This window comes from Capnocytophaga stomatis, assembly GCF_002302635.1.
GTDB lineage: Bacteria > Bacteroidota > Bacteroidia > Flavobacteriales > Flavobacteriaceae > Capnocytophaga > Capnocytophaga stomatis.
The window spans coordinates 2,706,751-2,764,421 of sequence record NZ_CP022387.1 but is presented as its reverse complement, the minus strand read 5'-3'; the positions used below and the strand labels follow the sequence as shown (position 1 = coordinate 2,764,421).

Sequence of the window (57,671 nt, the reverse complement as noted above, 5' to 3'; positions counted from 1 at the left end):
ATTGCTGATGCTGGTAACTTCATTTATCGGAGCTTTCGTAAGTAACACAGGTACAGTGGCTTTGATGCTTCCGATAGTGGTTAGTATGGCAATGAGTTCCAACATCAATACAAGTCGTTTGCTAATGCCAATGGCTTTTGCAAGCAGTATGGGCGGGATGATGACCCTTATCGGGACACCTCCGAACTTGGTAATTGACGAAGTTCTTGCAAAAGAAGGTTTTCCGCAACTGACGTTTTTTTCATTCACGCCCGTTGGAATTGTTTGTTTGATTGTTGGAATCTTATTTTTAATCCCTGCAAGTAAGTTTTTGCTATCAAAAAAGGAAAATTCAGGGACAGAAAACAAAAAAAAGAGTAAATCTTTGTATGATTTAGTTAATGAATATCAACTTGCTACGAATTTATATCGTGTACAAGTTAATAAAAACTCGCCTTTCGAAGGAAAATCAATAAAAGAGATACGAATTTATGAAAAATATCGTACTTCTGTGTTAGAAATACGGCGTAAATCTACCTCCAACAATCCTTTTTTCAAATCTGGCAATCAAGAAGTGGTGAATGCTGATACAATTATTTTTGAAGGAGATATTTTATATTTGCAAGGAGATTTTGAAAATATTCAAATGATGATTTCTGAAAATAATTTGCAACTTTTAGATACTCACCAAACAGAGGAAAAAGAGTCAGATATGCTTAATTTTCAAGAGGTAGGAATTGCAGAAGTGTTGATTATGCCTGCTTCAAAATTGGTAAATTTACCTATTAAAGATTCTAAGCTAAGAGAGCATTTCGGTTTGAATATTTTAGGAATTCAGCGAAAAAACACCTACATCTTACAACATTTGAAAGATGAAAAAATGCATTCCGGAGATATTCTGCTTGTGCAAGGAACTTGGGAACACATCGCAAAACTTGAAGCCGAACGCAGTCAGCTGGTTGTTTTAGGACAACCGATGAGTGAAGCCTCAAAGGTTACCCTGACTCATAAAGCTCCCATAGCAGGACTCATTATGATAGCAATGGTTTTTGCTATGATGTTCGATTTTATCCCGATTGCTCCTGTTACGGCTGTTTTAATAGCGTCACTTTTAATGGTAATTTCAGGAGCTTTGCGAAATACGGAAGCTGCTTACAAAACTATCAATTGGGAAAGTGTGGTACTAATTGCGGGAATGTTACCGATGGCTTTGGCTCTGGAAAAAACAGGAGTTTCCGATTTGGTTTCAAAGACTCTGGTGGGAAGTTTGGGAGGATACAGCCCTTATGTGCTTTTGGCGGGAGTTTATTTTACTACTTCACTTATGACAATGTTCATAAGTAACACAGCCACAGCAGTTCTTCTGGCTCCGATTGCTTTTCAATCCGCAGTTTCATTAGGTTTGAATCCGCAAGCGTTCCTCTTCGCTGTTGCCGTTGGGGCAAGTATGTGCTTTGCCTCTCCTTTTTCAACGCCGCCCAATGCACTAGTAATGTCCGCAGGAAGATACACATTTATGGATTATGTAAAAGTGGGACTTCCATTGCAAATCATTATGGGAATTGTGATGATTTTTGTGCTTCCGCTGCTGTTTCCTTTTTAAAATTACTTTTTTACTAATAAAAACAAACAATTAATATATGAATACATTAAAAATTGGCGATTCTGTTAAGAATTTTAAAGGTATAGACCAAAATGGAAAAGAAATCAGTCTTTCCGATTACAAAGGAAAAAAGCTGATAATTTTCTTCTACCCGAAGGCAAGTACTCCGGGCTGCACCGCCGAAGCTTGCGATTTACGAGATGGTTACAACCTTCTGCAAGAAAAAGGATATGAAATTTTGGGCATCAGTGCCGATTCTGTAACAAAACAAGCTAATTTTGCCTCCAAAAATAATCTGAGTTTTCCGTTAATTGCCGATGAAAATAAGCAAATTATCCAACAATTTGGGGTGTGGGGCGAAAAGAAATTTATGGGTAAAACTTTCGATGGAATACATCGTATGACTTTCATTCTGAACGAAAATCATACGGTAACACACGTTATAGAAAAGGTAAAAACGAAAGAACACACACAACAAATTTTAGAGATTATCAAGTAAATGATAATCTCTAAAAATAAACACTATAATTCAATTTGATACTGAGCTATGAGCATTCCTTTTCGGGTGCTCACTTTTTTATCTGATTTATCAAAAATAGGACGATTATGATATCCTAAAGATAGTTTACTTTTGTGTCCGTTAAAGTAGATATTCAAGCCTAAGTCGTAAACATTAACAGCCTGATTTAAACCTTTGTAATCAGAATATTTCCAACCAAAATTAGGCTGAAAACGCACTTTATGATTTTCAGATTTCGGCAACAAATAACCAAATTGGAACATTATGGAATTTCCCGTTCCTACGATAGGATAAGCATTTCCACCTCCGTTAAATGAAGTTCCGCCTGAATCATAAATGCTATTTACTCCTATATTTCGGACGTATTTTTCTCCCAAATTCATATTATTGAAAGCCAAATAAGTAGTTACAGCTGCATTTCTTTCCGATATGGGCATATCAATGAACAAATCTATACCTAAATTTCTGTAATTATCGTATTTTGTATCAGTTCCTACCGTTCTTTCAAACATTTTCGGCTTGAAAACATACCCGAAACCTAAATTTAGCACTTTTTTTGCTCCGATATATGTCCCAATACCTCCACTATACGGACTTCTATTACTTTCATCGTCAAAAAATTCATATTTTATGTATGAAGCATATCCTAAAGTTGCGTGCTTTTTGGAATATCCAAAGTCTTTGACGTGAGCATCCGTAGGCATCGCAACGCTTTGAACATTTATATTATAATCAAACTTGCCTAATTGTCCTTTGGCATACACCCCGATATTTCGCCCTACATCATCGTAATGATTTATCGTAAATAGCTGATGTATAGCAGGGTCTAAATTCATCATCGAACCATTGGAGAAATACACATAACGTCCCGGACCTGCAAAAATAAGTTTTCCTGCCCCTAATTTGAATTTAGGACTGAAAGTATATTCTGCCAAAATATCAAGTAACCTAAAATCAGTTGAACGAATGGTTTTCTGATTGATATTATTATTTCCCATCAATAAGAAGAAATATAACTTTTTGTTTATTTGAGCCTGAAATCCAACGCGATAACGTCTTACAGAGAAATCAAAAACTTGATTTACAGGTTCTCCCCCGATGGTTGTCCCCGGGTTAGTGTCAAGATATCTCGCCCAAAATTGACCTCGAAATGAACCTTGAATATAAGTATCCCCTCGCTCATCAAAATTATATCTCAAAAGTTGAGCGTAAAAACTAACTGAAAATAAACTACATACGAGCAAAAAAATATTTTTTTTCATAAATCAATAATTTTTGACCAAAAATAATAAAATTATTTTAAAAATACAAGTCAAAAATTATTCATTTTTTAATTTCAAGCTACATACGAACCAATACAAAATAGGGAACAAAAACAAAATGCTGCCAATAGCCAAATACAAGAAATAAGTATCAAAAAAAGGAAAGTCAAGCCAAAGAAATAAACCTTTATAAGCTATAAGAATTTCTGTAACAATAAAAGCCGACAGATAAACCAAAACAGATAATTTATTTATTTCCAATAATTTGCAAGAGGACAAAATAAATAATAATCCCAAATTTATAACTCCTAAAAAATTCAGATGCAAATAACTGATAATCAAATCAGGATTATTAAAAACAGGTTTGAAAATATTTAACGCAGTTCCGAAAATCATCACACATATTTTTAAAATGAAAAACAATAAAAACAATGTTGCCAAAAGCGATTTTTCAGAATTTTTAAAGAAATATAAATAACTTAAAATCAGAATTATAAATAACCATACAATTCCGGAAAAACCTCCTATCAAGTAAAATCCCGCAAGGTTAAATATTCCCAACCAAGATATTACTAACGTCCCGATTACGGCAACCTGAAATCCGTAAAATATTTTTTTTATCAACTGAGAATATTTCAAATCCCAACCGAATTTCCGTATGAATAATCCTGTTAATGAGGAAAGTATCCAACCATTGTACTGAAAATGCAGAAAAAATGCAATTGAAGCGTTATAAAAATCAGAATCTTTCCCAAATTTGATAATCGAAAATGGTATTGACCAAATTCCTAAACTTGAAAGCACAAGATAAATCACACCCATTTTTATAAAAAGGTAGGAAACAGATTTTTTAATATTACCATTTTGCCATTTCTTCAGAAATAAATATGCAAAACAATACGAAAGAACTACAAATAAAGATGAAAACGTGATAGAAATTGCACCATAGCCCTGAAAAATAAAGCTAAAAAGCATTCCTAAAACGGAAATCTGTGTAAGATAGAGCAAAACTTTATGCTTCCTTTCATATTTTGGCAAAACAAATTCTCTACTGATAAGCCCAACAAGCAAAATATAAATCCAACCCAAAAAGGCCGTGTGCGAATGAGCGTGAAGAATATATCTGTAATTATATTCAAAAGGAATTGGCACGATGTACACCAAACGAAGAAAAACTCCTAAACAAACCACCGCCAAAAGATTGAAAAAAGCGTAGCGGATATCCGTATTTATATTGATTTTCATTTTTTACTATACTATTAATAAACCTCTTTTGTATGAATAGCAAACTCAAATTTTAATCCCTTTGCTGAATGCAAGAAATAAAAATCAAATTATCAATAGCAAATAGATTATAAAGTTAAGTTCTTCATTCACCTACAAAAATAATTATTTTACTCAACAAACAAAAAATACAGCAGATTATTTTCCACATAACTTTATAAAAATCAATTTTTAATCAGAAAATAATAGTAAAAAAACAGGTAATATATATTTCTTGCTATTTTATCTCATATTTTTTATTATTATTTATTTTCTTTCTGAAATATAGCATACAATTTTTTCCGAAGAGATTATCCAAGCAGAAACTACTTTCCGAAAAATTACGAAGAGTTCGCCCAAACAGAAACTACTTTCCTAAAAATTCCGAAGAGTTTATCCAAATAGAAATTACTTTCCAAAAAATTCCGAAGAGTTCTCCCAAGCAAAAATTACTCTCCAAAAAATTCCAAAGAGTTTTCCCGAATAAAAATTACTCTCCAAAAAATTCCAAAGAGTTCGCCCAAGCAGAAATTATCTTCCAAAAAATTCTGAAGAGTTCAGCCGAGCAGAAATTACTTTCCGAAAAATTTTGAAGAGTTCGCTCAAGCAAAAATTATCTTACAAAAAATTCCGAAGAGTTCGCCAGAGCAGAAACTACTTTCCGAAAAATTACGATTAAAATAATGTCTTTGACTTCACTCAGACTGATAAACATAATCTAATATTTATCGATTAGTTTATAATCCATACAAAAGTATTTTTTTATTTACTTACAAAAAATCATAAAAAAGACAGCCTTTTATAAGCTGTCTTTTTAGATATACGTTATTAAAGTATTATCATTAAAAAATTACATATTTAATTTTCAAACCGATAGTAGGTAAAAAGCTACTGTATAAACTATATTTTGTAGAAGCATATCCTAATCCTATATGAAAATTAAGCAATAATCTATTATGCAATTGTACAAATGCTTTAGATTATATAAGGTATATCAAAAAAGATTTTTTCTTAAAAAGATGATGTATAAACTCAACAAATAATGAGACTTAAATATGACCTAATAAATAAATCAAACATTTTTACATAAAATTAATTAAAATTTGTTTTATTAAAGAATAAATAGTAATATTGCGTTTTATTATTTATTCATCAAAAAAAATAATTTGAAACAACTTAAAAAAATTAGAATTATGATAAAAAAATTGACAACTTTTAGTTTTTTAGCGTTAATGCTAATAGGATGTGTTTCTATTGAAAACGAAACACCTGAAACACCTGAAAAACAAACTGATATTCATATATCAGGTTGGGATAATAATCAAAAAGTTGCCTATTGGAAAAACGGAGAAAGGCAATTTATGACAACTTCAGAAAAACATCAAGAACGTGTTCATTCAATGTATGTAGCAGGCAATGATGTTTATATTGTTGGGCAAGAAACACAATTTTCTCCCACAATTTCAGAAAAAGTAAAAACAATAGCTAAAATTTGGAAAAATGGAACTCCTTCCTATCTGCCCACTCTGACTTCAGGATATGAAAACTCTAAGGCTTTCTGTGTATTTGTAGCAGGCAATGATGTTTATGTAGCAGGTGCAGAATATAGTGGACGTAACGGATTAGCTGTGCTCTGGAAAAATGGAAAAGCTACATCATTAGCAACTAACAGAAGTGCGGCTGAATCAGTTTATGTATCAGGTTCAGATGTTTATGTCGCTGGCTTTGAAGATAATGAAAAAGGCATTCTTGTAGCTAAACTTTGGAAAAACGGAAAAGTAGTTTTCCATACTGATGGAAGCCAAAATGCCATTTTTCATTCGGTAATTATTTCAGGAACAGACATACATCTATCAGGCAAAGAAGGGAATGTTGCTAAAACTTGGAGAAACGGAATTCCTACTATTTTAAATGATAGCAATGGAGATAACGAAAAATTCAGTTACTCTTCTGAAGAATTATTTATCTCAGGAACAGACGTGTATGCTACAGGAGCTAAATATGCTTATTCAACAGATTCTTTTGGCAAAGCAGACGTTGCTCTACTTTGGAAAAATGGACAATTACAACCTCTTGAAGGGCAAGAAGCTTATGCAGGAGGTGTGTACGTAATGGATAATATTGTGTATGTAGTAGGAGGAATAGGAGAAGAGGCAGTTCTTTGGAAAAATGGAATAGCTTCAAAACTACCTGGAGGAAGTTATGCTTCTTCTATCTTTATAACTCAAGTAGAAAAGTGATAAAATAGAATATTAAGGAATAAATAATAAAAATTTGCTTAGACAAATTCCCCCTAAAAAATAAAGTTCATTTTTAGGGGGAATTGTTTATTATAATTAAAACGTCATATCACCAATCACCAAAAATAAATTAATAACTTACTTATTATTCCTTCTTCTTTCAAAAAAGTCTCTGAAATTAATACAAATCTATGCTTTTAACCGTTTAATTATTTATCTACCACAAAGAAATATACAATTATCTGAATAAAAAAAATAATATTTTTTTTAGCTATCTATTTTATTTTTAAATAAAAAGAATTATTTTATTAAAAGCATATATTAAACACAAAACATCAGAAAATAAATTATACAATATGTATTTTTTCTGTTTTTCTTTTTATAAAATTGATATATAATTTTCTTTAAAAAAATATATTTTATTTGTTTTCAAAAAATTATCAAGAAAAAATATTGCCTTTTTAATAATTTTAAGTACCTTAGTCGCAGTAAAATATCTTTTTATAAATTTAAACTAAATCCTTATGAAAATCACTTTATCAAAACTTAACACCAAAGAGTTAGCTACATTAACCGAAACAACAATTTCTATTTCTAAAAGCGGAAAGTACACATTTGTAGAAAGTAATGAGCTTTTAAAACAAGTAGAGGAAATTTTTAAAGTGTACAGAACTGTCTATACAAAATCAACTTTCAGCGGAAAAGGCAAATCAGTAGCCGAAGCAGACAGACATCGCGACAAACTTTACAACGGCTTACGCGATTACATAAAGGGATATGCAGGTTTGGAACCTCTCCCCCACAATGCTAAAGCAAAAACCATTTACGCAGTATTTAAAAAATATGGAACCAGACTCGCAAAACTAAAATATGCTGAACAAACTGCTCAACTACGAAAGTTTCTTGAAGAAATGAATCTACCTGAAAATCTGTTACTATTGGAAGATTTGGGCGTAAAAGCTATTTTAGATTTGTTAAAACAAGCTCAAGATGATTTTGATGTTATTTACGCCGAGCAAATAGCCAGTAATTCTGAGCTTCGTAATATTCCTTCGGCAACTAAAATACGCTCCGAATTAGAAGAGTATTTACGAGCGTATTTTACTTTCATAAAAGCAATGCAAAAAAGCCCCGAATGGAAACCTCTGTACAACGAAATTAATGAATTGGTAAAATCAATAAAGCCTAATTCTTCTGAAAAGAAGAATAACAAACCCGAAGAGCCTCAAAGCTAATCGTTTTGAGAATTACTATAAGAACAAAATTATAAAAAACTTAGTGCCGTAAGGCAAATAAAAAACGGATAATTTCAATTATCCGTTTTTTATATTAGTATTCAAAATTCCCGTATTCACTATTGATGGTTAGTCTTTTACTTTCGGACTTTTCTACCCTACCTATAATTTTCGCTGCCACGCCAAAACTCTCTGAAATGGAAATAATGTCATTTGCGATTTCCTGAGGCACATAAAGTTCCATACGATGTCCGCAATTGAAAACCTGATACATTTCCTTCCAATCCGTGCCCGATTCTTTTTGAATTAACTTGAAAAGAGGAGGAACTTCAAATAAATTATCTTTTATAATATGCAAATTATCAACAAAATGTAATATTTTTGTTTGGGCTCCTCCGCTACAATGCACCATTCCGTGAATTTGTTTTGTATTGTACTTCTCAAGAATTTTTTTAATTATCGGAGCGTAAGTTCGCGTTGGTGAAAGTACTAATTTTCCTGCATCTAACGGACTGTTTTCAACCAAATCAGTCAGTTTTTTTGTTCCGGAATACACCAACTCCTCAGGAACGGAAGCATCAAAACTTTCCGGATATTTCTCAGCTAAGCATTTAGCAAATACATCGTGCCGAGCGGAAGTCAAACCGTTACTTCCCATTCCTCCGTTATATTCTTTCTCATATTTTGCCTGCCCGAAAGAAGCCAATCCTACAATAACATCGCCTTCTTTAATATTTGAATTATCAATAACTTGACTTCTTTTCATTCGTGCCACAACTGTAGAATCAACAATCACGGTACGAACCAAATCACCGACATCGGCTGTTTCTCCTCCCGTTGAATGAATATTGACGCCGAATTCTTTCAACTCGGAAATAAGTTCTTCCGTTCCGTTGATAATTGCCGAAATTACCTCAGCAGGAATCACATTTTTATTTCGACCAATGGTTGAAGAAAGCATAATATCATCAACTGCCCCAACACAAAGCAAATCATCAATGTTCATAATCAAAGCATCTTGTGCAATGCCTTTCCAAGCGGACAAATCACCTGTTTCCTTCCAGTACATATATGCCAAAGAAGACTTTGTTCCTGCCCCATCGGCGTGCATAACCAAACAATATTCTTCATCATTTGTTAAATAATCAGGGACTATTTTGCAGAAAGCCTTTGGGAAAAGCCCTTTATCGATATTTTTTATTGCATTATGCACATCTCCTTTTGATGCCGAAACACCACGCTGTGCGTATCGTTTACTTACCTCCATTAACTGATTCTTTTTAAGTATTTTTAATAATGTACTTGGAGGCAAATTTACGATTTTTTTTCATAAATCCTACTTCTTCGTAACTCAATAAAATTTTCTTGAATTCGGAAAAAAAATTCACTTTAAATTTGGTAGATATGTTAATTTTTCCGTAGGTTTGCACGGTGAAAATTTAAGCTATGATTCAGAGAATACAAAGCGTTTATATGTTAGTTGTGGCAGTTATTAGTGGAATTCTTCCTCTGATATTTTCGTTATATACGCAAGCTGGCACGGTTGTATTCGCGTACAAAAATGATGTTACAAGCGGTGTTTTGTTTGCAATATCAGCAGTTTTAGCAATTTATAGTATTTTCAAATTCAAGACAAGACAGACTCAGTTTGTTCTCAACAGACTGAATATCCTTATAAATCTTACTTTACTAGGAATATTTGTATATCGAGTGCTAACCTCATCCGGAGAAAATTTAATTTCTGAGAAGGGTGTTGGGATTTTCTTACCCGTCCTTTCTATCGTTTTTTTGTTTTTGGCCAATCAGGCTATTCGGCGGGACGAAAATCTTGTAAAATCAGCAGATAGATTACGATAGACCTATAATCTTAGTAGTGTTAGTGCGTTAAAAAAATCCTAAGCCTTCGCTTAGGATTTTTTTATGTTCCCGAATTTATTTCAAATATCCTTTCTGTTTTTCTCTTTCAAGAATTTTCTTCATCTCTTTTACTTTTTCAGGATTCTGATTGGCTACGTTTTCACTTTCGGACTTATCTTTCTGAACATTATAAAGTTGGTCTTCCTTTGAATTTCCAAGATACGTACGCGTCAGTTCTTGATAAGCCCTGCGATTGCTTGGCTCTATGTATTTCCATTCCGCATTATTCACGGACAATGCCCCTGCCGATGTGATAACATAATCCCTTCCTTTGGCATCTTTTCCCAGCAAGGCTTGCAATTGGTTTTGACTGTCTTTCGCAGCTCCTTCGGGAATATTTCCACCTAAAAAAGCCACCAATGTTGCGAACAAATCTACCTGAGAAAACAAGGCATCAGACGTGCCTGCTTTCACCTTTTGTGGCAAACTTACTATGAACGGAACACGCGTACCAGCTTCAAAATTACTATATTTTCCACCTCTGTGATGGAATTCCCCCCAAGGATTATGATTGCCCAACAGTTCTTCTGCTTGGTCTTGATAGCCATCATCAATCACAGGACCATTATCACTGCTTATGATGATAAGCGTATTTTCCAGCAATCCGTTCTTTTTGAGCGTTTCTACAATCCGCCCAACCGTCCAGTCAAATTGCAAAATAGCATCTCCCCGATATCCCATTCCACTTTTACCAACAAAACGAGGATGTGGATATCTTGGCACGTGAATATCATTGGTTCCTACATATAAAAAGAATGGTTTATTAGAATTCTTTTCAATAAAATTTACCGCTTTTTGGGCAATGGAATCTGCGATATTTTCATCTTTCCAAAGAGCCTTCCCTCCTCCTTTCATATATCCTATTCGTGAAATACCATTCACAATAGCCTGATTATGACCGTGATTTATTGAAGGTTTGAGTTTTGTCAGCAATTCGGGATGCGTTTCTCCCAATGGTTCCCCTTCAAAGGGCTGTTGGTAACTAACTTCAATGGGGGCAGAAGCATCGTAATTGGAAACTTTTTGATTTTCAACCCACACACACGGAACTCGGTCCCCAGTAGCAGCCATCAGATAAGAATAATCAAAACCTATGTCCGAAGGACCAGGCGAAATGAATCCGTTCCAATTTTGAGAGCCCCGTTCATTTCCCAACCCCAAATGCCATTTACCGATAGCTCCTGTTGTATAACCCGCTGATTTAAAAACATCTGCAATGGTAACTTGTTCAGGACGGATAACCATTCCTGCATCACCATCGGCGATTCCTGTATCTTTCCTTCTCCAATTGTATTCGCCCGTAAATAACGAATAGCGTGAAGGTGTACAAGTAGCTGCCGTTGTGTGGGCGTTTGTGAACAAAATCCCACCATCAGCCAGCTTGTCCACCTGAGGCGTTTGAATAGTTGTAGCTCCGTAACAACTCAAATCACCGTAGCCAAGGTCATCAGCAATGATTAAAACCACATTGGGTGTTGTCTCTATCTTGTCTTTTTTAGTTTTTATTCCGCAAGAGGCAGCAAACAACGCCAACAAAGTAACTATTTTAATTTTCATCGTTAAAAATGCTTTTATTCTATAAAGTTTCAAATCTCCACAAAACTATGAAATAATTTTTAAAGCTGGCTTGTTTTCCCGAAAAATATTTGGAAGAAATATCACATAAAAACTAAAATTTCCAACCTTATTCCCAAATCATTTCATAATTTTGCCTTTTCGAACATTTCAAAATATGAAAATCTTAATTATTGAAGACGAACCCGCTCTGTTGGAGACCATACAACAATTTTTAAAAAACGAAAAATACATCGTTGAAACAGCAACCGATTATGTCTCAGGGATTGACAAAATTGGGGCATATGATTACGACTGTATTTTGCTGGACATTATGTTGCCCAAAGGAAGCGGAATTGACATTCTGAAAGAAATTAAACGCCTAAATAAAAAAGATGCCGTTATTATCATCTCGGCAAAAGATTCCGTTGAAGATAAGGTTTTAGGATTGGATTTGGGAGCAGATGATTATCTCTCTAAACCATTCAATTTGTTAGAATTACACTCAAGAATAAAATCAGCCATACGACGAAAAAACCAAAATGGAGAAAATTTCATTTCTTTTAAAAATGTGAAAATTTTTCCTGAAGACCGAAAAGTTTTGGTAAGCGAACAGGAAATGACTTTGAATCGTAAGGAATTTGATTTGCTCTATTATTTTATGATTCGTCCTGAAAAAACCTTACAAAAAACCTCTTTGGCAGAATCCGTTTGGGGTGACAGCATCGACCAAGCCGATAGTTTGGATTTTATTTATTCGCAAATAAAAAACTTACGGAAAAAACTCAAAGAATATAACGCAGAGATTGATTTTCAAGCAGTTTACGGAATTGGATACAAATTAGTATGAGCATTTCGTTAAAAAGTTATACGCTAAAATACCTTGCCTCAGCACTTTTTATCATCATTGCTGTTTGGGCAACACTCTTCTATACCTTCTTAATTGAGGAAGTTTATGACAATATTGATGACGGACTAAAAAACTTAAAAATCCAAATTATCCGTGAGGCATACGTAAATGATAAAATAATACATATCAACGATTTTGACTTCAATCAATTCCGAATTACGCCCATTGAATTAGGTGAATATAAAGAAGGTAATTTCTTCAGAACTGAGTCTTTTTATATGGAATATGAGGACGATGTTGAGCCTTATCGTGTTTTGGAAACCTACTTCAGGGACAGGGAAGGACAACCAAAACGGCTCGAAATTCGCACATCGATTGTGGAGGAAGATGAATTCGGGCAAAATCTTTTCATTGCGTTGATTGTTTTGTACATCGTAATGGTTACAAGTATTATTATGATAAATAACGTAATTCTACGAAAAACTTGGAAACCTTTTTATCAAATACTCGAAAGATTAGGAAATTATGAATTAGGAAAAGGAAATAACAACAAAAAAGACAAACCAACCAACGTTCGGGAATTCAAGCTTTTAAATAGCCAAATTCAAAAAATGATTGACCGAAACGAACGAATGTTCAAACATCAAAAGCAATTCATCGAAAATGCTTCACACGAGTTGCAAACCCCTCTGGCTATTGCAATTAACAAAATAGAAATGCTTTTGGAAGATGAAAACCTGAGCGAAGAAAACCTCATCGAGCTTAGCAACACACGCGAAACTTTGCTTAAACTCGTAAAAATGAACAAATCCCTTTTGATGCTTTCGCGTATTGAAAATAATCAATTCAGTCCGCGAGAAGAAGTTAACTTTAATGAAGTCACGAAGAAAATTGTTGAAGATTTCTCCGATATGATTGATTTTAAAGAAATTATATTAGAATTAAATGAAGAAAATGTTTTCAAATCAATGATAAATCCTGATTTGGCTTATATTTTGGTTTCAAATCTTCTGCGTAATGCAATTAAATACAACAAAAATGAAGGAATTATTCACATTAATTTCTTTGAAAACAGCTTCAATATTCAGAATTCTTCCGTTTATCCTGAAGCTCTTAATAAAGAACTCATTTTCAACAGATTTTATAAATCCAACCAAGATACCACATCAACAGGATTGGGGCTTTCGATAGTAAAAACAATCATTGATAATACGCCAAATTTAAAAATAGATTATCAATACCAAAATGATTTGCATATTTTTGAAATAAGAAAAGTGTAAATTTTCAATATCTTTTTGGTTTTTCCCATTTTATTCCCAAATCATTGTTCAACTTTGCATTATAAATTTAAACTTAATCACTTATGAAAAAATTAGCTACAATGTTATTTTTACTTGTAGGAATGACAATCAATGCACAAGAAACCATTATAACTCACAATGAATTGCCTCATAATGCTCAGAGTTTCATAAAGAAACACTTTTCAAAATATACTTTGGATTACGTAATTCTTGACAAAGAGTTTTTTTCCTCAGATGATTATACTGTAAGATTTTCAGAAGGAATAAAAATCGAATTTGACGAAAAAGGAGATTGGACGGAAATCGATGGAAATTACACAGAAATCCCCACTGAGTTCATCTCAAAAAATATTTTGTCATATGTCAAAACAAAATTTATTAACACTAAAATTGTAAAAATTGAAAAAGGCATTTTTGGCAGTCAAGAAGTAAAATTATCCAATGGTTTGGAACTTGAGTTTGATTCTCAAGGCAATTTCAGAAGAGTTGATGATTAAAATGAAAATCCCGCGTAAAATTTTACGCGGGATTTTTTTATCTTTTATCCTTTTTTTAATAATTCCACTGCGTGATTTCGTGCTGATTCACTGCTGTTTTTACCTCCAAGCATTTCTGAAATTTCTGTAATTCTCTCATTTTCAGAAAGAGGTTTTAATTGAGTTGTTGTTTTTCCATTGATGTCTTCTTTGAAAACCTTAAAGTGATGATTCCCCTTAGCTGCAATTTGCGGCAAATGTGTAATAGCAAACACTTGACGATTTGCACTCATTATTTTCATAATATCTCCCATTTTTTGAGAAATTTCACCAGAAACTCCCGTATCAATCTCATCAAACATAATGGTAGGAAGTGCCGTATGTTCTGCCATAATTGCTTTGACTGACAGCATTATACGCGATAATTCTCCTCCCGAAGCTACTTTTTTAAGCTGACCGAAATTTCCTCCCTTGTTGGCAGAGAACAAAAATGAAAGCTCGTCAATTCCGTTATTGAAGAAAGTGTCTGTTGACGTTACCTCAACAGAAAACTGAGCGTTCGGCATTCCCAATTCGTGTGTGAAATCGGTAAGTTTTTTAACCAATTTTGGTATTATTTCCTCTCGAGTTCGATGAATTTGAAGTGCTTTTTGATATGTTTCTTCTTTTTTGCTTTCAACAATTTGTTGTTGCTCTGTGATGGATTCTTCAATGTTTTCAGCTTGTGAAACTGATTTCTCCAAATCCTCCTGAATTTTAATTAATTCATTAACAGTTAAAACTTTATGTTTCTTTTGGAGGCTATAAATCAAATTCAATTGCTGAGAAACCTCTTCCAAAGTTTCAGGATTCGTTTCTATATTTTCATCAATGTCAAAAACTTCATTTTGCAAGTCTTCCAACTCAAGAAACGCAGATTCAATACGTTCAAATATGTCTCTGTACTGTTGCTTATAGTCGGTCAGGTTTGAGAAAGTCCGTTTTAGCTCTCGAAGTTGATTGACAATTCCCGTATTTTCATCGCTAAGCAAGTGCAAGCTCTCGGAAATACGTTCTTTTATTTCTTCTATGTTCGAGGCTTCTTCGTATGTCTCTTCAAGTTGCTCTTGTATGCCTTCTTGCAAAGGTGCGGACTTTAATTCTTTCAGTAAATGCAAGTTATAATCGTATTCTTTGTTTGCATTCTTTTGGAAATCAATCAATTCCTGAAGTTTCTTTTGTGATTTCTTCAACGCCGACCATAAAGATTTATACTCCTCTCGTAAATCTTTATTGCCTGCCATTGTATCGATAATTTCAAACTGAAAGCTCAAATCTCCCAGCGAAATAGTTTGATGTTGCGAATGAATATCCACCAGAACTTGTCCTAATCTGTTAAGAATATCCAATGTTACAGGTGAATCATTAATAAAAGCACGTGATTTTCCCGTTGGGAGTATTTCCCTTCGGATAATCGTATTTGCATCATAATCAATTTCTAATTCATCAAAAAGAGATTCAAAATCATATTTATGCAAATCAAATTCTACTTCAATGATGCATTTTTCCTCAGTATTTCGTAAAACTGACATATCTGCCCGCTTTCCTAAAACCAACGAAAGTGCATCTAACAAAATCGATTTTCCAGCTCCGGTTTCTCCTGTGATAATAATAAATCCTTCCGGAAAATCAATCTGTAAATCATCAATTAATGCAAAATTTTTTATTGAAAGTGCTTTTAGCATTTTTTTAAATTTAATAAGTAATATATAAAATTATAAACGATATTTTATTCTTTCTTTAATAAATTATCATTTAATCTGATTCCATTTTACTGTTTGTGAAGGAGCAATTCTGCTTAGCGTTTCTTTCAAGGAAGTTGCATTAAAGATGCTTCCTCCTGAAAAAATAGACACAATTTCATCTGTTTTTGCATTGAAAAATAGATTCATCGCGTATGAATTTAGCCTAAGACTCGGGATTTTTTCAAGTAACAAAATTGCTTTTTGAATTTCTTCTTTTCCTTGTTTCTCATTAGCACTCATTACATCTAATCCCAATCGGTGATATTGATACCAAGTTTTGTGATAATTCTGATAGTTTTCGGAAAGTAATTCAGTGGCAAGTAACCAACGATTATTGCTTCCGTCATCTGTCCAACCCCCAAAACCACTACTCTGAGCTGAAATTACAACATTCTGAGCTTGTGTGAAATAATGATGTCCTCCCGATTCAGAAAACGTATCCGCATCAAAACCTAAAATCAAATAAACGTAATATGCCACAACGGAAGTTAAGTTTGACTGAAATGAATTTTCATTAAACGAAAGAGGTTCGTATTCTTGATAATTGAAAAACACATCTTTATCTTGCAGATTTACAACAGGCGTTTGATATGAAGTATTAAAAACAGGACGAGAGGACTGTACCAAAAGGCTTGCCTCAAACCGATTTCCTTCATATTTATTAATCACAAATGTAAAACTACATTGAATGCGTTCATTTTCTCGTACTTTTTGGTTTGTCCATTGTGTTTTATTTATAAATTCTTGTAATGATTTTTCAAGAGTTTTAAAAACAGATTTATTGGTAACACTCACTTTTTGTGTGTTAATTGTAACCAAACAATTTAATTCTTGCGAATGTAAATTCCAACTAAGAATTAAAGCCAAAGCAAATAGATATTTTTTCATAATTTCTTCCAGATTTCACGCAAATATAATTTATTTTTACGGAATATAAAAAGATTTGAAAAATTTTATATCTTTACACTTTAAACGATAATTCTATGGAAGAAAATAAAAATGCTTTACTAAAAAAATGGAAAGAAACCTCCAATGACAATCTGATGAAATTCTGGGAAGTTGATTTCGTAGATTTGGGAAAGGATTACATAATCTTGAAAATGCCTGTCACGGAGAAAGTCACTCAAATTGATGGCGTTTTACACGGCGGAGCAACGCTTGCACTGGCAGAAAGTGCAGGAAGCATCGCTGCTTGGATCCTTTACCGAAAGGAAGGTGAAAGCATACGAGGCATCGAGCTAAGTGGCAATCACGTAAGAGCCGCAAAAGTAGGAGAAACGGTCTTCGCTAAGGCTACTTGCATCAATCCCGGGCGTACTTTACAGCTTTGGGAGATAAAAATTACCAATCAAGATGATAAATTGATTTCATTCTGTAAGTTTACAACCATCAAAATAAAAGAATAATACAAAAAACAGTTTAATTTCTTTTTAATCATCATTACTAAACGATTTAATATGTCCATTTTCAATAAAATCAACGAATTATATCGTTCCAGCATTCCTTTTGTAGCGTTCAGAAAGCCAAATTCAAGCATTGTGCAAGTATTTGAGCAATCGGACAATGTGGTTTATTTCTTTGACGATACATTTTCGCTTAGCGGATTCGTGTTAGCTCCTTTTCACAAAGATGAGAATTCTTCCGTTATCATAAAAGCAGACAAAAAATATCAGGAAGATTTAAAAAACAATCACATTGGTTTTCCTGCCAAAAAGGAAATTCCTTCCGACAATAATGAAAAACAAAAACATATCGAATTAATTGAAAAGGCTATTATGCAAATGCAGAAAGGAAACTTTGAAAAAGTGGTTCTTTCTCGAAAAATAACTCTAAATCACAAAACAAATCCCGTAGAAGTATTTGAAAATATTACAAAATACTATCCTTTAGCTTTTTGTTATCTGTTTTCTCACCCTAAAATAGGCATTTGGATTGCCGCAACTCCTGAAAAGCTTCTAAACCTGAATGAAAATCACATTTACACGATGGCTCTTGCCGGAACGCAGCCTTACAACGAAAGCGGAAACCATATTTGGAAAGAAAAAGAGAAAGACGAACAACAAATCGTGACTAATGTAATTGTTCATAAAATAGCTCCGCACGTAGATAATCTTGATGTTTCGCCGGTGAAGACCGTCCGAGCGGGAAATGTAGTGCATCTTTGTACTGACATTGTCGGGAAATTGAAAAGTAATGAGAATCCGTTTGTTATCGTTCAGAAATTACACCCAACCCCTGCCGTTTGCGGTTTTCCTCACGATGAAGCAAAGCAATTCATCTTAGAAAATGAGCATTACAATCGTTCCTACTATTCGGGATACTGTGGCATTGTTGATAGTAACGAGCATTCTATTGATTTTTATGTTAACTTGCGATGTATGCAAATTGAAAATGAGCAAGTTTTCATATATGTAGGCGGAGGCATTCTGAAAGAATCCAACTCGCAAGCGGAATGGGACGAAACACAGAATAAAGTCCAAACAATGTATGCAATTCTTTAAATAAGTGATTTGTTTTTACTTTTAGGAAACATCTGCAAGAATTAAAATTATCATAAAAATTTGTTTTTCTGAATAATAAAGAATAAATTTGTTCAATTCTAAACACTTAACATTATGGCTAAATCTTTTGCAGAGAAATTAGTTCAGTTACAACTTCTAATTGACGGATTAAAACAGTTTAAAGACAATCTTCCTGCCGGTGTTACAGAGGAAAGCATTGTTAAATTAGAGAAATTCAAAGCGGAATTAGAGAGCCTCAACAGTCAAAAAGAGAGTGCAAAGGCAGAAGCAAAGCAACTCACTAACCTTATTAACAAAAAAACTAAGGAAATGGAGGTATCCTACAATGATATCCGAAAAAGAGTGAAGATTGACATTGATATCGTTGTGTGGAAGAAATTCGGAATCAATGACAAGAAGTGATTCCTACAAAATTTTGTTCTTATTCATCTATAAAAATCCTTCATCGACGTGAATATACTTTATTTATTCATTCTTTGAAGGATTTTTCTTTTGTAAAATTGTAAAAACGAAGTAGAAGGATGAAAGATACAAGTAAAAAGAGACAAGTTACAAGTGAGAAGAAACAAATCCCAAGTGGGAAGAGATAAATTCCAAGTGGGAAGAGATAAATTCCAAGTGGAATGAAACAAATCCCAAGTGGGAAGAGACAAATTCCAAGTAGGAAGATACAAATTCCAAGTAGGAAGAGACAAATTCCAAGTGGGAATAGACAAATTCCAAGTGGAATGAAACAAATTCCAAATAGAATGAAACAAAATCCAAGTGGGAAAAAACAAATTTCAAGTGGGAAGAGATAAATTCCAAGTAGAATGAAACAAATTCCAAGTAGGAAGAGACAAATTCCAAGTGAGAAGAGATAAATTCCAAGTGGGAAGAAACAAAATACAAATAAAAAACTTTGTTATAAATGTACTTTTAAACATTTTATAACAAAGTTTTTATGTAAAAGATATTTACTTTATCTGAAGAAATCTATTTGCTCCAATTTACATCTTCTTTATTGGATAAATTCAATTTGATATCATCTTCAGTAAGAGGTTTTTCAAACTGATTGCCTTTGATTGTCACATTTTTCACGTGTTCGAATAAAAATTTATTCTTGTTCCAGTGATAAGGCTCGTAATCTTTGTTTTTGATAACTTTATTATTCTTAAAAATAAGATTATCCACTGACTTAGCGTACAAAATAGGCTCATCGAACATCTCAAAAACATTGTTCTCAATCACAATCCCCGAATGGAAATACTGTTTTTGGTCTTTTAAATTCGGGATTTCAGGATAAATTGAAATGACGGCGTTCGTAAACTGATATCTTGCCGTTAAAGCATTGATGAATTTGTTATTTCTGATGATGACATTTCGGCAAGCACCTGTTTCATACCATCCGTTGCAGTCTCCGCAAAGCAAAATCGCAGCTCCGTGCGTGTGGTCAAACAGGTTTTTCTCGCAAACCACCTTTTTGGGCGTGCTGAACAACGCTCCGCGAGCTCTGTTATTCCTGATTACGTTGTTGCTGAAGATAACTTCGGGCGTCCACGTTAGGTTTTCAATTCCGAAAGGCTTGCTTGGATCAATTTCCTGAGGGATATTCTCATTAAACGAGATTTCGAACACCTTAGCACCAAATTCCGAAGGCTTATCCACTGCTTTAATGCTTTTTATCTTGTAGATTTTGTTATCCACCAAGTCCATTGTGTTTGAGGAAATGAACTGAACCTCATCGCCTACTTCTCCCCACAAAAATCCCCAAGCCTGATGATGCATATAACGTGCCTTAACAGTGTTTTCATTTGTCCGCTCGATTACTTTAAGATACGTTCCGTGTACGTTAATTGCATCATCTGCCATTCCTTCATACAAACCGTTCTCGGAACGTATAAACCCTTTGCAGGCAGAAAAATGAGTTGCATCGGCTTGTGTAGTGAAGTATCGAGAATCATTTTCTTTTAAACAGACAGAAAACTTATCGAGTATTATATCTTCCGAAAGCTGAGCTAATAGTCCCATTCCCCAAGCGTAATGTACTTTTACGTTTTCGATACGTGTATTTTTGCAATAATCAAGTACAATTCCAGGTGCAGGACGATTATACGTGCGTAAAGCAAACCTCTCGCCTACTTCTGTAAATGGATTTTGTTGCCAGCCTTCTATCTTTAACACATCAGGACGAAGCTCACTTACTTTTCGAGGTGTAAAATCAACATCTCCACGTTGATATGTAAGTTTTCCATCTTCTCTGAAAGCCATTGCAACTATCGGACTGATTTTATAGTCTTCTCCAAAAAGTATTAGTTTATCATTTTCTATTTGGTAATTTTGCCTCGGGTGTAATTCTGCTATGGTAATATTATTTTCTTTATCTACTTCCAGAATTTCCAATTGCCTTAGATGCGGATTTTCAAAGTCTATTGAAAAATTCTTAAGAACTACATTTTGGCAATTCTTAACAACGAAAGGAATCATCGTTCCGTGAAAGATGAACTCACTTCCGTTACCGTCAATGGTTACATTTTGAAGATTCTCCAAATAGAAGGCAACTTTTTTAGGATTGTTTTGGTCGTGGTTGGAAATGTAAAGCGTTTTTTCGTGGCTTCCTTCAGGATAGAAGTGATAAACTCCCTTTTGCAAAATGATACTTTTTTTGGAATCTTGGTTTCCCGCAATTCTTTCTATTTCATTTTTGATAACGGGAGAATAGTTTTGGGTTTCTTCCGCCACTTGTAATGTTTGTGACTGCTTAACTGCACAGCTTGCCATCAAGCCCACAGCAACGAGTAGAACATAAAAACAGTTTTTCATTGGTTTATTTTTTTAATTGCTGTGCAAAGATAAGATTCATAAATTAGAAACACAAAAAAATAACGCAGGACTTTCGCCCTGCGTTACCTGAACATAAATTTTAATACAAAATGAAACAAATTCTCGTGATCACGGCAGGATTCGAACCTGCGACCGTCTGCTTAGAAGGCAGATGCTCTATCCAGCTGAGCTACGTGACCCCTTTAACCAAAAAAATATATTCCCAAAATGCAATATTGAAACATTTGTGAAATATATTTTATTCTTCAGTCGGGGCGGCAGGATTCGAACCTGCGACCTCCTGGTCCCAAACCAGGCGCGATGACCGGACTACGCTACGCCCCGAGAATTTTTATTTTGATGCGGAGAGACTGGGACTCGAACCCAGGCATCGGTTACCCGATGACAGATTAGCAATCTGCTCCGTTACCACTCCGGCACCTCTCCTTTATTTGTTGTGAACGTCTTTGTTTCTGTTTTGCGAGTGCAAATATAGAATGTTATTTTTTCTTGTGCAAATAAATTTGAAGTTTTTTTAATGATTTTTTTACATTTTTTTTCATCATATTTATTTTCAATATTTTACAATAAAGAAAATTTACACACTTTTTTCAGAAAATTTTTGTTGTAGAAAAAATTATACATTTTCGGCAAAATAACAATATCTCAAATGGAAAATTTCTTTGCAATATTCTTTAAAAAAGAAAGCAGCTTTCACTTAATTTCTTCCTGATTTGATAAATTGAGAAAGTTTTTTAGTGATTTTTGAAATTTCTAATTTCCCTAAAAAAGAAAAAGTACAAAGTTTATTTTAAACTCTGTACTTTTCTTATTTCTATTTACCTTTTTAATTATTTAGCAAACAATCGAACATCAACACGTCTGTTTTTTGCTCTACATTCAGGCGTATCGTTTTCAGGACAGATAGGATGTTTGTCTCCGTAGCCCTCTGCACTCAATTGAGATTCATTTGCTCCCAAAGCTACTAATTTTGACTTTACGGACTCGGCACGTCTTTTTGATAATTCGATATTTTTTTGAGCATCTCCCGAATTATCAGTATATCCGCCAACGCGAAGCCCTGCTTTAGGAAAAGCTTTCAGAATTGTAACTATGTTTATCAATTGTGCCTCAGAATCAGATGTTAATTCGTCACTTCCTGATTTAAAGTAAGTCCTATCAAGGGTAATCCAATTCTGTTTTGCATCTCTTTCTACATCGAAATTTTCATCTAACAACAAATTGACAATCTTTCTTTCAGAAGAATTCAAACCTACTTGAAGTCCGTTGTTATCCGGCAAGCTAAGTGCAGAAACCTCTCCTACATCATATTTGTAATTTCCGTAAGCATCTAACAACTCCTTATCCGAATTATCTTCCGTATTTTCTATTTGAGCGGCTTGCATAGCCTCTTCTTTCATTTCAACTTTAGTTGATTCAGAATTACTTGCAGTTGATGTGTGTCCTCCCAAAATCGGAGCGATGACCAAGCCCACCAAACAAGTCAATTTGATTAAAATGTTCATTGAAGGTCCTGATGTATCTTTGAAAGGATCTCCCACAGTATCACCGGTTACAGCTGCTTTATGAGCGTCAGAACCTTTGTAAGTCATTTGTCCGTTGATTTCAACACCTGCTTCAAAAGATTTTTTAGCGTTATCCCAAGCTCCACCTGCGTTGTTTTGGAAAATAGCCCAAAGAACCCCTGACACAGCAACGCCCGCCATATATGCACCCAAAGCCTCTGCTCCCATCACGAAGCCTATTATTATAGGTGTAACGATAGTAATCGCACCGGGAAGCATCATCTCACGAAGTGCTGCTTTGGTTGAAATATCAACACATTTTCCATATTCAGGAGTGCCTTTACCTTCCATAATACCAGGGATTTCACGGAACTGACGACGAACTTCTTGAACCATATCCATCGCTGCCTTTCCTACCGATTGCATAGCCAAAGCAGAGAAAACAACAGGAATCATACCTCCGATGAAAAGAGCCGCTAAAACGTCAGCCTTGAAAATGTTAATTCCGTCAATACCTGTGAAAGTTACGTATGCCGCGAACAAAGCCAATGCTGTAAGCGCTGCCGATGCAATAGCAAATCCTTTACCAACCGCAGCTGTTGTATTCCCTACCGAATCTAAAATATCGGTGCGTTGACGCACTTCCTTTGGTAATTCGCTCATTTCGGCAATACCTCCCGCATTGTCTGCAATCGGTCCGAAAGCATCAATAGCTAACTGCATTGCCGTAGTAGCCATCATCGCCGAAGCAGCAATCGCAACTCCGTAGAAACCAGCTAATTCATAAGAACCCCAAATTGCCACAGCAAAAAGCAAAACAGAAGAGAACGTTGATTTCATCCCTGTTGCCAAACCTGCAATAATGTTAGTTGCGGCACCGGTTGATGAATTCTGAACGATATTCAAAACCGGTTTTTTACCCAAAGCTGTAAAATATTCTGTAAAAGCAGATATCAATAAACCAACAGCCAAACCAACCACAGTAGCAAAGAAAACGTTACTACTTGGAATGCTTTTCACTCCTTCACCAAAAAACTTCATCTGGATAGTTTCCGGTAACATCATATCAATTAAGAACCAGCAAGAAATCAATGTCAAAGCCAAAGCCACATAGTTACCCATATTTAATGACTGTTGTACTTGCTTTTCTTTAGCCTCGTTATTTTTGATGCTTACAAAAAATGTTCCCACGATAGAAGCAATAACCCCCACTCCGGCAATTACAAGCGGAAGTAAAATAGGTCCTAATCCGTCAAAATTATCCGAATAAGCAACGCCCGTTGCTTCTGTAATATCTTTAATGATATAATTTCCCAATACCATCGAAGCCAACACAGTAGCCACGTACGACCCAAAAAGGTCAGCTCCCATACCTGCTACGTCTCCCACGTTATCTCCCACGTTATCAGCAATAGTTGCCGGATTTCGAGGGTCGTCTTCAGGGATTCCGGCTTCTACTTTTCCTACCAAATCCGCACCAACGTCAGCTGCCTTTGTATAAATACCCCCACCAACACGAGCAAAAAGTGCAATGGATTCAGCACCAAGTGAAAATCCTGCCAAAGCCTCCAAAACGATAGTCATTTCGTCATAAAAACTTTTGCTCCCTTGTAAGAAAACATTAACAAAAATAATGAAAAACAAACTTAGCCCAAGTACAGCCAAGCCTGCAACTCCCAACCCCATTACGGTTCCTCCACCGAAAGAAACTTTCAAAGCTTTCGGAAGGCTGGTACGAGCTGCTTCTGTAGTGCGAACATTTGATTTAGTGGCAATTCGCATACCGATGTTTCCTGCCAAAGCCGAAAATAAAGCCCCAAAAACAAAAGCCACAACAATAAGCCAATGTGAGGTTTCAACCATTCGGGAAACTATAAAAAGAGCCACTGAGGCGATTACCACGAAAATAGCCAAAATACGATACTCTGCATTCAAAAAAGCCAAAGCTCCTTCCTGAATTTTTTCAGAAATACTCTGCATTTTTTCGTTGCCTGTGGTTTGCTTATTAATCCACAAAGCTTTGATAATCATAAAAATAAGTCCAAAAATTGCAAGGACTAATGGAAGATAGAGTACAAATTTTTCCATAAAATGTATTAACTTAAATTTATATTAGTGTAAAATAAGGCCGTAAAAGTAATACTATTAAAAATAGTATCAAAAAAAATCTTAAAATTTAACAATTGACAAATTTTTCCAATGGTATTTAATCAAAATAATAAAATTTGGATAACCTCTTAATTACTAAGGAATATTTAAATATTTATGTGTTTGAAGAGAAACTTTCCACTTAGGATTTTTCATCACAAAATCCACAATCTCGGGAATCACTTTTTCGCGTCTACTCCACTCCGGTTGCAAATACAAAATACATTTATCCGACACTTTTGAAGCCATTTCTTCAGCAAAAATAAAATCGTGATTATTGTAAACAATTATCTTCAATTCATCAGCTTCTTTAAAAATTTCAGGAGTTGGCAATTTCATTTTCTTAGGCGACAAACAAATCCAATCCCAAACGCCTGTAAGCGGATGAGAACCAGATGTTTCAATATGTGTTTTTACTCCATTCTCTTTTAGTTTTTCAGTTAAAGGAAACATATTCCACATTAGTGGTTCTCCTCCAGTAATTACAATCGTTTTGGAGTATTTGACAGCCTCACTTACAATTGTATCTATATGCGTTGGAGGATGTTTTTCGGCATCCCAACTTTCTTTGACATCGCACCAGTGACAACCTACATCACAGCCTCCTACACGAATAAAATAAGCAGCTGACCCTTTATGGTATCCCTCCCCTTGAATCGTATAAAATGCCTCCATCAACGGAAGCATTTCTCCTTTTTCCACAGCTTTTTGTGTTTCTTTATCTAACATTGTAAACAATTATTGCGGTGCAAAAATACAATAATAATTTTATTCTGATAAATCTTCCATTTTTAGCACCCAAGTATCAGGGATATTGGCTATCGCTTTAACTTCCTCTGCTTTTAACGAAGCTTCCTTGTAAGTGTCATATTTTTCAATATAAATATAGTTGAGATTTCGGTCTTCATTATAAATTGTATGTGCTTCGTATCCTAATTTTTTAAGTTTTTCTATTTGTTTCAGCGTATTATGATGATTTATATACACTCCCACAACCACATAATATTTAAAATTGGAATTTTCTGAATCTGTTTCCGAAAATTGATTCTCGTCCATTTCTTTGCGAATATTTTCTATTTGTAATGCAGTGAGAAACAGATAATACTGGTCTGCACTTCGTGTGAACGTCAAATCCAATGAACTTGTTCCATTCGGGATAAGTAATTGATTTTCATTAGGAATATCAAAACTAAAAATATCAAAACCTAACGTATTTTTACTTGCCGGATTTCTGCTTGTTACAAAAGTATTATTTTCCGTAATTCCACTATTGAAGAAATTTCTCGGAGAACGAGTTTCTGTTTCCAAATCCAAAGAAACTTCAGTTATCGGATTGTAAATCATAACTTTATCTCCTGCTATACTAAAATCACCTTCTAACACAGCTCCCAAAACTTTAGTGTGAAAAGCATTTTCTTTTGGAGTTAAAAATCCGCTGAAATTAAACGTTTTAGGCTTATTATTAATAATTGAAAAGCCATCATAGGTTATGATTTTTTTCTCACTACTTTCCAAACTCTCATAAACCAGTACCAAAGCCCAACCTGCCGCAACGCCTCCCGCAATATGACCATTTGCAGCTCTTATATTAGCCACCGTGTATTCTCCTTCTACCATTGAAGATTCTGTAAGTAATTGAGATACATCAGCATAGTAAACGTACGGAGCCACTCCTTCCAATGAGGAATCCTCAATTCCATCGAAAATAAGTTCTCCTTTTACTGATAGATATTTCTCGCTTGACGGAATTTTAATCAGCACATTATCAGCAAATTCACGATTTGATTTTTTAGCTTTGTAATTTTTCCCTTTAAGCACTCCTAAAGCATACGGATAGGTTGCCGTCCAATAAAGTCCGGCGTAAATCACTTTTGCATTTTCTTTATCTTCAAAGGAAAAACTTGCACTACTTGAAGAAAACGTATCCGGATTATCATCAATATCAATGTATTGCATATCAAGCTCATCGTTCATTTTCACCTTGTTGGAACGGTCATCAAAAGGAACGTTTGCACTATTTCGCCTGTCTTGCCTATTAACGATATTATTTCCTATTATTTTCATTTCTCCCCGCACGGAAGTTTCATACCTAATGTTGAATTCCTGAGAAGGCGTTTGGCTGTATGAATAAACCGAGAGCATCGTCCATATCGAAGTTATGAGTAGTAAATATTTCATTTTCTAATTGTGTTAGATTCCGCAAAGATAGAAAATATTTTCTTCAAGACGCCAAAAACAAAGCACGAAAATGAGAAATTACTAACTACATAAACAATTATAAATGAATTATTTTCATTTTAGCTACTTACAATTATAACTAAAAATGCAAAAAATAATATTCGTTCTGATATTAACAATCTTTAAATGTTTCAAAATGCATAAAATCAATATTGAAATTACTTTTTTAAAGAATTATTCAATTTTATTTGTATTTTTGCTCGCTAATACCTCTATTTATGTACTGAATTTTTGAATATTTAATTTTTCAGCCACATAACTAATTGTATCTTACAATATTATAAACAAATGCAATTTGAATTATTAAAAACAGACCCACATACTAAAGCTCGTGCCGGAAAAATCACAACAGACCACGGAGTAATTGAAACTCCGATATTTATGCCCGTTGGAACGGTCGCATCGGTTAAAGGTGTTCATCAGCGGGAACTCAAAGAAGACATCAATCCTGATATTATTTTAGGAAATACTTACCATTTATATCTGCGTCCTACCACACATATTTTGGAACAAGCAGGAGGACTTCACAAATTTATGAATTGGGACAGAAATATCCTTACCGATAGTGGTGGTTATCAGGTATATTCACTTTCCGATACGCGAAAAATTAAGGAAGAAGGTGTTAAATTCAAAAGCCATATTGACGGTTCATATCACTTCTTTTCACCTGAAAATGTGATGGAAACACAACGAAGCATCGGGGCGGATATCATAATGGCTTTTGACGAATGCACTCCATATCCTTGTGATTATCAATATGCTAAAAAATCGATGCATATGACGCATCGTTGGCTCGACCGCTGTATTTCACATTTGGAAAAAGTTCCGCCAAAGTACGGTTATTCGCAATCGCTTTTCCCAATTGTTCAAGGTTCGGTGTACAAAGATTTACGTCAGCAATCGGCTGAATACATTGCCTCCAAGGGAGCTGACGGGAACGCCATCGGAGGGCTTTCCGTGGGTGAACCCGCTGAAGATATGTACGAGATGACAGATTTGGTTTGTGACATCTTACCAAAGGATAAACCACGCTACTTGATGGGAGTTGGAACACCTATTAACATACTGGAAAACATTGCTTTAGGAGTAGATATGTTCGATTGTGTAATGCCAACACGAAATGCCCGTAACGGAATGCTTTTCACCTCGCAAGGAATCATTAATATCAAAAATAAAAAATGGGAAAATGATTTTTCACCCATTGACCCTGACGGACATACGTACGTAGATACCTATTACACAAAGGCTTACTTACGTCATCTATTCGCAGCTAATGAATTTTTAGGCAAGCAAATCGCTTCTATTCACAATTTAGGGTTCTATTTGTGGTTAGTTCGTGAGGCTCGAAGACGTATTTTGGCTGGCGATTTTCCTATTTGGAAAGAAAATATGGTAAAACAAATGGCTAATCGTCTGTAAATCAAAATTTATAGAAGTTCATAAAATGAAAACAAAAACGCCTTACGACATCTATCAAAAAAGGCTTGATAAAGAAATTTCTTGTCGGGCATCTTTTATGAACGACACTAAATGGCACAAATTATTTGAGGAACTTTCAGTTTGCAGATTTTCGATAAACGGAAGCAAAATCAAATTTTTATTAGAGGATAAAATTTATGATTTTAGCATCGGATATATTGGAGAAAATTATATGGATACTATTTTTGGGGTATTCTCCTTTAAGGAAATTGAATGGATTTTTATTCCTCGAAAATTTGAAATAGAGAGATTTAACAGACAAGAAAAGCTAACTTCTTAATACAAGGAAAATCCCATTGATGAAATTGAGGAAACGATGAGTAATTTGGCACAATTTTGTTACGAAAAAGATAAAAACGGATTAAAAATCTACGGATACAAATGAAAATACTGGATTGGTACATATTAAAGAGGTATTTGATGACATTTTCAATGTTAATGTTGCTTTTCGTACCTATTGGAATTGTTGTGGATTTATCGGAAAAAGTTGATAAAATGATTGACCGAAAGGCTCCCATTGACGAAGTGTTGATGTATTACGGGTCTTTTTCAATTTATTTTGCGAATATTCTATTTCCAATTCTGTTATTTTTATCCATCATATGGTTTACATCAAAATTGGCTAACAACACGGAAATCATCGCTATTTTAAGTTCGGGGATTTCTTTCAATCGTTTTTTGCGTCCTTTCTTTATTGGGGCGTCTGTGGTTTCGGTTGTGGTATTCTTTATGGGAATGTTCATAGTTCCGGCAGCAAGTAAATACTATAATGAATTCTATAACAAATACTTGCAAGGAAAATCCGTAACAAGTGTAACCGATTTGTATAATCAGTTCTCGGAAAATGATTATCTCTACGTCAGTTCTTTCAATTATGAAGAAAAAATGGGATATAATTTTTCAGTTGAGCATTTTGATGGAATTCATTTAAAGGAAAAAATAATGGCTCAATCTATAAAATGGATTGAAAATGACAGTGTAAAAACCTATCGATTAACCGATTATGTAAAACGAACTGTTGGTGAAAATGAAGATATTATTGAAAGAAAACAAACATTGGACACGCTTTTCACTTTCGAAGTTGATGATTTAATGCCGGTGGAATATGCCGCCGAAAGCAAAAATATTTTTGAATTAAACAAATTCATCGAACGCGAGAGAATGAAAGGTTCGCCCAACTTAAATCTCTATCTTTTAGTGAAATACCGTCGTTGGGGGCTAATGATTACTGCATTTATTTTAACTATCATAGGTGTTGCGGTTTCTTCCGTAAAACGACGAGGAGGAATGGGAATAAATTTAGCTTTCGGAATTGTTATAGGATTTGTTTTTGTGTTTTTTGACCGTATTTTCGGAACTCTTGCTGAAACTTCGGGGTTATCTCCCCTAATAGCAGTGGCTATCCCAAATGTTATATTTTTCATTTTAGCTGTATACTTATTGAAATCTACCAGAAGATAGACCTTCTACAATACTAAAAATCAATTTATTAAAAAAACAAAATAGTGCTATAAGAAAAATCAATCCCAATTTCATTCACACCAGATTAATTTTCTTATCTTTGCATTAGGAAATCAAAAAATATTAACGTTATGAGTTATAATGCATTAGGACTTGAAAAGTCAAAAGTAGAAAATGTAGCAAGTGAATTGAATGTTCTTTTAGCAAACTTTCAAACTTACTATCAGAATTTGAGAGGCGTACATTGGAACATCAAAGGAAAGCGTTTCTTTGAACTTCACGTAAAATTTGAAGAACTTTACAACGCTGCTCAACTTCACGTTGATGAAATAGCAGAGCGTATTTTAACATTAGGGTTTACTCCTTTCCACACATTCGAAGAATATGTAAAAAATTCAAAAGTACCTGTTGGGCATAATGTTTTTAATGATGATGAAACTGTTCGGTTAATTATGGATAGCATTTCTGAACTTCTTAAAATAGAACGTAACTTGCTCAACACAGCCGATGAAGCTAATGATGAAGGAACTATCGCCTTGATTGGGGAGCTAATAGCAGACCAAGAGAAGAATATCTGGATGCTGAAAGCATATTTGAATGAAACTATATAAATATTAAAAAACTGCTTTTTAAATCAAAAAAGAATTTATAAAGCAGTTTTTAAGTTTCTAAAATTATATTTTTTTAACTTTTTATTTCTTCCAGATAAAAATATAAAACACTATAAATCAAAACAATAAAACAACAAACCATTAAAATATATATTTACAAAAGAAGCAAATGTGAAAAATTTTAACATTTTACATTTTTCTTTTCACATTTTTTTATTACTTTTGCCCCGAATATATAATAAACCTGTCTAAACTTTTTAAGAGGAAAATTAAAAGTTCCAAGAATTTTTAGCATTTTTGTTTTGCATAACAAAATGAAAATCAAGGAACTTTGAGCAAAGATATAATAAAAAAATGGATTATTTCCCATTTGAGTATTGGAAAAAGAGGATTTAAAACAAAATTTGATTTATCATTAATTTTTCTTCTGATAGTCAAACGATTAAAAACAGGTTGCCAGTGGAGGGAACTTCCGGTAGAAGTGTATTTTAAAGACCAAAAAATAAGCTATCAAACAGTCTATTATTATTTCAATAAATGGAGTAAAGATGGTAGTTTTAAGCGAATTTGGCTTAATTTGTTGCTTGAGAATCGGAGAAAATTAGATTTATCAAGCGTCCAACTTGATGGTAGTCATACTCGATGTCGAATGGGAGGACAATCTGTTGGTTATCAGTTAAGAAAAAAGTCAAAGACCACGAATTCTATCTTTCTGTGTGATAATTTGGGGCAAATTTTAGCAATGGGTAGTCCAAAATCCGGTAATCATCACGATTTGAATAATATAGACTTTATTTTAAAAGAGATTTTGAATCTTTTGGAGGAAGCGAAAATAGAGCATAAAGGCTTGTTTGTCAATGCAGATGCAGGTTTTGATAGCCGAGACTTAAAAAGTTTTTTACAGGAAAAAGAAATAATACCTAATATCAAACAAAATCCCAGAAATGGACAAAATGAAAATATTTATTTTGACGAAGAATTATATAAAAATCGGTTTAAAATAGAGAGAAGTTTTGCGTGGCTTGATGGTTTTAAAGGATTGATTATAAGATATGAAACCCTAAACACAACTTGGATGGCTATGTTGTATCTAGGGATTATACTAACATTTATTCGAAAAGTTTAAACAAGTTTAATATTACTATGCTATATGATAAAGCAATCTATCTGTAAGCCGATTCCCGTTGATCAAGAAGTTGTTTGGGACAAGACAAAAACTATTGTTTCTACTACTGACAAATTTGGGACTATTATTGATGTCAATCAAACATTTTTAGATGTTTGTGGATATTCAATTGAAGAAGTATTAGGACAGCCGCATAATATCATTCGGCATCCTGACTCTCCTAAGATTCTTTTTAAGATTCTTTGGGAGAATATTCTCGCAGGAAGAAATTTTCACGTAATTCTTAAAAACATTTCAAAATCAGGAAAGTACTATTGGGTAATCACTGATTTTGAAGTAAATAGAAATACTGAAGGAGAAATTATTTCTTTTTCTGCAAGAAGGAGAGCTGTGGCAGAAAATGTTATTAATGAACATATTGTGCCTCTTTATGAAACGCTTCTAAAGCTGGAAAAGATTGGTGGAACGGACTTAAGTAATCGTTACTTCAAAGGATTTCTGGACAAGCAAGGAAAATCGTATGTTGAGTACATAATGGATATTGTGGGCGAGGACACAACGGCAAAAGTTGCTCAAGTTGTTGCCAATTACAAAAAACCTGACGATGAAATTATGCCTCTTAAAGAAATTTCTGATGATATTTTTAACGAGGAAAAAAGTGAAGATACGAGACGCAGAAATTTTTTCACTCGGTTATTTTCAATAAATTAGTAAATCATACTTTTTCATAATCAAAACTAAAATATTGCTGATTTTCTTCAAGTCAGCAATATTTTTTTGTACCGGTTTGTATCTTCTGATTCATTGCCAATTTTCAATTATTTTCCTATTTTTGTCCCTTCAAAAAATTGATTATGGAACAATATTTATCACTACTCAACGATGCTCAAAAAGCTCCTGTACTTCAAAAAGATGGACCTTTAATGGTTATTGCGGGTGCAGGTTCCGGAAAAACGAGAGTACTAACCTATCGTATAGCCAATTTGATGCATTTGGGAGTTGATGCTTTCAATATCTTAGCTCTTACATTTACCAACAAGGCTGCCAACGAAATGAAAAAACGTATCGCAGAAATTGTAGGAAATAGTGAGGCTAAAAACCTGTGGATGGGAACTTTCCATTCGGTTTTTGCAAAAATTTTACGTATTGAAGCTGATAAATTAGGTTATCCGCAAAATTTCACCATTTACGATACACAAGATTCTCAGCGTCTGATAAGTGCAATCATTCGCGAGATGGAACTTGATAAGGATATTTATAAATACAAGCAAATCCAATCTCGTATTTCATCTTTTAAAAATAGTTTGATAACTGTTCGGGCGTATTTTAACAATCCTGAATTAATGGAAGCCGATGCAATGGCAAAACGCCCGCGAATGGGAGAAATTTATCAAAATTACGTGGAACGTTGCTTCAAAGCTGGAGCAATGGATTTTGATGATTTACTACTGAAAACCAATGAACTGCTAAATATGCATCCTGATGTTTTGGCTAAATATCAGAATCGCTTTCGGTACATTTTAGTAGATGAGTATCAGGACACTAACCATTCTCAATACTTAATTGTAAAGGCTTTGGCTGACCGCTTTCAAAATATTTGTGTTGTGGGCGATGACGCACAAAGTATTTATGCTTTTCGAGGAGCAAATATCAATAATATTCTGAATTTTCAACGGGACTATCAAAATGTTCAAGTATATCGACTGGAACAGAATTATCGTTCTACCAAAAATATCGTGGAAGCCGCAAATTCTGTCATCGAACACAACAAAACTCGCTTAGAAAAAGTGGTTTGGACAGCCAACGAATTGGGAGAACCTGTAAAAATACATCGCAGTGCAACCGATTCTGACGAGGGGCGATTCGTGGCAAGTTCCATTTTTGAAAATAAAATGTTACATCAAATGCAAAATGGGCAGTTTGCCGTGCTTTACCGAACCAATTCCCAATCTCGTGCCATTGAAGATGCTTTGCGAAAACGCGACATTCCTTACAGAATTTACGGTGGTTTGTCGTTCTATCAACGTAAAGAAATCAAAGATATGTTGGCTTATTTACGCCTGATTGTCAATCCAAATGATGAAGAAGCTCTCATTCGAATTATCAATTTTCCAGCAAGAGGAATCGGGAGTTCAACCATCGAAAAACTGACTCTGACAGCAAATCATTACAAAAAATCCATCTTTGATGTAATGTACAACATTAATCGAATTGAAGGGTTAAACATCGGTGCTGGCATCAAACAGCGATTAACGGAATTTGTCGTAATGATTCGTAACTTTCAGGAATTCAGCAAACAAGCCAACGCTTTCGACATAGCTGAACAAGTAGCCCGAAAAACCGGACTATTACAAGAATTTAAAAAAGATGGAACTCCTGAAGGCATTGCTAAAATGGAAAATATCGAGGAAATGCTCAACGGAATCAAAGATTTTGTGGAAGGACAGCAGGATGTTGCCGATAGCACTGCCAGCCTTTCTGAATATCTGGAGGACGTTTCCTTGGCTACCGATATGGATAAAGAAATTGAAGACGATGACCGTGTAGCTCTAATGACGATTCACCTTGCAAAAGGACTGGAATTCCCTTATGTGTACATCGTTGGGATGGAAGAAGATTTGTTTCCGTCTGGGATGAGCGTGCATTCTCGTTCGGAACTAGAGGAAGAACGCCGACTTTTTTACGTTGCCTTAACAAGAGCCGAAAAACAAGCATATCTGACTTATGCCGAAAGCCGTTACCGATGGGGCAAAATAGTTGATAGTGAGCCAAGTCGCTTCATTGATGAAATTGATTCAAAATATGTGCAATATTTAACTCCTCCTATTAGCAACCCAAATTATCGATATAAACCATTGATTAACAGAGATATTTTTGGAGAAGTAGATAAAAGCAAATTACGTTTACAAAAGCCAATAAGTTCAACGCCTCCAACAGCCAATGCCCCAACAGGAGAGGCTTTACAACGATTGCGAAAATTAAAACCAATTAATGGAACTTCATCAGCGGTGGGTTCAAGCTCTGATTCGCAATTAGAAGTAGGAATGTTAGTGCAGCACGAGCGTTTTGGACGCGGAAAAATATTATCTTTGGAAGGGGCTGGAAATGACAAAAAAGCCGAAATCAATTTTGAAGTAGGCGGAATCAAAAAGATTTTATTGAAGTTTGCCAAACTTACCGTAATTTAAACTTTTCATCTATAATTTCAGTAAAGCACCTAAAGTGTTTATTTTCAGCTTATTTACAATTTTCAAAAAAGCAATTGCCGTTAAAAAAGCATCCCCTGCCGCATTATGTCGGTCGTGGGTTGTTATGTTCAATTCTTGGCAAATTTCATCCAAGCTATAATTTTTATCATTTTTCAAAAGATAATTGATTACTTTCGTTTTTTTAAACAAATAATTAGTATCTAAATGTTTGTTTTTCAGAGGAGATAATTCGTTTCGCTGTAATGCGGCATTTATCATTTTTATGTCGTATCCTACGTGATGCCCCACCAAAACGGCATTTTCTGTATATTCTAAAAATTTAATAAGAGCCTCTTTTTCAGATAGTTTTGAATATTTATGATTTTTTATAATGCCGTGAATAGGAATGCTTTCCGGATTTGATTTTTCTTGCTCCAAAAAGAATTCAATGCTGTTTTTCAAATCAATACGACCATTTAAAACAGTGACAGCTCCTATGGATAATATTCTGTCGGTAGAAAATTTAAATCCTGTGGTTTCCGTATCAAAAACCACAAACCGAACTTCCTCCAAAGGAATTTCATTTCTTTTTGATTTATTTTGAAATATTTTAAATATAGACATAAAATTTTATATTTTTCTCAAAAAATCGAGCAATTCCTTGAATGCTTTTCCCCGATGACCTATTTCATTTTTAGTAGTAAGCGGAAGTTGAGCAAAAGTTTCCGAAAAACCAATTGGCTGAAAAACAGGGTCATAACCAAAGCCATTTGTTCCTATTGGAGCGTTAGTAATCGTTCCTTTTACGATTCCCTCAAATACGTGTGTATCATCTCCTAAACATAAGGCAATCACCGTTTTAAATTGGGCTTCCCTGTCTGTTTTTCCTTCCATATTTTGAAGAAGTAATCGCATATTGTTGGCATCACTTTTGTGATTTCCTGCATACCTTGCCGAATAAACCCCAGGCTGACCAGCTAATACTTTCACTTCCAGACCAGTATCATCAGCAAAAACATCATAACCATATTTCTTTTTGATATATTTTGCCTTCAAAATCGCATTCCCTTCAATGGTTGATTCCGTTTCCTCAATATCTTCAAAGCAATCAATGTCGTCCAAGCTCAAAAGCTGAATATCATCAGGCATAAGAGATTGTATCTCTTTCATTTTGTTATGATTATGTGTAGCAAAAACAAGTTTACGCATTTCCGTTATTTTTATTATTTAGACAAGAAAAAGAGGTATATTGGTTTGAGCACATATACCTCTTCGTTCAACAAAATTATGAAAAATAAATTATCCTTCCTTACTCTCTTCTTCCACTTCTCCCGTTTGCGTATGCTGCAAATTTTTCAATTCACGCAATTTTGCAGTCCAAGTTTCAAGATTTTCCTTTTGATTATTCAGATTCTTGATAACCTCACGGAACAACGGATTGCTTTCATCTACATTATTGAAAAACTGTAAGTTATTCTCCAATTGCAAGATTTCCAACTTAAGTTCATCAATTCGGCGACGAACAAAGAACATCTCCTGATTCAATGAATTTTCATCATCTTCACTGGCTAATTTTTCTAACTTATTATTGTATTTTATAAGTTCAATTTCTTGTTTATCAAAATCCAATTTTTTATAGAAAGCATCAATAACTTTGTAGAATTTCGTATCAATTCCTCTTTTTGCGTGAGGTACTTTTCCTAAGTCATTCCACTGGCTTACAAATCCTTGCAAAATTTCAATTTCCTTTTCTTTATCTTGCGTAAGCTTGTGTTCTTTTATCTTATCAAGAAATTCTTTTTTCTTGTCAAGAGCTGCATATTCCTCATTTTGACTACTTTTTATGGCTTTGTGTAACTCGTCAAAATATTCGTTACAAGCTTTTCGGAATTCTTTCCAAATTTTATCAGCGTTTTTCTTCGGAACATTTCCTATTTCCTTCCAATCTTCCTGAATTTTTTTCATCACAGGAGTCACAGCGTCCCAATCTCTACTATTTTTATTAGCCTTAGCTATTTCTAATAATGCTAATTTTTTTTCAAGATTTTCTTGCTGTTCCTTTTTCAGATTTTTGTAATAATTATTCTTCTTACGATTGAAAGAACGCACCGATTCCTTGAATTTATCCCAAATTTCATCGGTAAGGCGAGCCGGAACTTTTCCTATGTTTAAAAACGCTTCACGCAAAGCATCTACTTCCTTGATTCCTTTTTGCCAACCATTATGAGAGGTAATTTCTTTATCTGCAATTTCTTTAATTTTTGCAATAATTTCGGCTCTTTTTACTGCATTTTGCTCGTAAACTTTGTCTAAATTATCAAAATAATATTGTCTTTTCTTGTGAATATTTTTTGTAGCTTCGCTGAATCTTTGCCAAACTTCTTCACGATATTCACGAGCCACAGGACCAATTTCTTCTTTCCAAACTTTGTGCAAAATCTGCAACTCTCGGAAAGCCTTCAAAGCATCTACGTCTTCTTTGCAAAGAGCTTCGGCTTTTTCAATTATTTTTAATTTTTCTTCTAAATTTCTTTTGAAATCGATATCTCGCAGGTCACGACTCAAATCAATGAAATCATAAAAATTTTCAACGTGATGATGATAATTTCCCCATAAAACATCGTAATCTTTACGCGAAACAGGTCCCGCCTTACGCCAACGCTCCTGCAATTGCTGGAAAGTCTTGAACGTGGTGTTAATATCTTCCTCTACATTTATCAATTTTTTGATTTCCTCAATAATTTCCTGACGTTCTTTCAGGTTTTCTTTATGAATTTTTTCTAATTCTTTGTGATAATTATTTCGTTTTTCACGATATTCATTAAACAAGCCATAAAAAGTTCTGTGGATAGGGCTTTCGTACTTAAAATCATACTCTTCTCCTCCATCGGCAATGTATTCTTCCTTTTTCTCCTCAAGAAGTTCTTCGTATTTTTTGTCAAATTCTTGCCGAATTGCCTCAGCGTGTTTTTTGATTGCCTGTACTTTTTCGGTATGAAGCAGTCTCTTAAATTCCTTTGAAAGAGCCTCCAACGGCATTGCTTCATAATTCAGCATAGGAATCTCGTGCCGTTTTGAATTCTCAAAATCTTCGGCATCTTCAGCATTTTCTTGATGAATTTCATCCAAATACTCAGTAGTGTTACCGCCTTCTGCAGTTAAATTAACATTTCCTCCAAGATTTTCTTTCTTATGAAAATTCCCTCCTTCTTCTGTTGGTTGCAGATTATCCTTCTTTAGTTCTGACATAAGTTTAATGATTTATAGTTATTTTGTCCTTAACTTTAAGTAAAACACGACCTAAAGGTACAACAAAATATTTAATCTCCTAATTTTTTTTATTTATTTATTTAACTTTTTTAATATTTTTTTAAGTATATAATCACAATTTTTTGATTGACAAATACTTAACTTAAAAGTTAACTTTTTAAAAAAAGAATTATTTTTACGGAAAATACTCTTAAAGTAAAAAAAACTCCATCATCAATTGAAAAATTTTATTCTTTGAAATCCGCACTAAAAATCATACTTTTGCAGGCTGAACTTTAATCCATTTTCCAATGAAAAATTTATTTTTTACCTTATTAATGTTTATTTCTATCATTGCTTGGGGACAGACTATTAGTCCTAATCCTCAGTATTTTACCTTTGAAGGTGACTTTGTCAAACCCACTCATTTTCTGTTAAAAACGAAGACTGTTTTTTCAGAATCTCCCATTTTGAAAGAAATTCTTTCACAGCGAAAAGGCAAAAAACACGTGATGAACATCTACATTGCGGACAAAAATTCACGGTCGGTAAAAAAATTCGCCTCAAAAATTCCTAACCGAAAAGAAGGTTACTACTTGCGAATTGAGAAAAACAACATTTACGTAATGGGTAACGACCAACGAGGTACATATTACGGACTTCGAACTTTGGAACAATTACTTTCAAAAACAGAACTTCCTCTGGGAGAGATTATTGACTACCCAGATTTGCCCAGCCGCGGCGTAGTGGAAGGTTTTTACGGAACGCCTTGGAGCCACGAAAAACGTTTGCGACAAATCGAATTCTACGGAAAACACAAACTCAACACCTATATTTACGGACCAAAGGACGACCCTTACCACAGTTCACCAAATTGGCGACTTCCATATCCTGAAAAGGAAGCCGAGCAACTCAAAGCATTGGTGCAAAAATCCAAAGAAAATTATGTGGATTTCGTTTGGGCAATTCACCCCGGAAAGGATATCCGTTGGAATGACGAAGACCGGCAAAATCTGTTAAAAAAATTCGAAAAAATGTACGCTTTGGGCGTTCGGGCGTTTGCCGTTTTCTTCGACGATATTTCGGGCGAAGGTACCAACCCGCAAAAACAAGCCGAACTGCTTAATTTTCTTCACAATGAATTCGTAGCTCGCAAAAAAGATGTTAATCCGCTGATTATGTGTCCAACAGAGTACAACAAAGCTTGGTCAAATCCTGAAAAACGCTATTTGGAAACATTGGGCGAAACCTTGCATCCTTCCATCGAAATTATGTGGACGGGAAACACTGTGGTTGCAGATATTGACAGACCTACAATGGAATGGATTAACGCCAAAATCAAGCGAAAAGCCTACATTTGGTGGAATTTCCCCGTTTCGGATTATGTGCGAAATCATATGCTTTTAGGTCCTGCCTACGGAAACACTACCAATATTAAAGACGATATGTCCGGCTTTGTTTCCAATCCTATGGAACACCCAGAAGCCTCAAAAATAGCCATTTACGGAGTAGCCGATTATACTTGGAATTTAGAAAAATACAATTCAAATACCGCTTGGAAAAATGCCATTGCCGAAATGATGCCACAAAACCAAGAAGCATTGCTCACTTTTGCCAAACACAACTCGGATTTAGGAGCTAATGGTCACCGCTACCGAAGAGATGAATCGGTTGAATTTAAGCCTATTGCAGCAAGTTTCTTGAAGAATTTGGAAACGTTGAATAATCCTGAAACTAAGGCTGTTACACAAGAATTCGAAAAAATGGTTTGGGCTTCCGAACAGCTTTTGAAAACTTCTGAAAATAAATATCTTACAGAAGAATTACATCCTTGGCTGTTGCAATTTCAGTTGGTAGGAAAAACGGGCGTTTCTGTAATGGAAATGTATAATTCCCTGAATAACAAGGATTATCAGCAATTTAAGTCGGCTTACGTAAAGGTTCAAGATTTACAAAAACAGATGTTTGAAACCGACCAAAATTACAATCAAAATCCGTATCAACCTGGGGTAAAAACGGCAACTTTGGTAGTTGAACCTCTTTTAAATCAATTGCTTACACACACGATTTCAAAATTCAATGCTGAAACCAGTGAAAATTTAAAACTTTCACTTAATTTCAACCCCAATACACTGATTACCAACATCAAACAATTGGAAAGCCAACCACTTTGGCAAAAAGGAAAAACCTTACGAATATCTCCTGCCTTGGAATATATTTCACTGAAAAACAATAATTTTTTGGGAATTGAGTTTGAGAAAGTGGTTAGCTTAAAGTCAATTGTAGTTGATTTTGGTGGAGAAGCACGCATAGCCAAAGGGAAAATTCAAATTTCAACAGACGGAAATCGTTGGAAATCCATAAATGGAATCTTCAAAAAGACACGTTGGCAAAATTCGGAAAATTTAGGAAATGCCAAGTTCGTACGTTTCATAAATCATTCAAAGCAAACCTATGATATTCAATTGAAACAATTTGAAGTAACACAAGAGTAATAATTTAAGAATCAATACAATAAAACATAAAAGACCTATGAAAGTAGCTGTTGTTATGGGAAGCAAAAGCGACCTGCCTGTAATGCAAGAAGCCATTACCATTTTAGAATCATTTGATATTGAAGTATTTGTAGATATTGTTTCAGCACATCGCACCCCTGAAAAACTGATGGATTTCAGCACCAATGCACACAAAAGAGGAATTTCGGTAATTATTGCCGGAGCGGGCGGAGCGGCTCACCTGCCCGGAATGGTGGCTTCAATGTCGCCCCTGCCGGTGATTGGCGTTCCTGTGAAAAGCAGTAATTCCATTGACGGTTGGGATTCGGTACTATCTATCTTACAAATGCCTGGAGGAGTTCCCGTGGCGACAGTTGCCCTCAATGGTGGAAAAAATGCAGGAATTCTTGCAGCACAAATCATTGCAGCACAGCAACCTAAAGTCTTAGAAAAAATCATTGCTTACAAAGAAGAATTAAAACAAGCCGTGCTAAAATCGGCTGAGGAATTGAAGTAATTATTTTTAAAAGAAAACTAAAAAAGGAAATTTTAAGTCAATGATTTAAAATTTCCTTTTTTTATTGATTCTATAAACTGAAAATTATTTTTTATCAATATGCCTACTGATAACCAATTTTTGGATTTCAGTAGTTCCTTCGCCAATGGTGCAAAGTTTTGAATCGCGGAAGAATTTTTCAACAGGAAAATCTTTTGTATAGCCATAACCTCCGTGAATTTGAACGGCTTCTGTAGCTACTTTCACACAAACTTCCGAAGCGTACATTTTTGCCATTGCTCCTGCTTGTGTTACTTTTTCTTTATTATTTTTCAAATAAGCTGCTTTGTGCAACAACAATTCCGAAGCTTCAATTTCGGTTGCCATATCTGCGAGCTTAAATGCAATAGCTTGGAAATCAACCAATCTTTTCTCAAATTGTGTACGTTCTTTCGCGTACTTAACCGAAGCCTCGTAAGCTCCCTTAGCAATTCCGAGCGATAAAGCCCCGATAGAAATGCGTCCGCCGTCCAATACTTTCATCGCCTGAATGAACCCTTCCCCTACTTCACCTAACAAATTTTCCGCAGGGATACGGCAATTTTGAAAAATCATTTCAGCCGTTTCGCTGGCACGCATACCCAATTTATTTTCTTTTTTTCCGCTACTGAATCCTTCCGTACCACGTTCCACAACAAAAGCCGAAATCCCGTGTTTGTCACCTTTTTTTCCTGTTCTGGTAATAACCACAGCAACATCTCCTGATTTTCCGTGAGTTATAAAATTTTTAGCTCCATTTAAAACCCAAAAATCTCCATCTTTTACGGCAGTAGTACTCATTCCTCCTGCGTCCGAACCTGTGTTGTGTTCCGTAAGTCCCCAAGCACCAATCCACTCGCCGGAAGCCAGTTTAGGCAACCATTTATTTTTCTGATTTTCATCTCCAAATTCAAGTATATGATTAACACACAAAGAATTATGAGCTGCAACAGATAATCCGATAGAAGGATCAACCTTTGAAATTTCCTCAATAATAGCGATATAATCGTGATAATTCAAGCCCGAACCTCCATAAATTTCAGGAACCAAAACGCCCATAAAGCCCATTTCGCCTGCTTTTTTAAATATTTCCAATGGAAATTCCTGACTTTCATCCCATTTCATAACGTTAGGACGAATATATTTTTCAGAAAAATCCCGTGCCAATTCGGCTATCATCTTTTGTGTTTCAGAATAGCTAAAATTCATTTCTAATCCTGCTTTAATTATAAAATCTCTACGCAAAAAAACGTGCAATTTTACGAAAAATATTTGAATTTACAAAAAACATTAAATCAGTCAATATACAGATACATTTGAATTTTTCTTATCTTTTCCTGATTAAATTCACTGATTTTCAAAAGTTCTTCAAAACTTTTAATATTTACTAATTCGGAACGAAGTGCGATAATCTTCTTGGCCTCATCAAATTTAATATACGGAATTTTAGCTAATTCGTACATATTTAACTCGTTAAGATTCTTTTTTTGAATGTTTGGTAGCGTTTTCACTTCAAACTGTTCAGCGACTCTATTAAAAACCTCTTTTTCCAAACCATATACCTCAGAAACTTGCATAATTTCAGAAAATCCTTGTAATTTTTCTCGATATTTTAAAATTCGGTCAGAAAGAACATCTCCAATGCCACGTATTTCCATAAAATCTTCCTTTGATGCCAAATTCACATCTTTTTTGGTTATTACTTTAGGCTTAACTTCCGGATTAAAACTCTTATTTTCAATTGATTTTGATTTATTTACCCAATCAGGAAATTTAAAATAAGGGGAAATTTTCAAAAGCAAACTATCCGAAATTTTTGTAACTTCCTGAAACTCTTTTGCTGAATTTACAAACTTATTTTCTTTCCGAAAAGCCAACAATCTATCTATTTCTTCGGACTTCATTCCTAAGGTAAATCCCTTATAATCAGTTATAAAATTCGGGTTAAATGGAAGAATCGTATCTTTTTTAGGCTTCAAAGCTACTTTCCGTAATGAATCCAATTCCTTGTTCAACTCTGTAAACTGCTGTTTTTCAATGCTAATTTTATCTTCTGAAAAATCAACAGTAAAATAAATAACTTGCAGAACAACAATGATAAGAAGCAGAATAACAATTCCCACTCGTTGATTTCGATTAAATGTAGAAAAACGCTTCATAACTTCTAAAAATTAACATTCCGATACAAATATATCATTTTCAGGAGAAAATAAAAAATTAATTCAATTTTTAGAAATTAGATAATTTTCAACAAAAAAACAAGCAGATTTATCCGTAGAGAAATCTGCTTATTTTTGCTTTCTTTCATTTTATCTTATCCTGAATAAGTATGTACGCTCATTTGTGCCGTTGGGAGGTAATTCACTCCAAACCAGCAAACTAAAAGCAATAAGAAAGCAATTACCACAATCAAGAAATTATTGAATTGTTTCTTTTCTTTGTGTTTGTATTTGTAATGGATATAGACCAAATAGGCAAGCCAAGTGATGAAAGCCCAAGTTTCTTTTGGGTCCCAAGTCCAGTAATGTCCCCAAGCTTCTTTTGCCCACAAAGCCCCGAAAAGTAGCCCAAAAGTCAGAAAAGCATAACCTATTTTGATGAGCTGGTCGGTTACTAAAGCGGTTTTTTCCGTGTCCTTTTGCTTTTTGCAGAGGTACATTCCGTAAATAGCAGTAAGTGAAGCCATTCCCAACATCGCATAGGCAAAAATATACACAATAACGTGCGGAATAAACCAAACGCTTTGCAGTGCAGGCATTAGCGTTTTGTTCATCGTATCGGGTCGGAAAAACGTTACAAGCATAAACACAACACCCATCAAAGCCGAATAATTCAGCATCCATTTTTGGCGGTACAGCAAATAAATGGAAAAGCCAATCAGCCCCATAAAAAAGGCGTACCAAATGCGCGTTTCTGCCAAAGTTCTGAGTGGCGGACGGTCGAGTTCTATCCATAATTTGGCTATGAAAACACCAATAATTACAGTTGCCAAAAGATGAAAAAATAAACTTAATTTCCTGTATATCGGACTTTTAGAATAGATAAAAATTCCTGAAACTATCCATAAAGCCAAAGTCACAAACGTAATATAATTAAAATACTGCCACATAACTATTTCCTATTTACAAATAAAAATGCCACTCCACCAGCCATCAAGATAAATATCCCAGTATAAACAACTGGCAACCAAGGGTCTAAAATCAATTCTACGACGCTAAGGTCTGACCAACGCCCCATACGTTCATCATAACTGACCTGGTATATTTTCCAATCATCAACTTTTACAGGATGATTTACTTCAATTTTTTCATTTCGGACTTGCTCTGTATCTTTCTGATAAATAATTACTTCCGATTGAAACTTCCGAGCCTCGGCAGGAGCCATTACAAGTGTATGCTCGGCATCAAGCTGAATGGTTCTCGGTGGAAGCTGGAAATTCCCTGCCGAAATCCATTCCTGCTTCTTTTCTCCCGTTTTCACATTTTCGACCGTAACAAAAGCCGCATTGGTAGCCCCCCACATTCCGTGATTTACATAAGTGCTATCCGTCTCAGGAACAGCCTTTTCAAAGTACTGATGTTGCGTAATTTTCCAATCCAGAATTTTCCCTTCTGAGCCGTCCTTTTCAAGCATAAATCCTTCAGGCTTGCTTTTCGGTAGGGAATTTCCGAGAGAATCAATTATGAATAATTTATTGGGATAAATATCTATGTCAAAGGATTTTAGCTCCATCGCAATGGGTAGCTCAATGATGTTTCCGGCATCGTCTGTGGCTCTCCACTCCACTTTATCTTTTCGCAAATCCATTTTAAGACGAACCAAATCGCCCTGCCCCAAAACTCCTGCAAACATAATGAGCCACAACCCGAAATGATTCAGCAGAAAAGTGATATTCTTAGCCTGATAAACCATTGAACGCTTGAGGATTGCCATCCAAAGATTAGTAAGTGCCATCAGGTAAATAAGTGCAAAATACCAAGTTTTGGTGATATCGTCCAAACCAAAATTCAGCCAAAAAGCATTTGTGTGATGCTCCTGCCCAACGCTGATACTCCCCAGCCCGATAGTCAGCACCCCGAGCGTGATAACCGTTACGATGGCAAAGGGCGTACTTGAATGCAAATTGACGAAATTTTTCTTCTTGAAAATAAAGAAGATAGCTGTATTTAATAGTATAAAAATAAATCCGCCTACGATGTTATAAGGGAAACTAAACCAGCTTTTAGGAATACTTCCGAAGAAATATTGCAACAACGCTCCCAGCAAAAGAGATATCGCAGAAATGATGATAGAGTACCTATACTGATTGCTTTTGTGAAATTCTTTGTCTAAATTCATAAGTTACGTAACCAAAATTTGTTTTTCTATTTTTTTAGAATTCAATTACTATAAAAAAACCGTTGCAGAGTCTTGTTTTTCAAAATAATCTGCAACGGTTAGAACTATTTTTGTGTTTAAAAACTATCGCTGAGAAACTAAATTACCTTTTTCTTTGGCTTCTTTTATCCATTTCGGAACGATGGTTTTCATAAATTCTTTTTTCGCTTTCTCTTCTTTCTCCATATCTAAACCAATGATTGCTTGTGCTTTGGCTTTTGTGCTGATATCTGGCATTTCGAATTTGGTAGTGATTTTAAGTTTGTCTGTCAATCCATTCATATCCGATTCGGCTTGCATAGCGAAGAACATACCGTCACCCAATACTTTTTGTGATTCGATTGGAGCGTGGAAAGCCGCACCGTGAGAAGCTGTGATGAAATCCCAACGCCATTGTGATTTGCGGATAAGGTCTAAAATCGGTTTCATTTGCTCTTCGGTAGCTCCGTTATCCCACAAGAATTTAGCTTGGAAGTGTACTTTTGCCAATTGTTTTTCCAAACGATTTCGGAGTGTGAACACGTAATCTTGACGCTCATATACGTTTTTAATCAACTCATCTTCAGGTTGTCTGTGGCAAACTTGGCAACTCGCATTTACATTTCTGAGCGGACTGCTAATGTGGTGGTCAGTGTATTTCACTCCGCCTTCTGTTTTATAAGGCATATGACAGTCTGAACAAGAAACGCCTCGTTGAGCGTGAATTCCTAATTGGAATATCTCATAATCAGGGTGTTGTGCTTTAAGAATTGGAGCACGACTCACTTTATGCACGAAGTCTGTCCAAGCCACGTTATCATAGAATTTCTCGATATCTTCCACTTTTTTTCCTTCATCCCAAGGGAATGTCAAATACTTAGTATCTCCTTTGAAATAGTACTCTACGTGACATTGTGCACACACTAATGAACGCATTTCCTGATGAGTAGCCTTGGTAATATCCTTCCCTTGACGATTAAAAGCTTCAATGAGAGCAGGTTGTGCAATGGTCAAATTCATTGTTTTAGGGTCGTGACAGTTAGCACAACCAATAGGGTTAACTACCTCACTTCCAAGGTCATCCCAGTGTCCTTTGTAATAATTCTCAATACCAATCTTGTTCATCACTCGAGGTACATCGGGGCTTTTACAAGTCCAACAAGTACCCGGTTGTGGTGAGTGTGTTGAATCGGTTGGTGCTCCAGTACGAAGTGTATGAGTAACATCGGCAATGGCGTGCATATGCCCACGAGGAGCCGTATAGTCTTTTGAGAACGCATACCCCGCCCACAAAATTACCATTTCCGGACGTTCAGCCAACAAGTCATCATTGTCACTACTCATATACTTGGCTCTGAAAGTAGTATCAGCAGTTTGTAACCAAGATTGGTACTCACGTTGATAATACTCTCCCCAGATTTCATTTCGAGCTTCAAATTCGCCGATATCGGTATTTGCTCTTGAAATGATTTGTGCTTCGGCTTTTCTTCCCATAATGGAATTAGCAAGCATTCCTAAAAGAAACGTCACTATAGCCAGAATTCCTACGATTAACCAATTTTTCTTTTTCATCGCTAAGTGTATTAATTGTCAGTCAATATTTTATATTTCATCCATAAATCAGATTACTTTCCTTTTTGCTGGTTTTTAACCATATTTTGAAGCCACTCGGGTACTGGCTCTGAGGCAAGTGGCACTCTGGCATTCGGAGCCGAATTCAGCCCGCGAACGTTTCCGTGAGGTACATCGGTGTGGCACTCCCAACAGAGTTTTCCTTGATCGGCGTGAGCCATCTGAGCTGTTACATTTCCTGTACCCACAACACTATTAAGTTCACTGTGGCAGCGGATACAGTTCTCCTGAACCACCATTTGCCCGGGTTTGTGCATCGTTATCACTTGCGGTTCCATACGGAAAGTAAACATCGTTGCGTGTCGTAAACCATCGCTTGCTTTAAAATAATACTTTCTGAAGAAATTGTCGTGCGGAACGTGACAATCGTTACATACGGTGTTTCGTCCGTGTGAGGAGTGAAACCAAGTAGAATACTCCGGTGCCATAATATGGCAATTCACACAGGCTTTAGGATCATCAGACAGGTAAGAATACGCCTTGGAGATGTAGAAGATGTATCCGCTAAGCCCAAGCAATATCCCCACCAAAGAAGGAATCAAGTATTTAAAATACCCATTCTTTTTAACCTGTTTTGTTTCTTTATTTGTTGTTGCCATCGCTAAAAAAGATATTTGTATCTTATTGTTGCAAATTTAGAAACTTTTGGCTACATTTGCAATACAAAATCCTGTACTTTTTGAGATTAGCAGTATTTTATCTTCATTCTAAATAAGGGGTTTTTATCACATAACACAACATATTGATTATTAATATGAATGCACTTGAAACTTAAAATTAACTAAATATGAGAACACGTTTATTTTCAGTAGTAACGTATGGAGTTCTTCTAACTCTGTGTTCACCTTCGGCAAATGCCCAAGAAACAAACAATGAATTTTCGCTTTCGGCTCAAATCCGTCCGCGTTTTGAGTATCGTAACGGAGCTTATCGTCCTTTGCAAGAAGGCGAAGAACCTGCAATTTTGGTAAACAATCGTACACGATTGAATTTTGATTACAAAAATGAAAATCAGTTGCGTTTGTATGTTTCTTTACAAAATGTAAATATTTGGGGGCAAGCTCCTCAAATTCAGGTATCTGACAAAACAGGAGGAACTTCTATTTTTGAAGCTTATGCCTCTTTCCCTATCGCAGAAAAATGGAAAGCTAAAATTGGTAGGCAAATGATTGTTCTGGATGACGATCGTATTTTTGGTTCGTTGGATTGGCATCCTGCCGGCAGAAGCCACGATGCGGTTAATTTAGATTGGAAAGCTTCCGACAAATTTTTGCTTCGTACTTTTTTTGCTTTCAACCAGAATTATGCAGATAAAGCAATGAATATCAACAGCCCAGCTGTGCAACACTTTAGCCCTTCAGCAGCACAACCTTATCAGCATATGGAAACTTTCTATGGGTTGTACAACATCTCGCAAAGCAACCGAATTTCATTCTTATTGAGTAATTTAGGTTTTAAAGATGATAATACTTCCAATAAAGTTCATAATATGCAAACTTTCGGGTTTCATTATGTGGGAGCTGCAAACGATTGGAAATATGGGCTGACTTCATACTTCCAAACCGGAAAAAATGCAAGCGGAGCTACCAAAAGTGCTTATATGTTCGCTCTGAATGCGGGATACAAATTTTCGGATATTTTTAGCCTTTCAGGAGGAATTGATTACCTAAGCGGAAGAAATGCCGATGATACTTCGGGCAAGGACAAGGCTTTTAACCCGTTCTCGGGAACTAATCACAAATTCTACGGATTTATGGACTATTACTATGTTCCTGCTGTAAATCCTTCGGGGCTTATCAATCCGTACTTGACAGCCAATTTCCGCACCGGCGAAAAAAGCAATCTTTCTGCTACGTGGCATAATTTCGCCTCTGCAGGAACTGTTCTCAATAGCAAAGGCAATAAAAAACGTGGTTTAGGTAACGAAATCGATTTGGTGTACACCCTTAAAGTACAGCCTTATATTGGGCTACAAATGGGCTATTCTACCTACTTTACCACCGATGCACTAAAAACCTTGAAAAAAACGCCTAATGCAAGAGGTTATCAAGATTGGTTCTGGTGCAGTTTGAATATCAATCCGAAGATTTTCTCGGCTAAATTTTAAAATTTACACAACAAAAAATTAGAGAATTTTATAAAATATAATTCTAACTAAAAATCCCTTCAAAACAGAACTTGAAGGGATTTTTCTTTATAAAAGAAAAGAGCGAAAATCAATTCTTCGCTCCTTTTTGTAATCTAATTTATTTCTCTTCCGATTGGCTTACTTCTACTTTTTCATCTTTGTTTGCTTTATTTCCTTTCTTGTTCAGAACTATATACCCTAAAGTTCCTCCCAAAAGAGAAGCTACAAAAATACCTATTTTAGCTTGATCCATATAAAGCGGATTTTTGAAAGCCAATGTAGTTACAAATAGCGACATTGTAAAACCAATAGCTGCCAAAAGCCCTAATCCAACAAGATTGCGGAAATTCATTCCCCTCGGATAAGGTGACAATTTAAGAACTTTTACCATAAATACTGTAAATCCTGAAACCCCGATTACTTTTCCGAAGAACAAACCAAGTGCAACCCCTAAAGCAATATTAGTGCTGAACAATTGCTCTACATCTATCGATAGAGAAACTCCTGCATTTGCCAAAGCAAAAATCGGGATTACCACAAAAGTAACAAACGGATGCATTGCGTGTTCCAAACGTTGTAACGGAGGAATTGACCTGCGTGTATCAACATTTATTTTCTCCAATAAATGCAATTGTTTTTCAGTAAGCGTCAGAATTTTATTATTAGGGTCTAATCGCTTGAATTTCTTCAAATAACTTTGTATGTTGTGTATGTATTCGTTTTCTTTCATTTGCACATCGGTAGGAATCATAAAAGCAATCAACACTGCGGCAATGGTAGCGTGAACCCCTGAAAGCAAAAATGCACACCAAATAACAGCTCCTATCAGTGCGTAAAACAATACGTGACGGATGCCAATTCGTTTTCCTAAATAAAGAATGAACAACATTCCCAAACCAATTCCTAAGTTTGCCAACGAAATTTCGGAAGTGTAGAAAAAAGCAATTACAAGCACCGCACCAAGGTCATCAACAATTGCCAATGCAGTCAAAAACACCTTCAATGATATTGGCACTTTATCTCCTAATAAATACAGTACCCCGAGCGAAAAAGCTATATCCGTTGCCATAGGAATTCCCCAACCTCCGTGTACTTCTCCCGTTGGGTTTAATGATATATATATGATTGCAGGCACGAGCATCCCGCCAATAGCTGCCCCGATTGGCAACAATGCTTTCCGAGGATTAGACAATTCTCCTGCAACAATTTCACGTTTTAATTCGAGCCCCACAACGAAAAAAAACAATGCCATCAATCCATCGTTAATCCAATGGTGTAATGGCATATCTAAATATGTTTTTCCATCAAAGGTAAATCCTAAATGATGTTCAAAAAAATGGAAATAATGTTCTGCCCAAGGCGAGTTTGCTAATACAAGAGCTATGATAACATTAATTCCTAATACAATCCCCCCCGATTTTGCCTGTTTGGTAAATCTGTGAATCGGAGAGGTTAGCCGGTCTATCAGATGTTTCTCCATATATTAAAGTTTTATCGTGGTAAAATTAATATTTTTTCAATAAAAAATCAAGATAATTTTCAAAAAATCAAAATTATTCAAAACGGAATAAATGTATTCATTTCTGTTATAATCATTTGCAACTGTATTTTTTACTTTTTCTAAAAAATAAAAAAGAACAATGAAAATAAGCTCCACTGTTCTTTTTCTTATATAGCATCTGGTACAAAAAGTTACACTTTCAAGATTTCGGCTTCCTTCGCTGCCAAAACTTCTTCTACTTTCTTGATATACTTATCAGTAAGTTTCTGTACGCTTTCCTCTGCTCCTTTTTTCACGTCTTCGGAAGCTTCTGTTTTTTTGATTTCTTTATTTGCTTCCTGACGAGCATTTCGGATACTGATTTTTGCGTCTTCTCCCTCACCTTTAGCTTGTTTAACAAGTTCTTTACGACGTTCTTCGGTTAGGGGCGGCACACTGATGATAACCACATCACCGTTATTCATCGGGTTGAAGCCTAAATTTGCCAACATAATTGCTTTTTCAATAGGCTGAATCATTTTTTTCTCCCACGGCTGAATTGTAATGGTACGTGAATCCGGTGCACTTACGTTCGCCACTTGGCTCAACGGAGTTTGTGAACCATAGTAATCAACGAAAACACTTCCCACCATTTGCGGACTTGCTTTTCCCGCACGGATATTCCCCAAAGCCTTATCCAAGTGTGCTAAAGACCCTTGCATTGCCTCCTCTGTACTGTCCAGAATAATATCTATTTCTTCATTCATATAAATCGATTTACTTTACAAAGTTTTATTTTCAATAATATTTTTTTACAAATTTACAGTAGTTCCTACATTATCACCCGAAACCACTTTCAACAAATTGCCTTTTTTGTTCATATCGAAAACAATTATCGGCAATTCATTTTCCTGACTCAGTGTAAAGGCTGTCATATCCATAACCTTCAAACCTTTATTCATTACCTCCTCAAAAGTAATGTTGTCAAATTTCACCGCATTTTTATCTTTCTCAGGGTCAGCTGTGTAGATTCCATCCACGCGTGTTCCTTTTAAGATTACATCAGCATTGATTTCGATAGCTCTCAAAACCGCAGCCGAATCGGTTGTAAAGTACGGATTTCCGGTTCCTGCACCAAAAATCACAACGCGCCCTTTCTCCAAGTGACGTACCGCCCTACGACGGATAAAAGGCTCTGCAATGGCTTCCATCGTGATGGCTGTTTGTAAACGTGTGAAAACCCCCTCTTCTTCCAAAGCACTCTGCAAAGCAAGCGAATTTATAACCGTTGCTAACATTCCCATATAGTCGCCTTGTACTCTGTCCATTCCATTACTTGCTCCCGCAACCCCGCGGAAAATATTTCCTCCTCCAATAACAATCGCTACTTCAACACCTTTTTCAACAACTTGTTTGATTTCAGTTGCATACTCTTTTAAACGAGCCGGATCTATCCCGTATTGACGTCCTCCCATCAAGGCTTCACCGCTCAATTTCAACAAAATCCTTTTGTATTTCATATCCTTTTGTTTATATTATCTCATCTGATTAACAAGGAATTAAAAAAACATAAAAAAACTAATTTTCAGTAAAAAATAATTTCTACAGAACCTCACAAAATTACATTTTTTCAAACATTCCCGCCTACAGTCCACAAAGATATAAAATTTTACAAATAAACCTGTCTAAACTTTTTAAGAGGAAAATTAAAAGTTCCAAGAATTTTTAGCATTTTTGTTTTGCATAACAAAATGAAAATCAAGGAACTTTGAGCAAAGATATAATAAAAAAATGGATTATTTCCCATTTGAGTATTGGAAAAAGAGGATTTAAAACAAAATTTGATTTATCATTAATTTTTCTTCTGATAGTCAAACGATTAAAAACAGGTTGCCAGTGGAGGGAACTTCCGGTAGAAGTGTATTTTAAAGACCAAAAAATAAGCTATCAAACAGTCTATTATTATTTCAATAAATGGAGTAAAGATGGTAGTTTTAAGCGAATTTGGCTTAATTTGTTGCTTGAGAATCGGAGAAAATTAGATTTATCAAGCGTCCAACTTGATGGTAGTCATACTCGATGTCGAATGGGAGGACAATCTGTTGGTTATCAGTTAAGAAAAAAGTCAAAGACCACGAATTCTATCTTTCTGTGTGATAATTTGGGGCAAATTTTAGCAATGGGTAGTCCAAAATCCGGTAATCATCACGATTTGAATAATATAGACTTTGTTTTAAAAGAGATTTTGAATCTTTTGGAGGAAGCGAAAATAGAGCATAAAGGCTTGTTTGTCAATGCAGATGCAGGTTTTGATAGCCGAGACTTAAAAAGTTTTTTACAGGAAAAAGAAATAATACCTAATATCAAACAAAATCCCAGAAATGGACAAAATGAAAATATTTATTTTGACGAAGAATTATATAAAAATCGGTTTAAAATAGAGAGAAGTTTTGCGTGGCTTGATGGTTTTAAAGGATTGATTATAAGATATGAAACCCTAAACACAACTTGGATGGCTATGTTGTATCTAGGGATTATACTAACATTTATTCGAAAAGTTTAAACAAGTTTAATAATAAAAAAATCGGTTTTATTTTTTTTGTATCATTTTTTATACTATTTTTGGAACCTAATTTCTAAAACATCTATTTATGAAATATTGTTTTTGGTTTTTATGCTTGCCTTTTATATTTATTTCGTGCAATGGGAATAATTCAAATCTGTCAAGCCAAGAAAAAGAAAAAATAAAAAAAGCGAAGCTGGACTCTATCGTTGAAGTGAAACTCAATGAAATCAACAAAGACGAAGTGGATACTTTTCCTATATTCAGAGGGCTTTGCTCTGACTCTTTGGCTAAAGAGGAACAAAAGAAATGTTTTGAAAATTCTTTCGTGAAATTGCTTACTGAAAAACTTCAAAAAGAAAAACTTGAGGCTTTGGAAACAATTAACGAAAAGATATTGGTAAACATCAAAGTTGATAACTCAGGAAGCATCGTGCTTGTTGGTTTGGAAGCTTCTGATAAGGTTACCAAAACTTTGGCAACAGCCGAACAATCTTTTGAGGAAATTTTGGCTACACACTTAAATAATATTTCAAAAGAAAATCCGGTAATTCCTGCAACAAAACAAGGATTGGAGGTAAGCACTCAATTTACAATTCCTATTGCTATTAACGTAAAATAATTTTGGAAAAAATAATTTTAGGAGTTGACCCCGGCACTACCGTGATGGGTTTTGGGCTTATCAAGGTCGAAAAACAACAAATGGAGTTATTGCAACTCAATGAATTACAACTAAAAAAATATTCCGACCATTATCTAAAGCTCCGCATTATTTTCGAGCGAACTTTAGAACTTATCGACACTTATCATCCTGATGAATTGGCAATTGAAGCACCTTTTTTCGGGAAGAACGTTCAATCAATGCTCAAGCTGGGAAGAGCTCAGGGAGTTGCTATGGCTGCCGGTCTTTCTCGCCAAATTCCCATTACTGAATATGAGCCTAAAAAAGTAAAAATGGCTATCACCGGTAACGGAAATGCTTCCAAAGAACAAGTCGCTAAGATGCTTCAACAACTGCTGAATCTTAAAGAATTACCGAAATACTTCGATTCCACTGACGGATTGGCTGTGGCTGTATGTCACTTTTTCAATAGCGGACGAGTTTCTTCACAAAAATCATACAACAGTTGGGAAGCTTTTGTAAAACAGAACGAAAATCGGGTTAGATAACACACTTAAAAATTGTACAGCCTTTACATTCATATCCCCTTTTGCAGGCAAGCGTGCCACTATTGTGACTTTCACTTCTCAACAACCTTAAAACGAAAAGGCGAAGTGGTCAACGCTATTTGTAAAGAATTGATTTTACGAAAACAAGAAGCCACCAACAGCCAATTACAGACTATTTATTTCGGAGGGGGGACTCCCAGCATACTTTCTTTTGAAGAATTACAAAGCATTCTGCAAACTATTCGCGAAAATTACGAAATTAGCCCCAATGCGGAAATCACTTTAGAAGCAAATCCTGATGATTTTTTCAGAGATAGCTCCTCTCCTACCGGATTGCTTTCAAATTTGAAGCAATTGGGCATAAATCGGTTGAGTATTGGTGTGCAATCTTTTTATGAAGAAGATTTACGCCTTATGAATCGAGCTCATAACGCTACACAAGCAGAATTACTCCTTTCGGAAGCTCCGAAATTCTTTGATAATATCACCATTGATTTGATTTATGGTATCCCGAATATGACCGACGAGCGTTGGCAAAGCAATATTCGTAAAGCTCTGTCGTTTGGCATTCCTCACGTATCGGCGTACGCATTAACTGTTGAGCCTAAAACCGCTCTGCACAAATTTATCGCTCTGGGGAAAATCCCTGACGTTAATGAGCAGCAAGCTCACGCACATTTCGTAACGATGCTTTCTATTTTGGAAGAAGAAGGCTTCATTCACTACGAATTTTCCAACTTCGGGAAGGAAGGATACTTCAGCCGTAACAACACCGCTTATTGGTTTGGGAAGAAATATATGGGAATTGGTCCTTCGGCTCATAGTTTTAACGGAACCGAACGCAGTTGGAACATCGCCAATAATATAAAATACATCGAACACATACAAAAAGGCGTAATTCCCGCAGAAAAAGAAGTGCTTTCACTAAACGACCGATACAACGAACTCATTATTACACGAATCCGAACGATGATTGGCATTTCTGTTGAAGAAGTTGAAGCCGTTTTCGGGAAAAAATACGCCGATTATCTGCATTTACAAGCCAAAAAGCATATTACGAACGGATTACTTGCTTTAAAAGACAAGCATCTTGTAGTAACTCGTGAAGGAAAGTTCCTATCCGACGGAATTGCCGCAGATTTATTTATCGTTGATTGACAAATTCATAAAAAAATCCGAAGAATTTATAACGTTCTTCGGATTTTTTATATCGATTTAGGAATTATAAAACCGCAATACACGAAATTTCAACCTCAACAAACTTAGGTAAGTTCGCTACTTGAACCGTTTCACGAGCAGGAGCTGTTTTTTCGTCAAAATATCTGCCATACACAGCGTTTACTTCTCCAAACTGATTCATATCTGCTAAAAATATGGTCGTTTTTACCACATTTTCAAAGGTAGCTCCGGCAGCTTCAAGCACCGCTTTTAAGTTTTCCATTACCTGAACCGTAGCCGCTTCAATTCCTTTTACAACTTCGTTCGTTTTAGGGTCAACCGGAATTTGTCCTGACACATACAAAGTGTTACCTGCCAAAGTTGCCTGATTATAAGGACCAATTGGAGCAGGAGCGTTTTCTGTAAAAATAATACGTTTCATATATTTACTTGTTTTTAATTATTTACTTAATTGTTAATGTGTTAATTCTTACTTCTTTTTGAAAGATACATCGAGCTTTTGCACATTTCCGACCCCATCTTTGGCAATCATTTCCAGTTTGTAGGTATCTGTCTTCTTCGTATCAATGTCCGAAAAGTCGAATGTAAGAGTTTGCGTCTTCGGTTCATATTCAAACAAAATCCACTGCCCGTTTAACGTTGCCGAATAGCTTTCTATCCCGCTTAAATCATCTTTTATCTCCACTTTCAGAGTAGATGCAGTGACTGTCGCATTATTTTTAAAGTTTAACGGACGTAAAGTCGGGGCGATAGTATCTTTCATCAGCGTAAACCTTCCCAAATTACGCGTTCGGGTTGTAAAGAGTTTGTTTTTATAAATAGTTCGTTCGGCTGAAGGTCTGTTTTTCTCGTCTAACCGAGCAATGAACACCTGTTTGGCTTCTTTTTCGCTGAATTTCTTATTATCGAATGATAAATTAAAGAACTTATGCACGGCTGTTGCAGGATTATGCAAGGTTAGCGTGTCATTTTTGCTCTCTATCTGTATCAGAAAGTCATTGTAGAAGGTTCTCTCAGGAAAATAGATATTCCCGCCATCGAAGGTGAAATATTGGTCGCGTCCCGAGACTATAACCTCTCCGTTTACCACAGGTCGAGGCTCTTTCACGTCCAACTTCTTGCCTTCCACCGGAATACTAATCTTAGAAACATTCCCCTTGATATCCTCGGCAGTAATTGTTACAAGATATCCCATATTTTCCTTAACCTCAAGCTGTCCTTCGTTTTTATTGACCGTGTAAATGGTGGAAATTCTGTTCCCTTTACCACGATAGAGCAACTGCACACGTGACTTTTTATCCACATACGTTTGATAATCAATAAATGTATTGATGTAACGAGCCTCGTTAAAGCTAAGTTTGTCAAATATATACTGAAAATGCGGTTCTCCGTTCACCGATAAGGTCACTTTGTACACGCCGTTCTGGTGATGTGTGTCATTTTGCTTGTCTATGGACTGCAAACCAAATCCTATCGTTCCGCTGGCAAAAACTTTATCCGCAAGATACGAGCCGTCGGGTTGCTTGGTGAGCTTTACAGTCTGCGGAAGCTGCGATTGATTTATCTGGGCTTCTCTTCCGAGCGGATATGCCATCACTTGATACACATCAGGCGGAATATTATCCTTTATTTCATATCCGTACAACAGCGGATTGACCGCATTGGAGCTGGCATCGCGGATTTCAAAATGCAAATGTGGCCCTGCACTGCTTCCCGTATTTCCACCAAGCCCCACGAGCTGTCCTTTCTTCACCACTAACTCATTTTCTTTCGGATAGGCGTCAATTTCAAACGATTTG

Annotated in this window: 50 protein-coding genes and 3 tRNA genes (2 of these 53 only partly in view); 25 read left to right on the top strand and 28 right to left on the bottom strand. The window is 35.3% G+C overall.

What is annotated here, in order from left to right:
- Both CGC58_RS12285 and bcp read left to right on the top strand, forming a co-directional pair.
- Positions 1-1,582: the 3' portion of an SLC13 family permease gene (locus CGC58_RS12285; protein ID WP_095896981.1), read on the top strand. The gene continues 275 nt to the left of window position 1, outside the view; only the last 1,582 of its 1,857 coding nucleotides appear in the window; the start codon falls outside the window, past its left edge; it ends in the stop codon at positions 1,580-1,582.
- Between the two features lie 37 nt (positions 1,583-1,619).
- Positions 1,620-2,081 carry a thioredoxin-dependent thiol peroxidase gene (bcp, locus tag CGC58_RS12280; protein WP_095896980.1) on the top strand — a complete coding sequence of 154 codons (462 nt, stop codon included), beginning with the start codon at positions 1,620-1,622 and terminating at the stop codon, positions 2,079-2,081.
- A gap of 23 nt (positions 2,082-2,104) precedes the next feature.
- Here the strand turns inward: bcp and CGC58_RS12275 are convergent, their stop codons facing one another.
- Both CGC58_RS12275 and CGC58_RS12270 read right to left on the bottom strand, forming a co-directional pair.
- Positions 2,105-3,364, bottom strand: coding sequence for a hypothetical protein (locus CGC58_RS12275; RefSeq protein ID WP_095896979.1), 1,260 nt, complete (start codon positions 3,362-3,364; stop codon positions 2,105-2,107).
- A 57-nt stretch (positions 3,365-3,421) separates the two neighbouring features.
- Entirely contained in the window at positions 3,422-4,609 is a 1,188-nt protein-coding gene (locus tag CGC58_RS12270) for a hypothetical protein (RefSeq protein ID WP_095896978.1), read from the bottom strand.
- A 1,211-nt stretch (positions 4,610-5,820) separates the two neighbouring features.
- Here CGC58_RS12270 and CGC58_RS12265 point away from each other — a divergent pair.
- Positions 5,821-6,867 carry a hypothetical protein gene (locus tag CGC58_RS12265; RefSeq protein WP_095896977.1) on the top strand — a complete coding sequence of 349 codons (1,047 nt, stop codon included), beginning with the start codon at positions 5,821-5,823 and terminating at the stop codon, positions 6,865-6,867.
- A gap of 524 nt (positions 6,868-7,391) precedes the next feature.
- The gene (locus tag CGC58_RS12260) at positions 7,392-8,102 is read left to right on the top strand and encodes a DUF6261 family protein (RefSeq protein ID WP_095896976.1); all 711 of its coding nucleotides are present in this window, start codon (positions 7,392-7,394) and stop codon (positions 8,100-8,102) included.
- Positions 8,103-8,196: 94 nt separating this feature from the next.
- On the opposite strand, the gene CGC58_RS12255 is transcribed toward CGC58_RS12260, so the two are convergent.
- On the bottom strand, positions 8,197-9,369 hold the full coding sequence (locus tag CGC58_RS12255; protein WP_095896975.1) for an AIR synthase related protein: 1,173 nt from the start codon (positions 9,367-9,369) through the stop codon (positions 8,197-8,199).
- A gap of 179 nt (positions 9,370-9,548) precedes the next feature.
- On the opposite strand from CGC58_RS12255, the gene CGC58_RS12250 reads away from it, so the two are divergent.
- Positions 9,549-9,959 (top strand): DUF4293 domain-containing protein, encoded by a 411-nt coding sequence (locus CGC58_RS12250; RefSeq protein ID WP_095896974.1) that lies wholly within the window; start codon positions 9,549-9,551, stop codon positions 9,957-9,959.
- A gap of 75 nt (positions 9,960-10,034) precedes the next feature.
- On the opposite strand, the gene CGC58_RS12245 is transcribed toward CGC58_RS12250, so the two are convergent.
- Positions 10,035-11,576, bottom strand: coding sequence for a sulfatase family protein (locus CGC58_RS12245; RefSeq protein WP_095896973.1), 1,542 nt, complete (start codon positions 11,574-11,576; stop codon positions 10,035-10,037).
- A 175-nt stretch (positions 11,577-11,751) separates the two neighbouring features.
- Here CGC58_RS12245 and CGC58_RS12240 point away from each other — a divergent pair, with 175 nt between their 5' ends.
- From CGC58_RS12240 to CGC58_RS12230, 3 genes are all read left to right on the top strand, one after another.
- The gene (locus tag CGC58_RS12240) at positions 11,752-12,423 is read left to right on the top strand and encodes a response regulator transcription factor (RefSeq protein ID WP_095896972.1); all 672 of its coding nucleotides are present in this window, start codon (positions 11,752-11,754) and stop codon (positions 12,421-12,423) included.
- Positions 12,420-13,703: a sensor histidine kinase gene (locus tag CGC58_RS12235; protein ID WP_095896971.1), complete on the top strand. Its 1,284-nt coding sequence runs from the start codon at positions 12,420-12,422 to the stop codon at positions 13,701-13,703. The genes CGC58_RS12240 and CGC58_RS12235 overlap by 4 nt, the downstream gene beginning before the upstream one ends.
- Positions 13,704-13,786: 83 nt before the next feature.
- A complete protein-coding gene (locus tag CGC58_RS12230) occupies positions 13,787-14,221 on the top strand; it encodes a PepSY-like domain-containing protein (RefSeq protein WP_095896970.1) in 435 nt (144 codons plus the stop codon).
- Positions 14,222-14,265: 44 nt separating this feature from the next.
- On the opposite strand, the gene recN is transcribed toward CGC58_RS12230, so the two are convergent.
- Positions 14,266-15,924 carry a DNA repair protein RecN gene (gene recN, locus CGC58_RS12225; protein ID WP_095896969.1) on the bottom strand — a complete coding sequence of 553 codons (1,659 nt, stop codon included), beginning with the start codon at positions 15,922-15,924 and terminating at the stop codon, positions 14,266-14,268.
- 66 nt (positions 15,925-15,990) lie between these two features.
- Positions 15,991-16,872 carry a type IX secretion system protein PorD gene (gene porD, locus CGC58_RS12220; RefSeq protein ID WP_095896968.1) on the bottom strand — a complete coding sequence of 294 codons (882 nt, stop codon included), beginning with the start codon at positions 16,870-16,872 and terminating at the stop codon, positions 15,991-15,993.
- 95 nt (positions 16,873-16,967) lie between these two features.
- On the opposite strand from porD, the gene CGC58_RS12215 reads away from it, so the two are divergent.
- The 3 genes from CGC58_RS12215 to CGC58_RS12205 all read left to right on the top strand — a co-directional run bounded on the left by CGC58_RS12215 (position 16,968) and on the right by CGC58_RS12205 (position 18,908).
- Entirely contained in the window at positions 16,968-17,390 is a 423-nt protein-coding gene (locus CGC58_RS12215; RefSeq protein WP_095896967.1) for a PaaI family thioesterase, read from the top strand.
- A 51-nt stretch (positions 17,391-17,441) separates the two neighbouring features.
- Positions 17,442-18,485 carry an isochorismate synthase gene (locus CGC58_RS12210; RefSeq protein ID WP_095896966.1) on the top strand — a complete coding sequence of 348 codons (1,044 nt, stop codon included), beginning with the start codon at positions 17,442-17,444 and terminating at the stop codon, positions 18,483-18,485.
- Positions 18,486-18,599: 114 nt separating this feature from the next.
- Positions 18,600-18,908: a membrane-binding protein gene (locus CGC58_RS12205; RefSeq protein WP_095896965.1), complete on the top strand. Its 309-nt coding sequence runs from the start codon at positions 18,600-18,602 to the stop codon at positions 18,906-18,908.
- A gap of 59 nt (positions 18,909-18,967) precedes the next feature.
- Here CGC58_RS12205 and CGC58_RS12200 read toward each other — a convergent pair whose 3' ends face one another.
- From CGC58_RS12200 to CGC58_RS12165, 8 genes are all read right to left on the bottom strand, one after another.
- Positions 18,968-19,285 carry a hypothetical protein gene (locus CGC58_RS12200; RefSeq protein ID WP_095896964.1) on the bottom strand — a complete coding sequence of 106 codons (318 nt, stop codon included), beginning with the start codon at positions 19,283-19,285 and terminating at the stop codon, positions 18,968-18,970.
- Between the two features lie 196 nt (positions 19,286-19,481).
- On the bottom strand, positions 19,482-21,308 hold the full coding sequence (locus CGC58_RS12195) for an alpha-1,3-galactosidase-related protein (RefSeq protein ID WP_095896963.1): 1,827 nt from the start codon (positions 21,306-21,308) through the stop codon (positions 19,482-19,484).
- A 126-nt stretch (positions 21,309-21,434) separates the two neighbouring features.
- Positions 21,435-21,508, bottom strand: a tRNA-Arg gene (locus CGC58_RS12190).
- A 70-nt stretch (positions 21,509-21,578) separates the two neighbouring features.
- Positions 21,579-21,653: transfer RNA gene (locus CGC58_RS12185), tRNA-Pro, on the bottom strand.
- An 18-nt stretch (positions 21,654-21,671) separates the two neighbouring features.
- Positions 21,672-21,755: transfer RNA gene (locus CGC58_RS12180), tRNA-Ser, on the bottom strand.
- Positions 21,756-22,159: 404 nt separating this feature from the next.
- Positions 22,160-24,922, bottom strand: coding sequence for a sodium-translocating pyrophosphatase (locus tag CGC58_RS12175; protein ID WP_095896962.1), 2,763 nt, complete (start codon positions 24,920-24,922; stop codon positions 22,160-22,162).
- 156 nt (positions 24,923-25,078) lie between these two features.
- The gene (locus tag CGC58_RS12170) at positions 25,079-25,711 is read right to left on the bottom strand and encodes a 7-carboxy-7-deazaguanine synthase QueE (protein ID WP_095896961.1); all 633 of its coding nucleotides are present in this window, start codon (positions 25,709-25,711) and stop codon (positions 25,079-25,081) included.
- A 39-nt stretch (positions 25,712-25,750) separates the two neighbouring features.
- Complete coding sequence (locus tag CGC58_RS12165; RefSeq protein ID WP_095896960.1) at positions 25,751-27,160, bottom strand: SPOR domain-containing protein; 1,410 nt, start codon at positions 27,158-27,160, stop codon at positions 25,751-25,753.
- Positions 27,161-27,508: 348 nt separating this feature from the next.
- Between CGC58_RS12165 and tgt the strand changes: the two genes are divergently transcribed.
- From tgt to CGC58_RS12125, 7 genes are all read left to right on the top strand, one after another.
- Positions 27,509-28,639, top strand: a complete 1,131-nt coding sequence (tgt, locus tag CGC58_RS12160; RefSeq protein WP_095896959.1) for a tRNA guanosine(34) transglycosylase Tgt — start codon at positions 27,509-27,511, stop codon at positions 28,637-28,639.
- 25 nt (positions 28,640-28,664) lie between these two features.
- Positions 28,665-28,979 carry a DUF6678 family protein gene (locus CGC58_RS12155; protein ID WP_095896958.1) on the top strand — a complete coding sequence of 105 codons (315 nt, stop codon included), beginning with the start codon at positions 28,665-28,667 and terminating at the stop codon, positions 28,977-28,979.
- A 101-nt stretch (positions 28,980-29,080) separates the two neighbouring features.
- A complete protein-coding gene (locus CGC58_RS12150; protein ID WP_095896957.1) occupies positions 29,081-30,160 on the top strand; it encodes an LptF/LptG family permease in 1,080 nt (359 codons plus the stop codon).
- Positions 30,161-30,291: 131 nt separating this feature from the next.
- Entirely contained in the window at positions 30,292-30,771 is a 480-nt protein-coding gene (locus CGC58_RS12145; protein ID WP_095896956.1) for a Dps family protein, read from the top strand.
- A gap of 331 nt (positions 30,772-31,102) precedes the next feature.
- Positions 31,103-31,897, top strand: a complete 795-nt coding sequence (locus CGC58_RS12135; RefSeq protein ID WP_095895812.1) for an IS5 family transposase — start codon at positions 31,103-31,105, stop codon at positions 31,895-31,897.
- A 24-nt stretch (positions 31,898-31,921) separates the two neighbouring features.
- A complete protein-coding gene (locus tag CGC58_RS12130) occupies positions 31,922-32,608 on the top strand; it encodes a PAS domain-containing protein (RefSeq protein ID WP_095896954.1) in 687 nt (228 codons plus the stop codon).
- 143 nt (positions 32,609-32,751) lie between these two features.
- On the top strand, positions 32,752-35,085 hold the full coding sequence (locus tag CGC58_RS12125) for an ATP-dependent helicase (RefSeq protein WP_095896953.1): 2,334 nt from the start codon (positions 32,752-32,754) through the stop codon (positions 35,083-35,085).
- A 9-nt stretch (positions 35,086-35,094) separates the two neighbouring features.
- Here CGC58_RS12125 and CGC58_RS12120 read toward each other — a convergent pair whose 3' ends face one another.
- The 3 genes from CGC58_RS12120 to CGC58_RS12110 form a co-directional block, all read right to left on the bottom strand.
- The gene (locus CGC58_RS12120; protein ID WP_095896952.1) at positions 35,095-35,709 is read right to left on the bottom strand and encodes a 3'-5' exonuclease; all 615 of its coding nucleotides are present in this window, start codon (positions 35,707-35,709) and stop codon (positions 35,095-35,097) included.
- Positions 35,710-35,715: 6 nt separating this feature from the next.
- Positions 35,716-36,294 carry a non-canonical purine NTP diphosphatase gene (locus tag CGC58_RS12115; RefSeq protein WP_095896951.1) on the bottom strand — a complete coding sequence of 193 codons (579 nt, stop codon included), beginning with the start codon at positions 36,292-36,294 and terminating at the stop codon, positions 35,716-35,718.
- A gap of 90 nt (positions 36,295-36,384) precedes the next feature.
- Complete coding sequence (locus CGC58_RS12110; RefSeq protein WP_373309710.1) at positions 36,385-38,334, bottom strand: DUF349 domain-containing protein; 1,950 nt, start codon at positions 38,332-38,334, stop codon at positions 36,385-36,387.
- A 311-nt stretch (positions 38,335-38,645) separates the two neighbouring features.
- Here CGC58_RS12110 and CGC58_RS12105 point away from each other — a divergent pair, with 311 nt between their 5' ends.
- Together CGC58_RS12105 and purE are read left to right on the top strand one after the other, a co-directional pair.
- A complete protein-coding gene (locus CGC58_RS12105) occupies positions 38,646-40,829 on the top strand; it encodes a beta-N-acetylglucosaminidase (RefSeq protein ID WP_095896950.1) in 2,184 nt (727 codons plus the stop codon).
- A 37-nt stretch (positions 40,830-40,866) separates the two neighbouring features.
- Entirely contained in the window at positions 40,867-41,346 is a 480-nt protein-coding gene (purE, locus tag CGC58_RS12100; protein ID WP_095896949.1) for a 5-(carboxyamino)imidazole ribonucleotide mutase, read from the top strand.
- Between the two features lie 84 nt (positions 41,347-41,430).
- Here the strand turns inward: purE and CGC58_RS12095 are convergent, their stop codons facing one another.
- From CGC58_RS12095 to nrfH, 6 genes are all read right to left on the bottom strand, one after another.
- Positions 41,431-42,573 carry an acyl-CoA dehydrogenase family protein gene (locus CGC58_RS12095; RefSeq protein ID WP_095897225.1) on the bottom strand — a complete coding sequence of 381 codons (1,143 nt, stop codon included), beginning with the start codon at positions 42,571-42,573 and terminating at the stop codon, positions 41,431-41,433.
- Between the two features lie 86 nt (positions 42,574-42,659).
- Positions 42,660-43,523: a helix-hairpin-helix domain-containing protein gene (locus CGC58_RS12090; protein WP_095896948.1), complete on the bottom strand. Its 864-nt coding sequence runs from the start codon at positions 43,521-43,523 to the stop codon at positions 42,660-42,662.
- 155 nt (positions 43,524-43,678) lie between these two features.
- Complete coding sequence (gene ccsA, locus CGC58_RS12085) at positions 43,679-44,473, bottom strand: cytochrome c biogenesis protein CcsA (RefSeq protein WP_095896947.1); 795 nt, start codon at positions 44,471-44,473, stop codon at positions 43,679-43,681.
- Between the two features lie 2 nt (positions 44,474-44,475).
- On the bottom strand, positions 44,476-45,702 hold the full coding sequence (locus tag CGC58_RS12080) for a cytochrome c biogenesis protein ResB (protein WP_095896946.1): 1,227 nt from the start codon (positions 45,700-45,702) through the stop codon (positions 44,476-44,478).
- 123 nt (positions 45,703-45,825) lie between these two features.
- Complete coding sequence (nrfA, locus tag CGC58_RS12075; protein WP_095896945.1) at positions 45,826-47,292, bottom strand: ammonia-forming cytochrome c nitrite reductase; 1,467 nt, start codon at positions 47,290-47,292, stop codon at positions 45,826-45,828.
- A 53-nt stretch (positions 47,293-47,345) separates the two neighbouring features.
- On the bottom strand, positions 47,346-47,951 hold the full coding sequence (gene nrfH, locus CGC58_RS12070; RefSeq protein ID WP_095896944.1) for a cytochrome c nitrite reductase small subunit: 606 nt from the start codon (positions 47,949-47,951) through the stop codon (positions 47,346-47,348).
- A 188-nt stretch (positions 47,952-48,139) separates the two neighbouring features.
- Between nrfH and CGC58_RS12065 the strand changes: the two genes are divergently transcribed.
- Positions 48,140-49,459 carry an alginate export family protein gene (locus tag CGC58_RS12065; RefSeq protein WP_095896943.1) on the top strand — a complete coding sequence of 440 codons (1,320 nt, stop codon included), beginning with the start codon at positions 48,140-48,142 and terminating at the stop codon, positions 49,457-49,459.
- A gap of 139 nt (positions 49,460-49,598) precedes the next feature.
- Here the strand turns inward: CGC58_RS12065 and nhaA are convergent, their stop codons facing one another.
- From nhaA to pyrH, 3 genes are all read right to left on the bottom strand, one after another.
- Entirely contained in the window at positions 49,599-50,960 is a 1,362-nt protein-coding gene (gene nhaA, locus CGC58_RS12060) for a Na+/H+ antiporter NhaA (RefSeq protein ID WP_095896942.1), read from the bottom strand.
- Positions 50,961-51,172: 212 nt separating this feature from the next.
- Positions 51,173-51,727 carry a ribosome recycling factor gene (gene frr / locus CGC58_RS12055; RefSeq protein ID WP_095896941.1) on the bottom strand — a complete coding sequence of 185 codons (555 nt, stop codon included), beginning with the start codon at positions 51,725-51,727 and terminating at the stop codon, positions 51,173-51,175.
- 45 nt (positions 51,728-51,772) lie between these two features.
- Positions 51,773-52,480: a UMP kinase gene (gene pyrH / locus CGC58_RS12050; RefSeq protein WP_095896940.1), complete on the bottom strand. Its 708-nt coding sequence runs from the start codon at positions 52,478-52,480 to the stop codon at positions 51,773-51,775.
- 248 nt (positions 52,481-52,728) lie between these two features.
- On the opposite strand from pyrH, the gene CGC58_RS12045 reads away from it, so the two are divergent.
- From CGC58_RS12045 to hemW, 4 genes are all read left to right on the top strand, one after another.
- Positions 52,729-53,523 carry an IS5 family transposase gene (locus tag CGC58_RS12045; RefSeq protein WP_095894635.1) on the top strand — a complete coding sequence of 265 codons (795 nt, stop codon included), beginning with the start codon at positions 52,729-52,731 and terminating at the stop codon, positions 53,521-53,523.
- Between the two features lie 88 nt (positions 53,524-53,611).
- Complete coding sequence (locus CGC58_RS12040) at positions 53,612-54,145, top strand: hypothetical protein (protein WP_095896939.1); 534 nt, start codon at positions 53,612-53,614, stop codon at positions 54,143-54,145.
- A 2-nt stretch (positions 54,146-54,147) separates the two neighbouring features.
- Entirely contained in the window at positions 54,148-54,693 is a 546-nt protein-coding gene (ruvC, locus tag CGC58_RS12035) for a crossover junction endodeoxyribonuclease RuvC (RefSeq protein ID WP_095896938.1), read from the top strand.
- A 12-nt stretch (positions 54,694-54,705) separates the two neighbouring features.
- Positions 54,706-55,851: a radical SAM family heme chaperone HemW gene (hemW, locus tag CGC58_RS12030; RefSeq protein ID WP_095896937.1), complete on the top strand. Its 1,146-nt coding sequence runs from the start codon at positions 54,706-54,708 to the stop codon at positions 55,849-55,851.
- Between the two features lie 64 nt (positions 55,852-55,915).
- On the opposite strand, the gene CGC58_RS12025 is transcribed toward hemW, so the two are convergent.
- Together CGC58_RS12025 and CGC58_RS12020 are read right to left on the bottom strand one after the other, a co-directional pair.
- Positions 55,916-56,293: a RidA family protein gene (locus CGC58_RS12025; RefSeq protein ID WP_095896936.1), complete on the bottom strand. Its 378-nt coding sequence runs from the start codon at positions 56,291-56,293 to the stop codon at positions 55,916-55,918.
- Positions 56,294-56,341: 48 nt separating this feature from the next.
- On the bottom strand, positions 56,342-57,671 hold the 3' portion of the coding sequence (locus tag CGC58_RS12020) for a M23 family metallopeptidase (protein WP_232748842.1). The gene runs 347 nt beyond the window's last position; 1,330 of the gene's 1,677 nt are visible here — the last part of the coding sequence; its start codon lies beyond the right edge, outside the window; it ends in the stop codon at positions 56,342-56,344.

Excerpts from the sequence above, each read along its gene's own strand:
- bcp (WP_095896980.1), top strand. The coding sequence starts at position 1,620 with ATGAATACATTAAAAATTGGCGATTCTGTTAAGAATTTTAAAGGTATA.
- CGC58_RS12275 (WP_095896979.1), bottom strand. The coding sequence starts at position 3,364 with ATGAAAAAAAATATTTTTTTGCTCGTATGTAGTTTATTTTCAGTTAGT.
- CGC58_RS12270 (WP_095896978.1), bottom strand. The coding sequence starts at position 4,609 with ATGAAAATCAATATAAATACGGATATCCGCTACGCTTTTTTCAATCTT.
- CGC58_RS12265 (WP_095896977.1), top strand. The coding sequence starts at position 5,821 with ATGATAAAAAAATTGACAACTTTTAGTTTTTTAGCGTTAATGCTAATA.
- CGC58_RS12260 (WP_095896976.1), top strand. The coding sequence starts at position 7,392 with ATGAAAATCACTTTATCAAAACTTAACACCAAAGAGTTAGCTACATTA.
- CGC58_RS12255 (WP_095896975.1), bottom strand. The coding sequence starts at position 9,369 with ATGGAGGTAAGTAAACGATACGCACAGCGTGGTGTTTCGGCATCAAAA.
- CGC58_RS12250 (WP_095896974.1), top strand. The coding sequence starts at position 9,549 with ATGATTCAGAGAATACAAAGCGTTTATATGTTAGTTGTGGCAGTTATT.
- CGC58_RS12245 (WP_095896973.1), bottom strand. The coding sequence starts at position 11,576 with ATGAAAATTAAAATAGTTACTTTGTTGGCGTTGTTTGCTGCCTCTTGC.
- CGC58_RS12240 (WP_095896972.1), top strand. The coding sequence starts at position 11,752 with ATGAAAATCTTAATTATTGAAGACGAACCCGCTCTGTTGGAGACCATA.
- CGC58_RS12235 (WP_095896971.1), top strand. The coding sequence starts at position 12,420 with ATGAGCATTTCGTTAAAAAGTTATACGCTAAAATACCTTGCCTCAGCA.
- CGC58_RS12230 (WP_095896970.1), top strand. The coding sequence starts at position 13,787 with ATGAAAAAATTAGCTACAATGTTATTTTTACTTGTAGGAATGACAATC.
- recN (WP_095896969.1), bottom strand. The coding sequence starts at position 15,924 with ATGCTAAAAGCACTTTCAATAAAAAATTTTGCATTAATTGATGATTTA.
- porD (WP_095896968.1), bottom strand. The coding sequence starts at position 16,872 with ATGAAAAAATATCTATTTGCTTTGGCTTTAATTCTTAGTTGGAATTTA.
- CGC58_RS12215 (WP_095896967.1), top strand. The coding sequence starts at position 16,968 with ATGGAAGAAAATAAAAATGCTTTACTAAAAAAATGGAAAGAAACCTCC.
- CGC58_RS12210 (WP_095896966.1), top strand. The coding sequence starts at position 17,442 with ATGTCCATTTTCAATAAAATCAACGAATTATATCGTTCCAGCATTCCT.
- CGC58_RS12205 (WP_095896965.1), top strand. The coding sequence starts at position 18,600 with ATGGCTAAATCTTTTGCAGAGAAATTAGTTCAGTTACAACTTCTAATT.
- CGC58_RS12195 (WP_095896963.1), bottom strand. The coding sequence starts at position 21,308 with ATGAAAAACTGTTTTTATGTTCTACTCGTTGCTGTGGGCTTGATGGCA.
- CGC58_RS12175 (WP_095896962.1), bottom strand. The coding sequence starts at position 24,922 with ATGGAAAAATTTGTACTCTATCTTCCATTAGTCCTTGCAATTTTTGGA.
- CGC58_RS12170 (WP_095896961.1), bottom strand. The coding sequence starts at position 25,711 with ATGTTAGATAAAGAAACACAAAAAGCTGTGGAAAAAGGAGAAATGCTT.
- CGC58_RS12165 (WP_095896960.1), bottom strand. The coding sequence starts at position 27,160 with ATGAAATATTTACTACTCATAACTTCGATATGGACGATGCTCTCGGTT.
- tgt (WP_095896959.1), top strand. The coding sequence starts at position 27,509 with ATGCAATTTGAATTATTAAAAACAGACCCACATACTAAAGCTCGTGCC.
- CGC58_RS12155 (WP_095896958.1), top strand. The coding sequence starts at position 28,665 with ATGAAAACAAAAACGCCTTACGACATCTATCAAAAAAGGCTTGATAAA.
- CGC58_RS12150 (WP_095896957.1), top strand. The coding sequence starts at position 29,081 with ATGAAAATACTGGATTGGTACATATTAAAGAGGTATTTGATGACATTT.
- CGC58_RS12145 (WP_095896956.1), top strand. The coding sequence starts at position 30,292 with ATGAGTTATAATGCATTAGGACTTGAAAAGTCAAAAGTAGAAAATGTA.
- CGC58_RS12130 (WP_095896954.1), top strand. The coding sequence starts at position 31,922 with ATGATAAAGCAATCTATCTGTAAGCCGATTCCCGTTGATCAAGAAGTT.
- CGC58_RS12125 (WP_095896953.1), top strand. The coding sequence starts at position 32,752 with ATGGAACAATATTTATCACTACTCAACGATGCTCAAAAAGCTCCTGTA.
- CGC58_RS12120 (WP_095896952.1), bottom strand. The coding sequence starts at position 35,709 with ATGTCTATATTTAAAATATTTCAAAATAAATCAAAAAGAAATGAAATT.
- CGC58_RS12115 (WP_095896951.1), bottom strand. The coding sequence starts at position 36,294 with ATGCGTAAACTTGTTTTTGCTACACATAATCATAACAAAATGAAAGAG.
- CGC58_RS12110 (WP_373309710.1), bottom strand. The coding sequence starts at position 38,334 with ATGTCAGAACTAAAGAAGGATAATCTGCAACCAACAGAAGAAGGAGGG.
- CGC58_RS12105 (WP_095896950.1), top strand. The coding sequence starts at position 38,646 with ATGAAAAATTTATTTTTTACCTTATTAATGTTTATTTCTATCATTGCT.
- purE (WP_095896949.1), top strand. The coding sequence starts at position 40,867 with ATGAAAGTAGCTGTTGTTATGGGAAGCAAAAGCGACCTGCCTGTAATG.
- CGC58_RS12095 (WP_095897225.1), bottom strand. The coding sequence starts at position 42,573 with ATGAATTTTAGCTATTCTGAAACACAAAAGATGATAGCCGAATTGGCA.
- CGC58_RS12090 (WP_095896948.1), bottom strand. The coding sequence starts at position 43,523 with ATGAAGCGTTTTTCTACATTTAATCGAAATCAACGAGTGGGAATTGTT.
- ccsA (WP_095896947.1), bottom strand. The coding sequence starts at position 44,473 with ATGTGGCAGTATTTTAATTATATTACGTTTGTGACTTTGGCTTTATGG.
- CGC58_RS12080 (WP_095896946.1), bottom strand. The coding sequence starts at position 45,702 with ATGAATTTAGACAAAGAATTTCACAAAAGCAATCAGTATAGGTACTCT.
- nrfA (WP_095896945.1), bottom strand. The coding sequence starts at position 47,292 with ATGAAAAAGAAAAATTGGTTAATCGTAGGAATTCTGGCTATAGTGACG.
- nrfH (WP_095896944.1), bottom strand. The coding sequence starts at position 47,951 with ATGGCAACAACAAATAAAGAAACAAAACAGGTTAAAAAGAATGGGTAT.
- CGC58_RS12065 (WP_095896943.1), top strand. The coding sequence starts at position 48,140 with ATGAGAACACGTTTATTTTCAGTAGTAACGTATGGAGTTCTTCTAACT.
- nhaA (WP_095896942.1), bottom strand. The coding sequence starts at position 50,960 with ATGGAGAAACATCTGATAGACCGGCTAACCTCTCCGATTCACAGATTT.
- frr (WP_095896941.1), bottom strand. The coding sequence starts at position 51,727 with ATGAATGAAGAAATAGATATTATTCTGGACAGTACAGAGGAGGCAATG.
- pyrH (WP_095896940.1), bottom strand. The coding sequence starts at position 52,480 with ATGAAATACAAAAGGATTTTGTTGAAATTGAGCGGTGAAGCCTTGATG.
- CGC58_RS12040 (WP_095896939.1), top strand. The coding sequence starts at position 53,612 with ATGAAATATTGTTTTTGGTTTTTATGCTTGCCTTTTATATTTATTTCG.
- CGC58_RS12025 (WP_095896936.1), bottom strand. The coding sequence starts at position 56,293 with ATGAAACGTATTATTTTTACAGAAAACGCTCCTGCTCCAATTGGTCCT.